Source organism: Halomonas sp. DN3, assembly GCF_024137905.1.
Taxonomy (GTDB): Bacteria; Pseudomonadota; Gammaproteobacteria; order Pseudomonadales; family Halomonadaceae; genus Halomonas; species Halomonas litopenaei.
In genome coordinates this window covers 4,197,222-4,253,568 of sequence record NZ_CP099965.1, presented here as the reverse complement: position 1 = coordinate 4,253,568, position 56,347 = coordinate 4,197,222, and the positions used below count along the sequence as shown (strand labels likewise).

Annotated in this window: 53 protein-coding genes (1 of these 53 running past the window's edge); 24 read left to right on the top strand and 29 right to left on the bottom strand. The window is 64.8% G+C overall.

Features of this window, described 5'->3' with window-relative positions; genetic code table 11:
• Positions 1-113 precede the first annotated feature (113 nt).
• Positions 114-1,553, top strand: coding sequence for a Na+/H+ antiporter NhaC (gene nhaC / locus NKF27_RS18320; RefSeq protein WP_253554157.1), 1,440 nt, complete (start codon positions 114-116; stop codon positions 1,551-1,553).
• A gap of 42 nt (positions 1,554-1,595) precedes the next feature.
• Here nhaC and NKF27_RS18315 read toward each other — a convergent pair whose 3' ends face one another.
• The 3 genes from NKF27_RS18315 to NKF27_RS18305 all read right to left on the bottom strand — a co-directional run bounded on the left by NKF27_RS18315 (position 1,596) and on the right by NKF27_RS18305 (position 4,396).
• Entirely contained in the window at positions 1,596-1,898 is a 303-nt protein-coding gene (locus tag NKF27_RS18315; RefSeq protein ID WP_045993674.1) for a helix-turn-helix domain-containing protein, read from the bottom strand.
• Positions 1,899-2,167: 269 nt separating this feature from the next.
• Positions 2,168-2,977, bottom strand: coding sequence for a 2,5-didehydrogluconate reductase DkgB (gene dkgB / locus NKF27_RS18310; protein WP_253554154.1), 810 nt, complete (start codon positions 2,975-2,977; stop codon positions 2,168-2,170).
• A gap of 237 nt (positions 2,978-3,214) precedes the next feature.
• The gene (locus NKF27_RS18305; RefSeq protein ID WP_253554152.1) at positions 3,215-4,396 is read right to left on the bottom strand and encodes an MFS transporter; all 1,182 of its coding nucleotides are present in this window, start codon (positions 4,394-4,396) and stop codon (positions 3,215-3,217) included.
• Between the two features lie 251 nt (positions 4,397-4,647).
• Between NKF27_RS18305 and NKF27_RS18300 the strand changes: the two genes are divergently transcribed.
• Positions 4,648-5,532 (top strand): LysR family transcriptional regulator, encoded by an 885-nt coding sequence (locus NKF27_RS18300; protein WP_253554150.1) that lies wholly within the window; start codon positions 4,648-4,650, stop codon positions 5,530-5,532.
• Between the two features lie 65 nt (positions 5,533-5,597).
• On the opposite strand, the gene NKF27_RS18295 is transcribed toward NKF27_RS18300, so the two are convergent.
• Positions 5,598-6,515, bottom strand: a complete 918-nt coding sequence (locus NKF27_RS18295; protein WP_108133457.1) for a LysR substrate-binding domain-containing protein — start codon at positions 6,513-6,515, stop codon at positions 5,598-5,600.
• Between the two features lie 109 nt (positions 6,516-6,624).
• On the opposite strand from NKF27_RS18295, the gene NKF27_RS18290 reads away from it, so the two are divergent.
• The 6 genes from NKF27_RS18290 to NKF27_RS18265 all read left to right on the top strand — a co-directional run bounded on the left by NKF27_RS18290 (position 6,625) and on the right by NKF27_RS18265 (position 12,305).
• On the top strand, positions 6,625-7,749 hold the full coding sequence (locus NKF27_RS18290; protein ID WP_108133458.1) for a cupin domain-containing protein: 1,125 nt from the start codon (positions 6,625-6,627) through the stop codon (positions 7,747-7,749).
• A gap of 14 nt (positions 7,750-7,763) precedes the next feature.
• On the top strand, positions 7,764-8,528 hold the full coding sequence (locus NKF27_RS18285; protein ID WP_108133459.1) for an HpcH/HpaI aldolase/citrate lyase family protein: 765 nt from the start codon (positions 7,764-7,766) through the stop codon (positions 8,526-8,528).
• Positions 8,528-9,235, top strand: a complete 708-nt coding sequence (locus NKF27_RS18280) for an alpha/beta fold hydrolase (protein ID WP_108133460.1) — start codon at positions 8,528-8,530, stop codon at positions 9,233-9,235. The genes NKF27_RS18285 and NKF27_RS18280 overlap by 1 nt, the downstream gene beginning before the upstream one ends.
• A 97-nt stretch (positions 9,236-9,332) precedes the next feature.
• Positions 9,333-10,322, top strand: a complete 990-nt coding sequence (locus NKF27_RS18275) for a TRAP transporter substrate-binding protein (protein WP_108133461.1) — start codon at positions 9,333-9,335, stop codon at positions 10,320-10,322.
• A 193-nt stretch (positions 10,323-10,515) separates the two neighbouring features.
• Positions 10,516-11,025: a TRAP transporter small permease gene (locus NKF27_RS18270; RefSeq protein WP_108133462.1), complete on the top strand. Its 510-nt coding sequence runs from the start codon at positions 10,516-10,518 to the stop codon at positions 11,023-11,025.
• A complete protein-coding gene (locus NKF27_RS18265; RefSeq protein WP_253554140.1) occupies positions 11,022-12,305 on the top strand; it encodes a TRAP transporter large permease in 1,284 nt (427 codons plus the stop codon). The genes NKF27_RS18270 and NKF27_RS18265 overlap by 4 nt, the downstream gene beginning before the upstream one ends.
• A 21-nt stretch (positions 12,306-12,326) precedes the next feature.
• Here the strand turns inward: NKF27_RS18265 and NKF27_RS18260 are convergent, their stop codons facing one another.
• The gene (locus NKF27_RS18260) at positions 12,327-13,253 is read right to left on the bottom strand and encodes a LysR substrate-binding domain-containing protein (protein ID WP_253554138.1); all 927 of its coding nucleotides are present in this window, start codon (positions 13,251-13,253) and stop codon (positions 12,327-12,329) included.
• Positions 13,254-13,443: 190 nt separating this feature from the next.
• Here NKF27_RS18260 and NKF27_RS18255 point away from each other — a divergent pair, with 190 nt between their 5' ends.
• The 4 genes from NKF27_RS18255 to NKF27_RS18240 are packed head-to-tail and all read left to right on the top strand — an operon-like array spanning position 13,444 to position 17,284.
• Entirely contained in the window at positions 13,444-14,559 is a 1,116-nt protein-coding gene (locus NKF27_RS18255; protein ID WP_253554129.1) for an FAD-binding oxidoreductase, read from the top strand.
• On the top strand, positions 14,543-14,908 hold the full coding sequence (locus NKF27_RS18250) for a (2Fe-2S)-binding protein (protein WP_253554127.1): 366 nt from the start codon (positions 14,543-14,545) through the stop codon (positions 14,906-14,908). Before NKF27_RS18255 ends, NKF27_RS18250 begins: the two co-directional genes overlap by 17 nt.
• Entirely contained in the window at positions 14,895-16,496 is a 1,602-nt protein-coding gene (locus NKF27_RS18245; protein ID WP_253554125.1) for an NAD(P)/FAD-dependent oxidoreductase, read from the top strand. The genes NKF27_RS18250 and NKF27_RS18245 overlap by 14 nt, the downstream gene beginning before the upstream one ends.
• Positions 16,497-16,510: 14 nt before the next feature.
• Complete coding sequence (locus tag NKF27_RS18240; RefSeq protein ID WP_253554123.1) at positions 16,511-17,284, top strand: transporter substrate-binding domain-containing protein; 774 nt, start codon at positions 16,511-16,513, stop codon at positions 17,282-17,284.
• A 282-nt stretch (positions 17,285-17,566) separates the two neighbouring features.
• Here the strand turns inward: NKF27_RS18240 and NKF27_RS18235 are convergent, their stop codons facing one another.
• The 6 genes from NKF27_RS18235 to NKF27_RS18210 form a co-directional block, all read right to left on the bottom strand.
• Entirely contained in the window at positions 17,567-17,950 is a 384-nt protein-coding gene (locus NKF27_RS18235) for a RidA family protein (RefSeq protein ID WP_253554121.1), read from the bottom strand.
• Between the two features lie 70 nt (positions 17,951-18,020).
• Positions 18,021-18,836, bottom strand: a complete 816-nt coding sequence (locus NKF27_RS18230) for a DUF3726 domain-containing protein (RefSeq protein WP_253554120.1) — start codon at positions 18,834-18,836, stop codon at positions 18,021-18,023.
• Positions 18,833-20,623: a hypothetical protein gene (locus tag NKF27_RS18225; protein WP_045993662.1), complete on the bottom strand. Its 1,791-nt coding sequence runs from the start codon at positions 20,621-20,623 to the stop codon at positions 18,833-18,835. Before NKF27_RS18225 ends, NKF27_RS18230 begins: the two co-directional genes overlap by 4 nt.
• A 1-nt stretch (position 20,624) precedes the next feature.
• The gene (locus NKF27_RS18220) at positions 20,625-22,256 is read right to left on the bottom strand and encodes a BCCT family transporter (RefSeq protein WP_253554118.1); all 1,632 of its coding nucleotides are present in this window, start codon (positions 22,254-22,256) and stop codon (positions 20,625-20,627) included.
• A 180-nt stretch (positions 22,257-22,436) separates the two neighbouring features.
• Positions 22,437-23,441, bottom strand: coding sequence for a dipeptidase (locus NKF27_RS18215; RefSeq protein ID WP_253554116.1), 1,005 nt, complete (start codon positions 23,439-23,441; stop codon positions 22,437-22,439).
• A gap of 11 nt (positions 23,442-23,452) precedes the next feature.
• Positions 23,453-24,898 (bottom strand): aldehyde dehydrogenase family protein, encoded by a 1,446-nt coding sequence (locus tag NKF27_RS18210; RefSeq protein ID WP_253554114.1) that lies wholly within the window; start codon positions 24,896-24,898, stop codon positions 23,453-23,455.
• Positions 24,899-25,038: 140 nt separating this feature from the next.
• Between NKF27_RS18210 and NKF27_RS18205 the strand changes: the two genes are divergently transcribed.
• Complete coding sequence (locus NKF27_RS18205; RefSeq protein WP_253554107.1) at positions 25,039-25,965, top strand: LysR family transcriptional regulator; 927 nt, start codon at positions 25,039-25,041, stop codon at positions 25,963-25,965.
• 44 nt (positions 25,966-26,009) lie between these two features.
• Here NKF27_RS18205 and NKF27_RS18200 read toward each other — a convergent pair whose 3' ends face one another.
• The 7 genes from NKF27_RS18200 to NKF27_RS18170 form a co-directional block, all read right to left on the bottom strand.
• Positions 26,010-26,918, bottom strand: a complete 909-nt coding sequence (locus NKF27_RS18200; RefSeq protein WP_253554105.1) for an NAD(P)-dependent oxidoreductase — start codon at positions 26,916-26,918, stop codon at positions 26,010-26,012.
• A gap of 67 nt (positions 26,919-26,985) precedes the next feature.
• Positions 26,986-27,726 carry an HAD family phosphatase gene (locus NKF27_RS18195; RefSeq protein WP_253554103.1) on the bottom strand — a complete coding sequence of 247 codons (741 nt, stop codon included), beginning with the start codon at positions 27,724-27,726 and terminating at the stop codon, positions 26,986-26,988.
• Positions 27,723-28,871, bottom strand: coding sequence for an ABC transporter ATP-binding protein (locus NKF27_RS18190; protein WP_253554096.1), 1,149 nt, complete (start codon positions 28,869-28,871; stop codon positions 27,723-27,725). The genes NKF27_RS18195 and NKF27_RS18190 overlap by 4 nt, the downstream gene beginning before the upstream one ends.
• Positions 28,868-29,716 (bottom strand): ABC transporter permease, encoded by an 849-nt coding sequence (locus NKF27_RS18185; protein ID WP_253554092.1) that lies wholly within the window; start codon positions 29,714-29,716, stop codon positions 28,868-28,870. Before NKF27_RS18185 ends, NKF27_RS18190 begins: the two co-directional genes overlap by 4 nt.
• Entirely contained in the window at positions 29,703-30,536 is an 834-nt protein-coding gene (locus NKF27_RS18180) for an ABC transporter permease subunit (RefSeq protein ID WP_108449221.1), read from the bottom strand. The genes NKF27_RS18185 and NKF27_RS18180 overlap by 14 nt, the downstream gene beginning before the upstream one ends.
• Positions 30,533-31,402, bottom strand: a complete 870-nt coding sequence (locus NKF27_RS18175; protein ID WP_253554089.1) for an alkaline phosphatase family protein — start codon at positions 31,400-31,402, stop codon at positions 30,533-30,535. Before NKF27_RS18175 ends, NKF27_RS18180 begins: the two co-directional genes overlap by 4 nt.
• Positions 31,403-31,534: 132 nt before the next feature.
• Positions 31,535-32,611 (bottom strand): ABC transporter substrate-binding protein, encoded by a 1,077-nt coding sequence (locus tag NKF27_RS18170; protein ID WP_253554088.1) that lies wholly within the window; start codon positions 32,609-32,611, stop codon positions 31,535-31,537.
• A 317-nt stretch (positions 32,612-32,928) separates the two neighbouring features.
• Here NKF27_RS18170 and NKF27_RS18165 point away from each other — a divergent pair, with 317 nt between their 5' ends.
• On the top strand, positions 32,929-33,675 hold the full coding sequence (locus NKF27_RS18165) for a UTRA domain-containing protein (protein ID WP_231498696.1): 747 nt from the start codon (positions 32,929-32,931) through the stop codon (positions 33,673-33,675).
• Between the two features lie 37 nt (positions 33,676-33,712).
• Here the strand turns inward: NKF27_RS18165 and NKF27_RS18160 are convergent, their stop codons facing one another.
• On the bottom strand, positions 33,713-34,615 hold the full coding sequence (locus NKF27_RS18160) for a LysR family transcriptional regulator (RefSeq protein ID WP_108133476.1): 903 nt from the start codon (positions 34,613-34,615) through the stop codon (positions 33,713-33,715).
• 219 nt (positions 34,616-34,834) lie between these two features.
• On the opposite strand from NKF27_RS18160, the gene NKF27_RS18155 reads away from it, so the two are divergent.
• From NKF27_RS18155 to NKF27_RS18115, 9 genes are all read left to right on the top strand, one after another.
• Positions 34,835-35,848: a D-cysteine desulfhydrase gene (locus NKF27_RS18155; RefSeq protein WP_253554086.1), complete on the top strand. Its 1,014-nt coding sequence runs from the start codon at positions 34,835-34,837 to the stop codon at positions 35,846-35,848.
• 69 nt (positions 35,849-35,917) lie between these two features.
• Positions 35,918-37,234, top strand: a complete 1,317-nt coding sequence (gene hisD / locus NKF27_RS18150) for a histidinol dehydrogenase (RefSeq protein ID WP_181248668.1) — start codon at positions 35,918-35,920, stop codon at positions 37,232-37,234.
• Between the two features lie 22 nt (positions 37,235-37,256).
• Positions 37,257-38,489, top strand: a complete 1,233-nt coding sequence (locus NKF27_RS18145) for a DegT/DnrJ/EryC1/StrS aminotransferase family protein (protein WP_045993655.1) — start codon at positions 37,257-37,259, stop codon at positions 38,487-38,489.
• Between the two features lie 44 nt (positions 38,490-38,533).
• Positions 38,534-39,517 (top strand): TRAP transporter substrate-binding protein, encoded by a 984-nt coding sequence (locus NKF27_RS18140; protein ID WP_052704426.1) that lies wholly within the window; start codon positions 38,534-38,536, stop codon positions 39,515-39,517.
• An 89-nt stretch (positions 39,518-39,606) separates the two neighbouring features.
• Positions 39,607-40,164, top strand: a complete 558-nt coding sequence (locus NKF27_RS18135; RefSeq protein WP_108133479.1) for a TRAP transporter small permease — start codon at positions 39,607-39,609, stop codon at positions 40,162-40,164.
• Between the two features lie 3 nt (positions 40,165-40,167).
• Entirely contained in the window at positions 40,168-41,448 is a 1,281-nt protein-coding gene (locus NKF27_RS18130; protein ID WP_253554084.1) for a TRAP transporter large permease, read from the top strand.
• A 30-nt stretch (positions 41,449-41,478) separates the two neighbouring features.
• Positions 41,479-42,219 (top strand): aspartate/glutamate racemase family protein, encoded by a 741-nt coding sequence (locus tag NKF27_RS18125; protein WP_253554073.1) that lies wholly within the window; start codon positions 41,479-41,481, stop codon positions 42,217-42,219.
• A 205-nt stretch (positions 42,220-42,424) separates the two neighbouring features.
• Positions 42,425-43,477, top strand: coding sequence for a YeiH family protein (locus NKF27_RS18120; RefSeq protein ID WP_108449223.1), 1,053 nt, complete (start codon positions 42,425-42,427; stop codon positions 43,475-43,477).
• Between the two features lie 59 nt (positions 43,478-43,536).
• Positions 43,537-44,940 (top strand): Na+/H+ antiporter NhaC family protein, encoded by a 1,404-nt coding sequence (locus tag NKF27_RS18115; RefSeq protein WP_253554071.1) that lies wholly within the window; start codon positions 43,537-43,539, stop codon positions 44,938-44,940.
• A gap of 104 nt (positions 44,941-45,044) precedes the next feature.
• Here NKF27_RS18115 and NKF27_RS18110 read toward each other — a convergent pair whose 3' ends face one another.
• The 10 genes from NKF27_RS18110 to speB all read right to left on the bottom strand — a co-directional run bounded on the left by NKF27_RS18110 (position 45,045) and on the right by speB (position 55,910).
• A complete protein-coding gene (locus tag NKF27_RS18110; RefSeq protein WP_253554069.1) occupies positions 45,045-45,602 on the bottom strand; it encodes a DUF805 domain-containing protein in 558 nt (185 codons plus the stop codon).
• Between the two features lie 90 nt (positions 45,603-45,692).
• The gene (locus NKF27_RS18105; RefSeq protein WP_367399245.1) at positions 45,693-46,238 is read right to left on the bottom strand and encodes a DUF805 domain-containing protein; all 546 of its coding nucleotides are present in this window, start codon (positions 46,236-46,238) and stop codon (positions 45,693-45,695) included.
• Positions 46,239-46,636: 398 nt separating this feature from the next.
• Positions 46,637-48,085 (bottom strand): aldehyde dehydrogenase family protein, encoded by a 1,449-nt coding sequence (locus tag NKF27_RS18100; RefSeq protein ID WP_253554067.1) that lies wholly within the window; start codon positions 48,083-48,085, stop codon positions 46,637-46,639.
• A 77-nt stretch (positions 48,086-48,162) separates the two neighbouring features.
• Complete coding sequence (locus tag NKF27_RS18095; protein ID WP_253554065.1) at positions 48,163-48,906, bottom strand: MBL fold metallo-hydrolase; 744 nt, start codon at positions 48,904-48,906, stop codon at positions 48,163-48,165.
• Positions 48,903-49,679: a carbon-nitrogen hydrolase family protein gene (locus NKF27_RS18090; RefSeq protein ID WP_253554063.1), complete on the bottom strand. Its 777-nt coding sequence runs from the start codon at positions 49,677-49,679 to the stop codon at positions 48,903-48,905. The genes NKF27_RS18095 and NKF27_RS18090 overlap by 4 nt, the downstream gene beginning before the upstream one ends.
• 3 nt (positions 49,680-49,682) lie before the next feature.
• Positions 49,683-51,008: a cytosine permease gene (locus NKF27_RS18085; protein ID WP_045993648.1), complete on the bottom strand. Its 1,326-nt coding sequence runs from the start codon at positions 51,006-51,008 to the stop codon at positions 49,683-49,685.
• A 139-nt stretch (positions 51,009-51,147) separates the two neighbouring features.
• Entirely contained in the window at positions 51,148-52,788 is a 1,641-nt protein-coding gene (locus NKF27_RS18080) for a 5-guanidino-2-oxopentanoate decarboxylase (RefSeq protein WP_253554060.1), read from the bottom strand.
• Positions 52,785-53,468, bottom strand: a complete 684-nt coding sequence (locus NKF27_RS18075; protein WP_253554057.1) for an HD domain-containing protein — start codon at positions 53,466-53,468, stop codon at positions 52,785-52,787. Before NKF27_RS18075 ends, NKF27_RS18080 begins: the two co-directional genes overlap by 4 nt.
• 13 nt (positions 53,469-53,481) lie before the next feature.
• On the bottom strand, positions 53,482-54,867 hold the full coding sequence (locus NKF27_RS18070) for a YjiH family protein (RefSeq protein ID WP_083970496.1): 1,386 nt from the start codon (positions 54,865-54,867) through the stop codon (positions 53,482-53,484).
• 92 nt (positions 54,868-54,959) lie between these two features.
• A complete protein-coding gene (gene speB / locus NKF27_RS18065; protein ID WP_045993646.1) occupies positions 54,960-55,910 on the bottom strand; it encodes an agmatinase in 951 nt (316 codons plus the stop codon).
• Positions 55,911-56,141: 231 nt separating this feature from the next.
• Here speB and NKF27_RS18060 point away from each other — a divergent pair, with 231 nt between their 5' ends.
• A protein-coding gene (locus tag NKF27_RS18060; RefSeq protein WP_253554054.1) for a sigma-54-dependent Fis family transcriptional regulator crosses the window boundary here: on the top strand, positions 56,142-56,347 show its 5' portion. Its footprint extends 1,297 nt past the window's final position; the window shows 206 of its 1,503 coding nt (coding positions 1-206); it begins with the start codon at positions 56,142-56,144; its stop codon lies off the right edge, out of view.

Genomic DNA, 56,347 nt, shown 5'->3' with positions numbered 1-56,347 from the left:
TGAATCGCCGCCTAGCTTTCCTGAATCGTCGGGGGGAGCGCTCGAGCAGCGGCTCGGGTTCGCGGGTTCTCTCCGGCTCTGTCGGCGACCGACCCTGCTCAGGAGTGCCCCTTTTGATCCACCGCCTCTTTTCCCCAGTGCAGCGCCCCCCGACCCTGACGGAGGCGCTGGTATCGCTGATCGCCCTGGTGGTCGGCATCGGCGTGTCCATCGTCGTCTACGGCCTCGACCCGCAGATCCCCATGTTGCTCGGGGTGATCGTGGCAAGCCTGGTGGCGCTGCGCTGCGGCTACCGCTGGGACGATATCCAGGAAGGCATGGTGCGAGGCATCCACAACGCCCTGCCGGCGCTGATCATCCTGATGGTGGTGGGGGTACTGATCGGGGTGTGGATTCAGGCCGGGGTGGTGCCGACGCTGATTTCCTATGGCCTCAAGCTGCTGTCGCCGACGATCTTCCTGCCGGCGGCGGTGGTCATCTGCGCCATCTCGTCGCTGGCGACCGGGTCGAGCTGGGGCACCTCCGGCACCCTGGGGGTGGCGCTGATGGGGATCGGCGGCTCGCTGGGGATTCCGCTGCCGCTGGTGGCCGGGGCGGTGCTGTCCGGGGCCTACTTCGGCGACAAGATGTCGCCTCTGTCGGATACCACCAACCTGGCACCGGCCATGGCCGGTACCGACCTGTTCACCCATATCAAGCACATGTCCTACACCACCGGGGTCAGCATTGGCCTGACCCTGGTGATCGAGATGGCGCTGAGTCTTTACTACTCAGGCACGTCCGGCGGGCTCGAGCGGGTCGAGGTGATGCAGCAGACCCTGGCGGCGCACTACGTCATCAACCCGGTGCTGCTGCTGCCGCCCTTGCTGGTGCTGTTCGTTTCCTACAAGCGGCTGCCGGCGATACCCGGCATCACCCTGGGGGTCATCGCCGGTGGTCTCTGTGCGCTGGGCATGCAGGGGGCCGACTACGCTGAACTGATGCAGGTGGCCTTTGGTGGCGTGACCTCCGATACCGGTGTCGAGGCGGTGGACAGCCTGCTTAGCCGCGGCGGCCTGAACTCGATGTTCTACACCATCAGTCTGGTCATCGTGGCGATGATGTTCGGCGGGGTCATGGAGCGCACCCAGCAGCTCAGGACCATCGCCGAGACCATTCTGAAGGCGGCAAGGACCCGGGGCTCGCTGATCCTGTCCACGGTGCTGACGTCGATCGGCGCCAATGTGGTGCTGTGCGATCAGTACATGGCCATCGTCATGGGCGCACGCACCTACGCCGAGGCCTACCGAGAGCGGGGACTGGCGCCGGAGAACCTGTCCCGGGCGGTGGAGGATTCGGCCACCGTCACCGCCAATCTGGTGCCCTGGAACTCCGGTGGTGCCTACCAAGCGGCGACGCTGGGGGTCGCGACGATTGCCTATCTGCCGTTCAACTTCTTCTGCTGGCTGTCGCCGCTGGTCACCGTGCTCTACGGCTACACCGGCTGGACGATCAAGCCGCTGGCACCACCCGAGCACGACGCTACGCCAGAGGTACCTGGCGCCAAGGGGTGAAGGCAGCGGCAAGGGGGCGGTGGCGCCAAGGCGACACAGGAGCTACACCGGAAAGTCGTGCTGGCTGCCATCCGCCAGCTCGATGGTCAGGCTGACCTTTCCACCGATGGCTTCGACATAGCGCTTGATGGAGCTCAAACGCACGTCCTGGCCGCCTTTTTCCAGTCCTGCGATGGTGGGTTGCTTGACGCCCAGCGCATCCGCCATCTCGCGCTGGGTCATCTCCGCCAGTTTGCGAATGTCAGCGATCCTGAGCTCGAGCAGCATGGCGTCGGCTTTCTTCCTGGCTCTTTCGACGAGCGCTGGATCTTCGCGGGAGATCAGCGTCTCCAAATCTGTGGCCATGGGGTTGCCTCTCTGAGGACTGACCAGATGGTCATGGTGCGCGTGCGACTTTGTGGTCGGCCCGTGACTTCACTATCGGAAACGATCGCGCCGTGGGCCATAACACAGGCCATTTGCGCCTAGATTGTCAGACCCTGTGCCAAGACACCTGACGCAAGAAGCGAAAAAATGCGCCACCGGCGGTAGTAACCGCAGGTGGCGCCTTGGGTCAGGTCTGATCGATGGTCAGCCTGGAACGAGATCAGAAATGGCAGCGTCGGTCTGCCGGTCTACTGATCCCACTTAGGTGCGAAGTCGGGGCTGGCGACACGCTCACCCCGGTCCAGCTTGGCGATGGCGTCCATGTCCTCTTGGGTCAGTTGGAGCTTCAGCGCCTCGAGATTGCTCTTGAGGTTCTGCTCCTTGGTCGAGGAGGGGAAGGTCGGGATGCCGAGCTGGTTGAGCCAGGCGATGGCGACCTGGGCCGGATTGGCGCCATGCTTCTCGGCGATGGCCTTCAGCGTCTCGTCCTCGAGCACCTTGCCCACGGCCAGCGGCATGAAGGCGGTGGGGATGATGCCGTGGCGTTCGCAGTGGGCGATCAGTTCGCGGTTCTGCAGGAAGGGGTGGACCTCGATCTGGTTGGTCAGGATCTCGCCCTTGCCGAGGATATCCACCGCCTGATCGATGTGCGCCTTGGTGAAGTTGGACACCCCAATGTGGCGCGCCTTGCCGGCGTCCTTCACTTCCTTGAGGGCGGTCAGGTAGTCGCGCATGGGGACTTCATCGTCCGGCGACGGCCAATGGATCAGCAGCAGGTCGACGTAGCCGGTGCCCAGCTTGGACAGGCTCTCCTCGACGCTTGCCTTGAGTGATACCGGATCCAGACGATCCCACCACACCTTGGTGGTCAGGAAGATCTCGTCGCGGGGGACCGAACTCGCCTCAATGGCGGAGCCGACCTCGGCTTCGTTACCGTAGAACTGGGCGGTATCGATATGCCGATAGCCAAGCTTCAGCGCGGTGGTGACCGCGTGACGCAGGGTGTCGCCCGTCAGGCGAAAGGTACCGAGACCGGGGTTGGGGATAGGCTGAGACATCTTGGCTCCATTGTCGTGGCGAGGCCCGCACAGCGGGACCCTGGATTCCTTTGTCACCGGCAGGCCGGTGTTTTGCCGATACGTGCTTCGATGTGTCGTTAATGACATGCGGGGAGACCCTTGCGACTTCAAGGGTTCGTCACAAAAATTTAGCAGGCGAAGTACTGATGCGACAGCCACGAGGCTTTCTCGTTCGCTCGGTGGCTGTCGCGGGACGCGGGTCGCGGGTCGCGGGCTTCAGGCGCTGGCCAGGCGAGCGGCGCGACGCTGATCGAGCCTGCCGGACAGCCGGGTCAGCACCAGCGCCGCCAGCACGATGATGGCGCCGATCCAGGCGGTGTCGGTCAGCGCGAGGTGCGTGACCACCTGGCCTCCGACCACCGAGCCCAGCGCGATGCCGATATTGAAGGCAGCGATATTGAGCCCCGAGGCCACGTCCACCGCTTCGGGCACATAGCGCTCGGCCAGCTTGACCACGTAGACCTGCAGCCCCGGCACGTTACCGAAGGCGAAGGCGCCCCACACCAGGATCGTCAGCACCGCGGCGACCGGGTGGACGGCGCTGACGCTGAGCACCAGCAGGATGGCGACGAGTCCGGTGAAGATCAGGGTCAGGGCGGGGATGGGGCCGAGACGGTCGGCCAGCCTGCCGCCATAAAGGTTACCGATGGCCACCGAGGCGCCGTAGACCAGCATGATCAGGCTGACCATGGACGGCGCGAAGCCGGTGGTCTGCTCGAGGATCGGGGCGAGGAAGGTGAAGGCGGTGAAGGTACCGCCGTAGCCCAGGATGGTGATGGCGTAGACCAGCAGCAGGCGGGGATGGGTCAGTACCTTGAGTTGCTGACCCAGCGTCGCCGGGGCCGAGCGCTTGAGGTTGCCAGGAATCAGCAGGGCGCTGCCGATCAGGGCGAGCAGGCCGAGCGCCGAGACCACCAGGAAGGTCGCGCGCCAGCCGAAGGTCTGGCCGATCCAGGTGCCCAGCGGCACGCCGGTGACCAGCGCCACGGTCAGGCCGGTGAACATGATGGCGATGGCGCTGGCTTCCTTGTCCTTGGCGACCAGGCTGGTGGCAATGGTGGAGCCGATCGAGAAGAACACGCCGTGGGCGAGGCCGGTCAGTATGCGGGCGGTGATCAGCGAACCATACCCGGGGGCCTGCCAGGCCAGTAGATTGCCGGCGATGAACAGCGTCATCAGGCCGAGCAGGACCCACTTGCGATTGAAGCGGCCGGTCAGGGCGGTCAGTACCGGCGCCCCTACCGCGACACCGGCGGCGTAGAGGCTGACCAGCAGTCCCGCAGAGGGCAGGCTGACGCCCAGGTCCTGGGCGATGGTGGGCACCAGACCGACGATGACGAACTCGGTGGTACCGATGGCGAAGGCGCTGAGGGTCAGCGCAAATAACGCGATGGGCATCTGTTTCTCCTGTCGAGATGGCGTCGTCTCGGAGACGACTTGACGACGCGGAGTCTGGCGGAGGAGACTTTTGCGATAAACGCGACTAATCGAGAAACACCTTTGTCGCTATCGAGACAATTGCGCGCTAAACAGAAACGAGATACATAGAGACGCACCGAACAGCGCCGAACCAAGCAGCGCCAAACCAAGCAGCGCCAAACCAAGCAGCGCCGAAAAAAGCAGCGCCGAACCGAACAGGAACCGCAACGATGAAGACCCGCTCCGAAGATCTGGAACTGCTGCTGGCGGTGGTCGATAGCGGCGGCTTCAGCGCCGCCGCGTCGCGCCTGGACGTCCCGGTGGCGCGGGTCTCCCGGGCGGTGCAGCGCCTGGAACAGCGCCTCGAGGTCCCGCTATTGAACCGCACTACACGAAGCGTCGCCCTGACCGATGAAGGCTGTCGCTTTATCGAGCAGGTGCGCGTCGGGCTCGAGCGCTTGATCGCCGCCGAAGAGTCGCTGGCGCTGGGGCGCGGCGAGCCTAGCGGACGCCTGCGGGTGGATGCCGCCAGCCCCTTCGTGCTGCATCAGCTGGTGCCTTTGGTGGGAGAATTCCGTCGTCGCTATCCCGGTATCGAGCTGGAGCTCTCCGCCAGCGACGGCATCATCAACCTGCTGGAGCAGCGTGCCGACGTGGCCATTCGCATCGGTGCCCTGGCGGACTCCACCCTGCACGCCCGGTTGCTGGGGCGCTCGCGGCTGTATCTGGTGGCGAGCCCCGCCTATCTCGAGCGGGCCGGACGGCCAGCCTCGGTGGCGGAGCTGGCCGATCATCAGCTGATTGGCTTTCTCGAACCGACAGCGCTTAATCGCTGGCCTGTGGAGGGCCTGGATGAAGAGATCACGCCCACGCTTGCGACCTCCAGTGGCGAGGTGATGCGAAACCTGTGCCTGGCCGGGGAGGGCATCGCCTGCCATTCGAACTTCATGGTGGGCGATGATATCGCCAGCGGACGCCTCGAGGTCATCTTGCCTGACGCCATGCGCCACGGCGGTCCCCGGGAACTGGTGCAGGCGGTGTACTACCGCAATACCGCCCTGTCTGCCCGCATTCAGGCGTTTCTCGATGTTATCCAGCCCAGGCTGCGGCTGTAGTGGTAGGGCCTGGGGCAGCGATCAGGATACGACCTCCCGGCGCAGACCGCGTCTGATCTCAAGGTTCAACCCTCCGGTGACGCGGATGGCCCCGCTGGCGACCATTTCTCCCTTGCGAGTTCGAGAAACGTCCCGACAGCGGGGTTCTTGTCCTGGGTGTTCCAGGCAACACATAGCTCGGCCATCGGTGGTGGCTCCATGTCCAGTGGTCTTAGCACCACGTCCTCGAACTGAATACGCGAAGCGGCCTGCGGAACCAGCGCCAATCCCAGTCCTGCCGACACCAGGGCGACCACGGTGTGCAACTGGGTCGCCGACTGCACGACGTCTGGCCTCACCCCACGGGCGTCCAAAAGATCGTGTGCCAGGCGATTGAAATAGGACGCTGCCCTGCTGTCGAAACTGATAAAGGGCACTCGATTCATGGCGCTGACGGGAATGCTGTCCCGTTCGGCCAGTGGGTGGTTGGCAGGAATGGCCACGACAATGGGCTCGACGTGAATGGTCTGTACGTCAATATCCGGGTGGTCGGCGGGGGGTCTGATCAGACCAATATTGATGTCGGATTGGCTCAGGGCAGCCAGTTGATCCCGAGACACCATTTCTCGGACGTTCAGCTCTACCGCCGGGTAGCGCCGCTTGAACGCCGCGATAAGCCGTGGCAACAGGCCAAGCACGGATGCGGAGGTAACCGCGATAGTGAGATGACCCGCCTCGCCTCGGGCGGTCAGACGTGCTTTCTGCAGAGCCGAATCGGCTTGGGAAAGTACCGCCCTGGCATGCTCTAGCAGTACTTCACCGGCCGCAGTGAGCTTGATGGGACGGTGCCCTCGAACGAACAGCGGTACGCCCACGTCTTCTTCCAACTGACGTATCTGCATGCTCAGCGGCGGCTGGGTCATGCACAGCCGCTCTGCGGCCCGACCAAAATGCAGCTCTTCTGCGACGGCGATGAAGTATCGAAAGTGTCTGAGCTCCAGCATATTGTTGCCCTTTGATACTTTCTGCGAATGATATGGTCATTAAATATATATTGTAAGTATTTTTGTGTCCCTACTACCTTTCGTTGAACCACTACGAAAGGGACGCCTGATGACTACCATTCAGCCTTCACAAGCAGAGCGCAGGGTCGTGCGGCGCGCGGACCACCAAGGCTGCTCAGAAGCCTTTATCGACTGCCGCATCCCAGGATCGATGCCAAAGTACAACTATGCCTTCATCGGCGGAGGGGTGTCGCAATCCAACAAGCAGGTGATCAATCTTCAGGAAGCTCATGGCTTCAATATAGGTGGCGCTGCCATGCCCAATGGCGTCACCAACAATCTGCACCTGCACTTCACCGCGGAAGTATTCATCTGCTTCTCCGGGGAGTGGACCTTCCGCTGGGGCGTCGATGGAAAGGAAGGCGAGTTCACCATGGGCGAGGGAGGGATTCTCTCTGTGCCCACATGGATCTACCGCGGCTTTACCAACACCGGCCCCGACGACGGTTTTCTCTTCACCTGCCTGGGGCAGAACAAGACCGGTGGTGTTATCTGGAGTCCCGATGTCATCCGACAGGCCAGAGAAACGGGATTGGCGCTTGCTGCTGCCGATTCCAAGCTGGTCGACCTGAACGCGCTTGAAGGCGAGGCGTTGCCCGAGCTGCTCGAGCCAATGCCCCAGGAAGATATTGACCAACTCAAGCGCTGGTCTCTGGAGGACATGCGCGCACGGGTGACATTGGAGGAAGACCTTGTCTGGTCCGACCGGCCGACCCTCGACTCGGTGCTGCCCGGTGGTCGGAAAAGGCTGGCCAGTGTGATCGGCCACGGCCTCACGGAAGACCGCGATCAGCAACCGCGCGTGTTCAACCCCCACGGCTTTGCCATGGCGTGGCTGGAGGCCGAGCCGGGGGAAGGGCTGCTGGCCCACCGTCACCATGACAGTCAGGTCTTTCTTGTACGCCATGGCGAGTGGGAGGTCGCCTTCAATGGCGAGGCTGATGTCACCACAAGATTGGGTGAATGGGACCTGGTGTCAGTGCCCGCCGGGGTCTGGCGCTCATTGAAGAACATCGGGACTGATTGCGGCCGAGTGCTGGTCATCACTGGCTCCGATGCCCGGACGCAACTGGAGTGGTCCCCCGAGGTTGTCGAGCAGGCAGAGGCCGCTGGCTACGCCCTGGATCCAAACGGCTACGTTGCGTCGACCAGCACCATCGCCTTGCGTGCCTGATAAGGAGTTCCATCATGCGTCACAACGGTTTGAAGCAATTGGCAAGTCAGCGTACCACCGCGATCAACGCCTGGCTTTCCAGCGATAGCGGTTACGTTGCCGAGGTACTGGGTCACTGCGGGTTTGATGCCGTCACGGTGGATCTTCAACACGGTCAGTTTGGTATCGATGCGGTTCCCCGCCTGCTGCAGGCTATCTCCGCCACGCCCGCGATGCCGTGGGTGCGCTGTAGCGGAAACGATATGGCCGAGCTCAACAAGCTGCTGGATATGGGTGCCTACGGCGTCATCTGTCCGATGATCGAAACCGTCGAACAAGCTCGGCAGCTGGTCAGTGCCACCCGTTACGCGCCGCTGGGACGCCGAAGCTTTGGCCCCGCTCGTGGACTGTTGTACGGCGGCTCCGACTACCTGGCGCATGCCAACGAAGAGGTGCTGGTGCTGGCGATGATCGAAACCCAGGATGGCTTGAAAAACGCCGAAGATATCCTGCAGGTGCCGGGCCTGGATGGTATCTACATAGGCCCGAACGATCTGGCACTGAGCCTGGGGATCTCACCGGCAACCCCCTGGCAGGAGTCCGTCCTGGCAGATCACATTCATGACCTGCTGGAGCTTTGCCAACGGTACGAAAAATACTCAGGCATTTTCTGTGGCGATCTGGCCATGGCCCATGCGATGCAGTCGGCGGGTGCGTCCCTGGTAACGCCTGGCAATGATACGCAGCTGATGCGCAGCGAAGCGATGCAGCGTATTCAGATGCTGAGAGAGGCTAGCTGATGAGTGTCCTGCCACTGGTGCTGTTGCCGGGGACCCTTTGCGATGAACGGCTGTGGGCTCGAATGCTGTCGTTCATGCCTGACGCCGTCGAGGTGGTGACGCCCCGCTACGGCAAAGGCAGCAGCATGACCGAGGTGGTGGCATCGCTCAGAAAGGAGCTTCCGGCCCGATTTGCATTGGCCGGGTTTTCACTGGGCGGACTGGCGGCGTTAGAACTGGTGCGTCAGGCGCCTGAGTCAGTCGACCGTCTGGCGCTGATCTGCAGCCATGCCCAGGCCGATACTCCAGCAGGGAGCCAGGCTCGTCAGGACCAGCTTGAGCTGGCCAGGAGCCGTGGTCTCGAAGCGCTGGTCAGCGAGCAGTTTGTTCCTGCCGGCCTTCGCGCTTCGCATCCGGGATATTCAGAGAGTGAAAGGCTGATACGACAGATGGCGATCGACACCGGCCTCCAAGGGTTTGAGCGGCAGACCTTGATGGCGATTACTCGAAGAGATCAGCACGACGTATTGGCAGCGTTTTCTCGTCCAACTCTGCTCTTGGCCAGTACAGGTGATGCATTGTGCTTGCCAGAGAAACCAACATCTGCCGACGCCGCGTCACCCACAAGTCGACTAGTGTGGGTGGAAGGCGCGAGCCACTACTTGCCATTGGAGCAGCCTGAAAGTGTCGCCGAGGGATTGGCTCGATGGCTACGCCAGGCTGAATGACATCACGCTGTCACCTCGCTTCCAGCGATATATCCCCCCAGGCAGTATTGCCGCCAGGTGGGAAGTTATAAATAGCTTACGCTTTACGGAGAAAATAATGAATAAAATACTCACGTCAGTTCTCATGTCTTCCGTAATATTGGCCGCCTCGTCGGCCCATGCAGAAGTCATCAGAATCGCTCACGATAATCAGGCCGACACGCCTCTTCATAAGGCGCTGGTGAAATTCAAGGAGGATCTCGAAGCCGAAGAAGTGGATCTTGGCGTCGAGATATATGAGGGCGGTCAGCTTGGTGGTGTCGCCGAGGTGACCGACATGGTGCAAAACAACAATATGCAGATGACTGCGGCAGCGTCTGTTCTGCTTGCACCCTATATTCCCGAGTTCAATGTGCTGGATCTGTTTTTCCTGTTCGACGATGAAGAGCATGCCCATCGGGTGCTGGACAGTGAGGACGGTGGTGAAGCCTTGCTCGATGCGATGACGTCGCGGGGTTTGCATGGTCTGGGGTTTGGTGAGGTCGGGTTTCGTCATATCACCTCCAACCTCGGCCCCATCGATAGCGAGGAAGCGCTGGGTAATGTGCGCTTGCGCTCCGCCAACAACCCGATGCAGATAGCTGCCTGGGAGGCAGTGGGGGCGACGCCAATTCCGCTGGCCTGGGGCGAAATTTATACGTCATTGCAGCAGAACCTGATCAATTCTCAGGAAAGCGCGGCGTTTTCGGTAAAGTCTCAGCGCTTTTATGAGGTTCAGAGCCATATGACGATGTCTGGCCACATCTACACCAACTTTGTCTGGTTCATGAACGCCGAATTCTATGAGGGTCTGACGGAAGAGCAGCAGCAGGCCGTCGAGGTAGCGGCTGATCAGGCGATAGCGTATCAACGTGAACTGGCGATGGAAGCCAACAATCAGGTCATTGGCGAACTGGAAGAACTTGGTGTCGAGGTGTCAGAGATGCCTGATTCCTTGAAGGAAGTCATGGCCGAACGCATGAACGGCGCCGTGCGCGAGCAGCTTCGGGATCGTACAGGCCCTGAACTGTTCGAGCAGATGGTGGACGCTGTTGAACGCTTGCGGTAACTGCCGCCGACATGCGGTCACGGTGTGACCGCTTCGGAGAAATGCCGTCATGACGGCTGGGTTTGATGGATCGGTTGCCGGTGGTGACAGGCGTCCTTGAACCGATGTCGAGCATCTGGTCCTGGGGCGCGGCGATAGATCGTTCAAGCCATGATTGTTGGTGTTTCTCTGTGCCGTCTTCAGGAGAATAAAGATGAAGATCATGGCGTTGTTGCGTGCCTTCGACAGGCACTTCGAGCCGGTGCTTATCGTCATCGGTGTAACACTTATCACTTTTTTTATTTCGCTGCAGATAGTGCTGCGTGTCTTCGACAATCCCATCAGCTGGGCCGAAGAACTCTCACGCTACCTGTTCGTCTGGGTAATCTATTTAAGTATCAGCTACGCCATTAAAGACGATCGACATATCAGGATAACCGCGGCCATCGCCTTGCTGCCGAAGAGGGGACAAGTGGCTTGTTTGATCCTGGCGGATATGATTTTTCTGGTGTACTCCGTCTTGGTGGTCTATTACGGCGCAAACATCATTGAGCGAAGCCTCGAGCTGGGCCAGATATCCTCCGGGCTCGAGATCCCTGTCGCCATTCTGTACGGGTCCATTGTTCTCGGTGGTGCCTTGAACGTGATCCGGCTGCTGCAGAAGATTTCCCAACGTCTCAAGGAACGGCACGCTTCGCCCACCACGGAAGGAGCCTTGTCATGACGGCCACCTTGCTGTTCGGTTCATTTCTGGGATTGCTGGTGGTGGGGGTTCCCATCGGTATCGCGCTGGCGGTTGCCAGCCTTATCGTGATCTATAGCCTGCCGTTTCTTAATCCGGATTTTCTTTTTCAGGGGCTGGTGTATGGGTTGAACTCTTTTCCTCTGCTTGCCGTCATCCTGTTTACCCTGGCCGGAAACATCATGAGCCGTGGCGGTATCGCCAATCGTCTGATTCGTGTTGCGGAGCTGTTTCTGGGGCGGGTGACGGGAGGCTTGGGTATCGTTGCCATCGTGGCCTGCATGGTGGTTGCCTCAATTTCGGGTACAGGCTCGGCGACGGTAGCGGCGATCGGACTTGCCATGATTCCTGCCATGGTTCAGAAGGGATACGACCGTGCCTTCTCTGGCGCTATTGTCGCTTCTGCCGGGGGGATTGGTGTCATCATTCCTCCTAGTGTGGTGATGATCGTTTATGCCATCACCGCGCAGGTATCGGTGACCGATATGTTCCTGGCGGGGATTCTGCCTGGCATCATCATCGGCGTAGCGCTGATGGTCTATACCTATATCCAGTCCAGGCGTCATGGCTACCAGGGGTCGGATACCAAGTTTTCCAAAGCGGAAGCGCTGCAGATTCTCCAGCAGGGCATATTGCCCCTGCTGATGCCGTTCATCATCCTTGGCGGTATCTATTCCGGCCTGTTTACACCCACCGAGTCCGCTGCCGTTGGCGTGGTTTACGGACTGGTGCTCGGAGTGTTCGTCTATCGCGAGATAAAGCCACAGGATCTCTACGGAATCATCCTACAGTCGGCGCTGCTGGTGGGTGCCGTGCTGGTGATCGTTGGCGCCTCGACGGCCTTCGGTCGAATCCTCACCATCGAGAGAGTCCCGACCGACATTGCCAACTGGGTGCTCGGCGTTACGGATAGCAAGATTCTGATACTACTGGCTATCCTCACGCTGCTATTGGTGGTGGGCACCTTTATGGAAACGCTGGCGGCGATTGTCATCCTGACGCCGCTGCTGCTTCCTATTGTCACGTCGCTAGGGATGTCGCCGGTGCATTTTGGTGTCGTGATGATCGTCAACCTGGCCATCGGATTCGTCACCCCGCCACTGGGGGCGAACCTCTTCATGGCCTCTCAGGTCGGCCAGGTAGAGATCGAGAAACTGTCCCGTGCGGTGATTGGTTTCATCTTTGCCATGATCATTGCGCTGTTGATCATCACCTTCGTGCCGTGGTTCTCGCTGGTCATACCGGAGCTGAGGACTGGTTAGTCGACTGGCTGAACGTCAACGCTATGTCGTGCCAGGCCTATCCTGCCCGGCCTGCACCTCGGCAAACCGATGACGAAAGCGCTGAACAAACTCCTCGGCCAGCCGCGACAGCGGCTGGTCCCGGGGTGTCAGCAGGTAGAAGGTCTCGGTCAGGGGCTCTTGCAGCGGTAGCGCAATGCTATCGCTGCCGCCCATGGCGCGGGCGTTGAGGGCGTCGACGATGGCGATGCCGGCGCCCTGGCCAACCAGCCGGGTCGCCTGCAGCGCCAGCGACACCTCCAGCCGCGAGCGCGGCGTGACGCCTCGCTCGGCCAGGGCACGCTCCAGCGTCTGGCGGCTGGGGTCTCCCGGTTCATAGTGGATCAGCGTCTGGCCGTCGAGGTCCTCAAGGGCGATGCTTTCGTGCCCTGCCAGCGGGTGCGCCCGGGGCAGCAGGCAGACGCTATCGAGGGTGAAGGCTGACGCACCGAGGCGTTCGTCCTGGCCTCCCAGCAGGGAAAAACCGATCTCCGAGCGCTGGGTGACCACGTCTTCCACCACCTGCTCGGAGCGGTAGGTGGACAACCGCAGGTGCTGGTCCGGGTGATCCTTGGCCATCCCGGCGATGACGTCCGGGACAAAGGTCAGGCCGAGCAGCGGCATGGCGCTGATGCCGAGCCCGCCAAGCTCGCGCTGGCGAATCCGCCGGGCGCTGTCTCTAAGGTGCTCGAGTCCCTGCCACAGGCGCTGCTGTTCGCGATAGAACAGGCGCGCCTCCGGCGTCGGTACCAGACGTCCCTTGATCCGCGAGAACAGCGCAAAGCCGAGGTCGTGTTCGAGCTGCTTCAACAGCCGAGTGACGCCTGGCTGGGCGATGCGCATGCGGCTGGCGGCGGCGGTGACGCTGCCGCTGTCCATGGTGTGCTGAAAGGCCTGCAACTGGCGGTCACTGAGCCGGGGGCTGTCCATCGCTGTCCTCCATCGAAACCTCCACTGAACCCACCCATCAGCCCCGCCCATCAGCCCTGCATCCAGCCCTGCATCGAAAGGAGCCATAACATCAGGGCATGGGTTTGCCATTGATTGGTATTGGATCGTATGGGATGTGGCTTCTATCGTCGAGTCATCGGTAATCGACGGCTAGGGGTCCAAGGCTTCCATGGCACACGAGGTAATGATCATCGGCGGTGGTGTGGTCGGCATGGCGCTGGCCTACGGGCTGGCGCGCCGTGGCCGTCGCGTCTGCGTACTCGATGAACACGATACCGCGCTCAAGGCCTCCCGGGGCAACGCGGGCCTGGTCTGGGTCCAGGGCAAGGGCGCCGGCATGCCCGCCTACGCGGCGATGTCGCTGGCCTCGAGTCGAGCCTGGCCGAGATTTGCCGGCGAGCTTGGCGAGCGCACCGGCGTGGATCTGGAATTCGAGCAGCCCGGAGGCGTCGATCTGTGTCTCGACGACGACGAGGTGCGCAGCCGTTGCGCCGAGTACCAGGCACTGTACGACGCGCCCTGGGCCCGTGAGGCCGGCGTGCGCTGGGAGTACCTGGAGGGCGCGCGGCTTGAGCGACTGCTGCCGGGCCTTGGCGGCGACGTCCCGGGGGGCATCTGGACACCCCACGACGGCCACTGCAATCCGCTGTTTCTGCTGCGCGCACTCTACAGCGCCTGCCAGGCGCTTGGCGTGGACGTGCGGCCTCATCATCCGGTCGCCTCGATCGACCCCGGCGAGGCGGGCTTTGTTGCCCACACCGCCCGTGGCGCCGTGTCTGCCGAACGGCTGGTACTGGCCTGCGGACTGGGGGCGGCGCGGCTGGCTCCGCCGCTGGGGCTCTGCGGTCGAGTCACGCCGGTGCGTGGCCAGGTGCTGGTCAGCGAGCGCCTGCCCGCCGCCGGCCGTCTGCCGACGCCGCAGATACGCCAGACGGCGAGCGGCGGCTACCTGATCGGCGACGTACTCGAGCACGTCGGCCATGACACCCGGGTCACCCTCGATACCCTGCACGCCCTGGCGCGGCGGGCGGTGACCATCTATCCCGATCTGGCGCCGGCGCGGCTGGTGCGCAGCTGGGCGGCGCTGAGGATCATGACGCCGGACGGCTGCCCCGTCTACGAGGCCTCGCGGCGCTATCCCGGGGCCTACAACCTGAGCTGCCACAGTGGCATCACCCTGGCCGCCTTTCACGCTGATGAGCTGGCCGCAGCGCTGGACGATGATCGGCTCACCGAGCGCTATCCGCTCTTCTCGGGAGGACGCTTCGATGCTCAAGCGGCATAAAAGGGCCACGGCCACGCCCGAGGTCACCATCACCATCGACGGCGCGCCATACCAGGTGCCCTCGACCCTTAGCGTGGCGGCGGCGGTGCTGATGCACCAGGGCGCCGTCGGCTACCGCCGACATGCCGCCGGTGGCCATCGCGCGCCGCTGTGCATGATGGGGGTCTGCCACGACTGCCTGATCACCATCGACGATGCCCCCAATCGGCAGGGCTGTCTGGTCACGGTGGAGCAGGGCATGCGGGTACGCCGCCAGCTCGACGAAGAGACAGCGACGGCTTACCAGTTGGACACCACCAACCATGCCGGTGGTGACGACCGGAGGGGGGGCGACGATGCAGACCTGTGAGCCGAAGGAAACCGTCGGCACCGACGGCAGCAGGGACCGCGCCCGAGTGGTGGTGCTCGGCGCAGGCCCTGCCGGCATGGCGGCGGCCCTGAGACTGGCCGAGGCCGGCCTGCGCGCGCTGGTGCTGGATCAGGCCAGGGCGCCGGGCGGGCAGATCTACCGCCAGCTCGACCAGCCCCAGCTCGACGCCGCCGTCATGGGCAAGGACTACCATCGCGGTCGGGCCCTGGTCGGCGCCTTCCTGGACGCCGCCCGGCGGGGGGCGATCGACTATCGCCCGGGCACGCGGGTGTGGTGGATCGAGGCGCTGGACGATGCCCTGAACGACGCCCATCGCCTGGGCGTGCGGGGGCACGATGGCATCAGCCGGGAACTCTACGCTGAGCGTCTGATCATCGCCACCGGTGCCATGGAGCGGGGCTGGCCCTTCCCCGGCTGGCAGCTACCTGGGGTGATGCAGGCCGGCGCCGCCCAGATCCTGATGAAGCAGGGGGCGCTGCTGACCGAGGGGCCGCCGGTGCTGGCGGGCAACGGGCCACTGCTGTACCTGCTGGCCTGGCAGTACCTCAACGCCGGCTGCCCGCCCCGGATGATCCTCGATACGGCGCCGAACCTGGGACTGGCGCGGTCCCTGCGCCATCCGCTCAGGGCCTGGCGGGCGCGCGGCTACCTCGCCAAGGGCGCGCGCATGCTGGCGACGTTGAGGCGCGCTGGGGTGCCGATCGTGCGAGGCGTCCAGTCGCTGGCTGCCGAGGGTGACCAGCGCTTGACCGGGGTGCGCTATCGCCGGCGTGGCGACAGCGACGAGCACAGGCTCAAGACCGATTGGCTGTTGACCCATATGGGGGTGGTGCCCGAGCCACAGCTCCCCCGAGGGCTGGGCATCGAGCACCACTGGCAGGAGGCCCAGCAGGCGTTCGTGCCCGATCGCCGCGACGATCTGTCGGTGCGCCCGGGCGTGTGGCTGGCCGGTGACGGCGGCGGCATCGGCGGCGCCATGAACGCCGAACGCGAAGGGCGACTGACGGCGCTGTCCGTGCTGAATGATCTGATGAGTGAGTTGAAGGATACGCCGCTGGACGACCAGATGGCTGACCCGCAGGACACGACAGCCAACGTGAAAGGCGCCGCGGCGCCGAGAGCAGACGCCGATAATCGCCGTGCGATCGCCAGGGAGAGCGCCAGGGCGATCGCCAGGGAAAGCGCCGCGCTGAGGCGTCGACGCCGCCAGGATCTGTCCGGTCGACGTCTGCTGGATGCACTGTTCACGCCACCGGCGGACTGGGTCGAGCGGCAGCCTGGCGAGACCCTGATCTGTCGCTGCGAAGGGGTGAGCCGGGCCCAGCTCAAGGAGGCGCTGGAAGCGGGGCCCGCCGGGCCCAACCAGCTCAAGGCCTTCACCCGCTGTGGCATGGGCCCCTGCCAGGGACGGCTATGCGGCACCAATGTGTCGCGGTTGATGGCCCGCGAGCGGGGCCGCGACATGGACGAGGTCGGCTACTACCGCATTCGCCCACCGTTGACCTCCATCACCTTGGGCGAGCTGGCACTGGCGCCCTCCGATCATCTGACCACACAATCACAATAGAGCGAGAAACGACCATGAAAGTTAACGCTTCGCTGTCTGCCTCCCTTGGCCTGGCGATGGCCCTTGCCGGCGCCAGCGCCGCTGTTGCCACCACCGCCCAGGCCGACGATCGTCCGCTGCGCATCGGTGTCGACGTGCCCTATCCGCCGTACCAGGAAAAGCTGCCCGACGGCAGCCTGACCGGCTTCGAGGTCGAGCTGGTCGAGGCCGCCTGCGAGCGCATGCAGCGCCAGTGCGAGTGGGTCGAGCAGGGCTGGGACGGCATCATCCCGGGGCTGCTGGCGCGCAAGTACGATCTGATCGCCTCGGCCATGAACATCACCGACGAACGCGCGAAACAGGTACTGTTCTCCGATCCCTACTATCAGGTGCCCTCGGTGTGGGTCGGCCAGGCCGACGCAGAGATCGACCCCGAAGGCGACCTGTCGGACATGACCATCGGTGTGCAGCAGGGCACCATCCAGGACGAGTACGTGACCACCTACCATGGCGAGGCGGACATTCGTCGCTATTCGGACTCCGGTGGCGTGGTCAACGACATGTTCACCGGCCGGCTGGACCTGGTCTTTACCGCCTTCCCGCTGGCCCAGGAGCGACTGTTCAGTGATGACCGCTTTGCGCGCAAGGGCGAGCTGGTGACCGGCCCCGAATCGATCTACGGGCCCGGCGTCGGCGCCGCCTTCCGCCAGCGCGATCGGGAACTGGTCGTCGAGTTCAGCGAGGCCATCCAGGGGCTAAAGGACGACGGCGACTACCAGGCGCTGTGGGCCCGCTACTTCGAGAAATAGCGCGGGCGGAGTCGACCTCCCGCGGGGGGAAGACGAGAGGCGTGACAGCTATGCGACGAGCCCACCATGCGACGAGCCCTCCATCGGAGGGCTCGTTGGTGTCGGGGGCTCGGCCATTTACGCCATCGGCGGCACGGTGCAATAGGCGGCTAGGCGCTGTCCGAAAAGTCGACGAGCGAAGGTTAGACAAGGCAAAAATCGGTGAGAAAGGTGGTGTAAATGAGCATTTTGATCCGATTTTTAACGCCGTATTACCGAGCGCAGGCACTTTTCAGACAAGCCCTAGGGCGTCACCGGTAGCGCCGCGTAGGCCACCATCTCGACCAGCATCTCTTCCCGGGCGAAGCCGGAGACGATCACCGCCGCGCGGTTGGGATAGGGCTCGCTGACGTACTCGGCGTAGACCCGGTTGACCGTGGTCAGGTCCTCGCGTCGGGTCACGTAGATCAATACCTGGGTCAGCGATTCAACGCCGCCACCGGCGCAGGTGAGGGTGTGCACCAGATTGTCCAGCGTCTGGCGGGTCTGGGCCTCGATGCCGCCGTCGACCACCTCGCCGCTTTTGTCGATGGGGATCTGGGCGGTGAACAGGATGCCGTTGCCGACGCTGGCCCAGGACAGTGGGGCGCGGGAGGCGAACAGCTCGGTCTTGACCGGGTGAACCATGGGGTATCCTCGAACGTTGGAAGTCGGGGGCAGTAGGGCAAAGAGAGTGCCAAGGGGTGAGGGTTGTGCGTCAGTCGTTGTCGTGGGTGCCGGCGCCGGCGCCGCTGCGAGAGGCCTCGGTAGACTCCACCAACAGCCGGGTGGCCAGCGCCTTGAGCTGCGCCCACAGGCCGTCGTCGACCTCGATGCCTTGCTGCATGGCACGCTCGCGGCAAGCCAACAGGTCGGACTCCTGGTGGCGGGCCAGCAGGTCGAGCTGATACTCGGAGCGCAGCGACGGCAGCAGGTCCACGTGGTTGGCCATGATCAGTGTCACCCCGTCGTTGGGCTCGTTTTCCTCGGGCACCTCGTGTACCGCGTAGACGCGGATCTCCGGCACCGAACTTCCCGCACGAAAGCCCACCACCTGCTCGATCAGCGGGGTGGCTGCCGCCTGCTCTGCGCCAGCGGTCAGGGCCTCACCGTCAGGCGCCTGGGCATTTCGCCAGAAGGCGGTGACGTTCATCCCGCGCCCGGCCAGCCGCGCCAGGTAGCCCATGATCAGCTGGCGGTTGTGGCAGTGGCGGATCTTGATCACCGCAAGGCCTCGCGCCCGGGCCTTGGCAAAGCCCAGCTCCAGTGCCAGGGTCGAGCTCTTGAGCACGCTGGCACCGTGGCTGTCGAGCACCGCCAGGTCGCCGTCGGAGTAGACGAGTTCCGGGGGGCGCTCGCCCTGATCCGCGAGCAGAAAGTCGAGGCCTCGTCCCAGCGCCGCCAGTCCACCGAGCTCGTAGAGCTGCATCCAGGCCACCATGTCGGCGGCGTCGCTGGCGTCTCCGTCCTCGAAGCCCATGGCCTGGAAGGCCTTGCGGCAGAGTCCCTGGAGTTCGTTGTAGGACACCTTCATGAGTTGGCTCCGGCGTGCTGGCGGGGTTGGGCATCGGCTTCCTTGAGCGTGCCGGCGGCGTCCTGGTCGGGCTCCAGCGGGAAGCTCCAGTCGTCGAAGTCGATCAGGTCGCTGGGCTCGGCGTTGAGTTCTTCGACCAATGGCGCGCCCTGGAACAGGGTGATGCGCACCCAGCGATCGGACTTGGGATCGAAGCGACTGGCGCCGAAGAACGACAGCTTGGTCCGAAGCAGGTGCATTGGTTTCATCTCGCGGGCCCACAGGTTGGCGCGGATCTCGCCGAAGGGCGTCTCGGCCATGCTCTGGATCCGCCGGATGATGTCCTTGTGACGCGGGTGGTGAATCAGGAACTCCACCACCAGGGCACGCGGATGGGCGCTGAGGAAGTCGTCGATGACCCCATGGGTATCGGCTACCCTAGGCGCGATGGCGAGCTTCAGTTCACGGTCGGCGCCGGGTTCGACGTCGCGCACGCCCAGGCGCGGTTCTTCCTTCTCGACCGAGCGATACCAGAACCAGTAGCGTTCCTCGGGGTCGCCGAAGTCATGACGCAGGGCCCAGTCGTAGTGGGTCTCGATCAACTGCTTGAGTCTGACCAGCGGCATGTCCGGGGTCAGCTCTAGTCCCTCTTCGACCCCCATCTGGTCCTCGAAGGGATCGACGATCTCCGGGTAGAGCTCAAGCAGCAGGGTATGGATCAGCTCCTGGGCTTCCAGGCTCAGGGTCTGGCGGCTCCAGTCGATCAGCTCCTGCCACAGCTCCTCGGCCAGTGGTACCTGCTCGAGCCAGGCGCGCACCGCCGGCAGGGCGCTGGCGGTCTCGCGGTTGCGCGCGCTCTGCTCGCTATCCTCGGTCACGGTCTGGGCCAGGTGGCGCTCGGCCCGGGCGACAAGCGCCACCAGGCGCTGTCGCTCCGGTTCACCGGGGACCTGTCCGCTGACCTGGGCCAGCGCCTTCTCGCGGCTCTCGACCCAGCGCTGGATCAGCTGCGGGTGGTTGATCAGAAAGGGCGCCATGCCCAGTCCGGTGGAATTGCCGATGCCCAGATAGCGGCGCAGCGGCGCGGCCATGGCGACGGCGCTGCCCGGCGCGCGGGCTCGGGCCATATGCTCGATCTGCTCGATGGAGAAGTGGCGCAGCAGGTAGACCGCCAGCATCTGGGCTGAGAAAGGACGCTGGAAGTCCGGGTTGTGCTTGAGCCGATCGAAGTCGGCGATGCCGAACTTGCCGTTTCCGTAGACTGCGGTGGTGCGATACAGATAGCCGACCCGGGTCAGCCAGGCCGGGTCCGGCTGGCGCCCGGCGCACAGCGCGTCGAGAAAGGCGGCGAAGTTTCTGAGGCTGCGGTTGGCCCGGGACAGCACCAGCAGACGTGGATGCTGGCGCCCGGCCTCCTGCAGCGGCACATTGGCGGCCATCTGTTCGAGCAGCGAGTCGTCCACGTCGCCTTCGACCACGCCGAAGGTGACGTCCCAGGCCTCGGCGATGACCCGGTCGGAGCGGGCGGCGTCATCCAATGGCTGGGAAAAGATCACCCCGTGGTAACGGGCCTGGGGCGTCTGCAGACGATAGATGGCGACACCGTGGCCCTCGGCGTCGAGCTCGAAGCGGGTGGTGCTGATCTGCCAGCGCTGGCGCGCCATCTGGCGCACCAGGCTACGCACGAAGCTCAGCCGGCTGGCGTGCAGGCTGCCCAGGCGATCGAGCTGCATCACCTCGTCGGGCGCGCGCAGACGCAGGCGCTGCTCGACGTCGGAAAGGCGGCTGGCGAGGTCTTCGCGTCTCATCTCAGGCCTCCCCTGTAGCGCTGGCTTTTTGGCTGGTGATGCCCTGGGCGCGGGCCATGGCGAGGGCGGCCTGGGGGCCGGTCCACAGCGACGGCAGCAGCACCAGCGACACCGGGATGGCGGTCAGCACGATGAACTGTTGCAGGGCGCTGATCTGCCCCGCACCCATGTACAGGAGGATAGCCGCCATCAGCGCCATGGCGATGCCCCAGAAGGCGCGAACCAGCGGGCTCGGCTCGTCGTGGCCGGCGCCGACCACGGCGATGGCGTAGCTCATGGAGTCACCGGTGGTGGCGACGAAGATGGTGGTCAGCACCAGGATCGCCACCGCCATGACGGTACCGCCGGGCAGCGCCTGGGCCACGGTCAGCGTAGCCACGTCGAACTGGAAGTTGTTGAGCGCCTCGGTCAGGTCGATGGCTCCGGTCATCTGGTAGAAGATGCCGGAGCCACCCAGCAGGGTGAACCAGATGGCCGTGGCTACCGGTGCCAGCACCGCCACGGTGAGCACCATCTGGCGAATCGTGCGGCCCCTGGAGATGCGCGCGACGAAGATCGCCATCAGCGGGCCGTAGCCGATGAACCAGGCGAAGAAGAACACCGTCCACCACTGCATCCACCAGTCCGGCGCGCTCTGGGCGGTCATCGTCGACATGGCGAAGAACGACGTCAGGTACTCGCCGAAGCCCTGGGTGAAGGCGTTGACCATGAACAGCGTCGGGCCGAACAGGAAGATCACCGCGGCGATGGCCAGCGCCAGGAAGACGTTGAAGCGCGACAGGATCTGGATGCCCTTGTCGATGCCGGTAACCGCCGAGGTGACGTAGACCGCGCCAAGGCCGATCAGGATGATCAACTGGGTCATGTAGGTGTTGGCCACACCGAACAGCTCGTGCAGACCGAAGCTGACCTGGGTAGCGAGAAAGCCGATGGGGCCGACGGTACCGGCCACCACCGCAATCACGCACAGGGCGTCGACCACGCCGCCCAGCGGGCCCTTCATCAGCCGCTCGCCGAGTACCGGATAGAGCAGGGTGCGCGGCTGCAAGGGCTGGCCCTTGTCATAGTGGGCGTGGGACAGCACCACCGCGGTCAGGCTGCCGAGCACCGCCCAGGCCAGAAAGCCCCAGTGCATGAACGACTGGGCCAGGGCCGGGGCGATGGCGGAGTCGCTGCCGGCCTCGATGGCCGCGCTGCCGGCAAAGGCCGGCGGCGTGACCACGAAGTGGTAGATCGGCTCGCCGGCGGCGAAGAACACCCCGCCCCCCGCCAGCAGGGTGCACATGATGATCGACACCCACTTGAAGGTGGACAGTTCCGGCGTGCGGGTGTTGCCGATGCGTGCACTCGCCGCCGGGGTGGCGATCAGCCCCATGGCGATAAAGAAAGTCAGCAGCAAGAGGATCTGGAAGTAGCTGCCGAGCGCCTTGGCGGTCCAGGCGAAGCCCGTGCCGATGGCCCCCGCGACGCCGTCGATGTCGTACAGCGACAGGCCAACGAACAGCAGGATGAAACCGATACTGAGACAGAGCACGACGGGGTCGCCCAGGCGATACTGGCCGGCGGGCAAGTCCGCGGTGGCTGGCGCCGAGCGATCGGCGGGTGACGAGGTGCCGGTGGTGGAGGTGGTCATGGCATGAACCTCTGGCGTGCGGCACCGTCGTGGCGGTGCCTGTTATGGTGATTGATGGCCGCTGGCATTCGGTTGTTGTTGAAATCTGGAATGCCGGCGGGTCGGTGGCTGACGGATGGCTGGTCCAGGGTTGGTCGAGGGCTGGTCGGTGGCTGGTCGAGGACTGCTCCGAGGGTCGCCTCAGGCGACCTTGGCGATACCCTGAGGCGTGGCGGCGCGCTCCAGCAGCGCCACCCAGTTGCGGCCCATGATGCCGGCCACTTCGTCCTCGTTCATGCCGACGTCGCGCAGGCCCTGGATCAGGTTGGGGAAGTCGCGGCTGTCCTTGAGCCAGGCCAGTGGCCGCGGCCAGCCGGCGTTGGTGGCGCTGCCCTCGCCGTAGTCAATGTCCTTGGACCAGCGGCCGTTGCGCATCCAGTCGAGCACCGAGGTGGGCTGGTTCTGACACAGGTCGGTGCCGATGCCCAGGTGTTCGACCCCCATCAGGTCGGCGGTGCGGGCGATCATCTCGCAGTACTCGGCAAGGGTGCAGTCGGGGCCGTTGCGCAGGTGGAAGGGGTAGGCTGAGAAGCCCAGCAGGCCGTTGCACTCGGCGATGGCCCTGAGTACCCGATCGGACTTGTTGCGCTTGGCCGGGTGGAAGCTCTCGGGGTTGGCGTGGGAGATGATCACCGGGCGGCTCGACAGCTCGATGGCCTCGAGGGTCGAGCGCTCGGCGCTGTGGGACATGTCGATGACCATGCCGACCCGGTTCATCTCGCGGATCACCTGGCGCCCGAAGCGGGTGATACCGCTGTCTTCTGCCTCGTAGCAGCCACAGGCCAGCAGGCTCTGGTTGTTGTAGGTGAGCTGCATGATCAGGAGGCCGAGATCGCGCATCACCTCGACCATGTCGATGTCGTCCTCGATGGGCGAGCAGTTCTGGGCGCCGAGAAAGACTCCGATGCGCCCGCTGGCCTGGGCCTTGGCGATATCGCCGGGCCCGCGTACCGGCATGATCAGGTCCGCATGGGCCTCGAAGCGGCGGTTCCACTCGCCCAGGCGCGACAGCGTCTCGCGGGTGGTCTCGTGGTAGACCAGGGTGGCGTGGACGGCGTCCAGGCCGCCTTCGCGCATCTGCTCGAAGATTTCCCGCGACCAGTTGGAGTACTGCAGGCCGTCGACGGTCAGCATTTCTCGGGACATGACGTCTCTCCTCAGGCCTTGACGTAGCAGGTCTTGACCACGGTGTAGAACTCGCGGGCGTAGCGGCCCTGCTCGCGGGGGCCGAAGCTCGACGCCTTGCGGCCGCCGAAGGGCACGTGGTAGTCGGTGCCTGCGGTGGGCAGGTTGACCATCACGCAGCCGGTCTCGGCGCGGGCCTTGAACTCGCTGGCAAGCTTCAGCGAGTCGGTGATGATGCCGGCGGTCAGGCCGAAGTGGGTGTCGTTGAGCACCTCGATGGCCTCGTTGGCGTCGGCGACCTTGATCACGCAGGCGATCGGGCCGAACACCTCCTCGCGATTGATGGCCATGTCGTTGGTGGTATCCACCAGAAGCGCCGGTGCCATGAAGTAGCCGTCGCTGACTGCGCTGACGCGCTCGCCGCCGAACACCAGCCGGGCGCCGTCGGCCTGGGCACGCTCGACCCATGCCAGGTTGGAGGCAAGCTGGCGGGCGTCGGCCGCCGGGCCGATGTGCACGCCGTCTTCCAGGGCGGGGCCGACACGCACCTGCTTCAGGCGCTCGATCAGTCGTTCGACGAAGGCGTCGTGGACCTTTTCTGTGACGATCAAGCGCGACGAGGCGGTGCACTTCTGGCCGGTGCCGGAGTAGGCGCCGTTGAAGGCGGCCTCCACGGCGAGGTCGAGATCGGCGTCGTCGGCCACGATCAGGGCGTTCTTGGAGCCCATCTCGAGCTGGCACTTGACCAGGTTGGCGGCGGTGGCGCCGGCCACCCGGCGACCGACCTCAAGCGACCCGGTAAAGGTCAGGGCGTTGATCTCGGGACTCGAGATCAGGGCGTCGCCGACGCTCGAGCCCGGTCCCATGATCAGGTTGAAGGTGCCGGCGGGCAGCGCCTGGCGGCTGAGGATCTCGGTCAGCGCCCAGGCGCTGCCCGGGACCAGGTTGGCCGGCTTGAACACCACGGCGTTGCCGAAGGCCAGCGCCGGGGCGATCTTCCACACCGCGGTGGCCATGGGGAAGTTCCAGGGGCTGATGACGCCGACTACTCCTACCGGCTCGCGGCGCACCTCCACTTCCACGCCGGGACGCACCGACTCGGCGCGCTCATCGATCTGGCGCAGCACCTCGGCGGCATAGTAGTGGAAGAACTGGGCAGAGCGGTGGACCTCGCCGACGGCCTCGGCCAGGGTCTTGCCCTCTTCACGGGCCAGCAGCTCGCCGAGCTCGGCCTTGCGCGCCATCAGCTCGTCGCCCACCGCCATCAGCACGCCGTAGCGCTGCTCCAGGCCGCTCTTGGCCCATTCGCGGCCACCCCGGCGGGCGGCGTCGATGGCGTCCTTGACCTGCTCGGTCGAAGCCTGGGCGTAGACGCCGATCAGGTCGCTGGTATCCGACGGGCTGCGGTTCTCGATCTGGTCGACGCCGTCGATCCACTGGCCGTCGATATAGAGTGCGTAGGCTGACTGCTGAGACATGATGACCTCCTGTAACGAATGCGACACAGCCTAGGAGAGCCATCAAAATAAAGATAATCAATAATAACGAGCATATGATAAGTAAGGCTTACCGCCTGTCTGTGTGACGGCCTGTGTGACGGCCCGTGTGAGGAAATGCCATGCTCCCCGACCTCAAGATCCAGCCGCTGCGCTACGTGCTGGCGATCGTCGACCACGGCGGCTTTCACGCCGCCGCGCGCCAGCTTCACCGCAGTCAGCCGGCGGTGTCGATGGCGGTGCGCGAGCTGGAGGCGCGGCTTGGCGAGGCGCTGTTCGAGAAGGGTGCCCAGGCGAGCCTCACCCCCTTCGGCGAGTACTGCGTGCCGCGCTTTCGCGAGCTGATCCTCCAGCATGATCGCCTGAGCCGTGACCTGCTCGCCCAGGTCGAGCGCCAGGCGGGGCATCTAGATATGGCGGCGGTACCGTCGGTGGCCAGCCGCCTGATGCCGAGCTTGCTGTCGGAGTTCGTCGAGCGTTATCCGGGCATCCGCGTGGCACTGCACGACGGCAACGCCGACTTCGTGCGCGAGCAGGTGCTGGGGGGGGAGGTGGATATCGGGCTTTCAAGCCTGTGGCAGCCTGACGACGCCCTGGCGTTTACCCCTTTGCTGCGCGACAAGGTGGGGGTGGTGTGTCGCGATGACCATCCCTTCGCCGGGCGCGAGAGCCTGCACTGGCGCGAGCTTGCCGGCGAGACCCTGATCGGCAACGGCACCTCGCGGCTGCTCGAGGGCACCGAGGCCGAGGCGCTGCTGGCGAGTCCCACCTTCTTCATCTCCAACATGATCTCGCTGACCGCAAGCCTGGTGGCGGGGCTCGGCATCACCACCCTGCCGCGACTGGCGTTTGCCGAGGAGTACGAGCGGCTGAGGTTCGTTCCGCTGGAGTGCCCGGTGGTGGAGCGCCAGGTGGGACTGGTGCGCCTGGCCGGTCGCAGCCTGTCGCCGGCCGCCGCTGCCATGGCGGCCTTTATCGTCGAGCGCCTGGAGGAGGGGCAGGGGCAGGATGGCCATGCCCCGATCAGCCAACAGCCGACCAGCCAATAGCCGATCAGCCAATAGCCGATAACGCCCGGCGAGCTCGCCGTCCGTCAGTCGTTGCGGTCGAGTTCGCCGGCGTCCATGCCGTTGCGTCGCCGGACCTCGAGCAGCAGGGCGCTGTGATCGAGGTCGGCACCACCCGCGTTGACCAGATCGCCGAACAGTCGGTCGGTCAACTCAAGCAGCGGCAAGTCGAGGCCGAGTTCCCGGGCGACGTCGCAGGCGGCGCGGGTGTCCTTCAACTGATGCCTGGCCGGGCCGCCGGGTGCGAAGTCGCCGTCCAGCATGCGTTGGCCATGCTGGTCGAGAATCCGCGAGTAGGCGAAGCCCCCCAGCATGGCCTGGCGCACCTTGGCGGGGTCGGCGCCGCCGGCTTCGGCCAGCACCAGGGCTTCCGACACCGCCGCGATGGTGCTGGCCACCGTCAACTGATTGACCAGCTTGGCCAGGGCGCCGCTGCCTGCCGGGCCAATATGCAGGGGATGGCCCATGGCCTCGAGAATGGGCTTTGCCCTGTCGTAATCGACGGCGTCTGCTCCGGCCATGATCGAAAGAGATCCTTCGCGCGCGCCCTTTTCGCCGCCGGAGACCGGGGCGTCCACCCAGCCAAGGCCAAGCTCGCGACAGCGTTCGGCCAAGGCGATTGCCTCGCTGTGGCCAATGGTCGACATCACGATGAGCAGGGTACCGGGGGACAACTGACGGGCGATGCCGTCGTCGCCGAACAGCAGCGTCTCGCATACCGCGCCCGAACTTACCATCATCACCACCGCCTGGGCGTTTGCCGCTGCCTCGATGGGTGTCTCGGCCAGAGTGGCGCCAAGTTCGCCCAGCGGGGCTGCCTTGTCGATGCTGCGATTCCAGGCACGCAGGGGGAAGCCTGCACGGATCAGATGACGGCCCATGGGCAGGCCCATGATACCGGTGCCCAGCAGGGCGATGGTGGCAGGAGAGGTCATACGGGCGGCTCGTTGTAGATTAGAAAGTAGGTAACAGCCTAACCTCTTCCGCCCGGTGCCTCCACGCTCAGTCGACCTGCCGCCACCACTGTACCGGCCAGCCGCGCTCGCGGGCGGTGGCATCAAGCGTCGGATCCGGGTTGATGGCGAAGGGACGGTCGACGAATTCCAGCAGGGGCAGGTCGTTACGCGAGTCGGAGTAGCCGAAGCTCTCCACCGGGGTGTGCTCGGCCAGCCACTCGCGCAGCGCCTCGAGCTTGCCGCCCTGGAAGGTGCGGATGCCCTCGGCCTTGCCGGTGTAGCGCCTGCGCGAATCGAGTTCGAGGGCGGTGGCCAGCGCTTGATCGGCACCGAGGCGCTCGGCCAGCGGCCCGACCACGTGGATCGGCGAGGCCGAGATGATCACCACCCGATGGCCCTGGTCACGGTGCCAGGCCAGGCGTTCGTGGCCCTGGGGGAATAGCCGGGGCACCACCTCGGCCTCGAGGAAGGCGTCGACCTGTTGCCTGACGTCGGCCTCGCTGCGGCCGGCCAGCGGCGTCAGCAACAGCGCCAGATGGGCTTCCATGTCGAGCGTCCCGGCGGCGTAGGCGGCCATGTGTTCGGCGAAGGCGGCGCGGTAAGCGTCGCCGTCCTCGATCCAGCCGAGATCGATCAGCCACTGGCTCCAGAGTCCAGTGATGTCGCCGTTGAGCAAGGTGTCGTCGAGGTCGAACAGGGCCAGGGTCATGGGCGCGTCGGGGGCCTTGGCGGCGTCGCCGTGGCAGGCGTCAGTGATCATGGTGACAGGGCTCGTCAGGTCGTTCATGCATCCAGCTCCTGAACCTCGTCGAGATCGACGTGGATCGTCACCTCGCAGCCGGCGGGCAGCAGGCTGCGGGCGGAGCGATTGAGGGTATCGACGGCGAGGCTGGTGCCATCGCAGTCGATGTCGTAGCGCACGATGTTACCGAGCAGGCGATGTCGACGCACACGTCCGCTGACGCCCGGTCCCACCCGCGCCGGCCGCTCGCCACCCAAAGGGCGGCCCTGCACGCTGAGATAGAGCGCCTCGGGGCGCAGCGCGACTCGCCCGGCCTGGCTGCGAAAACCCAGCAGTGGCGCGGCCTCGACGGCGTCGAGCAGGCAGTAGTGGCCCATGAAACCGGCGGCGTTTTCGTCCCGGGGCCGGGTGTAGAGCACCTCGGCGGTGTCCTTTTGCAGGATCCTCCCCTGGTGCATCAGGAACACCCGGTCGGACATCAACATGGCCTCTTCCTGATCATGGGTCACGAACAGGGTGGTCAGGCCGAGGGTCTTCTGAATCTCGCGGATCTGGTCGCGCAGATGTCGACGAATGCGGGCGTCCAGCGCCGATAGCGGCTCGTCCATCAGCAGTACCTTGGGTTCCACCACCAGCGAGCGTGCCAGTGCCACCCGCTGGCATTGCCCGCCCGACAGCTGGTGGGGAAACTTGTGCGCCTGGTCCTGCATCTCTACCAGGCGCAACACCTCGTCCACCCGGCGCGCGCGCTCGTCACCGGGGACCTTCTGCATGCGCAGGCCGAAGGCGACGTTGTCGGCGACCTTGAGGTTGGGAAACAGCGCATAGTGCTGAAACACCATGCCGACTCCACGTCGCTGGGGCGGCAGGCGGGTGATCTCGTCACCGCCGATGTGGATGCTGCCGGCGTCCAGCGAGGTCAGCCCTGCGATGGCCCGCAGCAGGGTCGACTTGCCGCAGCCGGACGGCCCCAGCAGGGTGATGAACTCGCCATGCTCGATATCGGCGTCGATGTCGGCGAACACCGAGGTCTCGCCGAAGCGCTTGGCCAGCCCCCTCAGCGAGACCGCATTGCCGTTTTCCTGGCGGCCTGGCGCTGACGGGGCCGTGGTCTGGGCCGAGGACGGAATAGTGGACGGGACCGTGGACGGGGCGGCGCGCTGGGTGGCAGGTGTGGTGGCAGCCATCATCGTGTGGCCTCCGTGATGGTGTGCTCGGCCTGGCGATTGCCCAGCCAGGTCAGGATCAGGGTAAAGGCGAACAGGGTGATCACCAGGGCGCTGGTGAAGTGACCGCTGGCGCCGCGCATATTGTTGAGGTAGACCTGCAGCGTCTCGAAGCGGGTGCCCACCAGCATGTTGGCGAAGACGAATTCGCCGACCAGGAACGAAAACGACAGGAAGATGGCGATCTGCACTCCACCACGCAGGTTGGGCAGGATGACCAGAAAGAAGGCTTTAAGCGGCCCGGCACCCAGCAGCTGGGCGGCGTCCATCAGGCTTTGCACGTCCACCGCACGCAGGCTGTTGGCAATGGCGCGGTACATGAACGGCAGCACGATGGTGAAGTAGGTGGGAATCAGGATCCAGGGGGTGCCCACCAGCGGCAGCGGGCCGCCGGCGTAGAGCTTGAGTAGCCCCACCGAGGACACCACCGGGGGCACCGCGAAGGGCATCAGGATCAGGGTGTTCATCCAGCGGTCCAGCCACGGATAGCGGGTGTGGGCCAGCAAGGCCACCGGCATCACCAGCACCAGCGACAGCACCAGGGCACCCACGGCGACGGCCAGCGACCGGGCGAAGGCGGCCACAAAGCGCGGGGTGGTCCACAGCTCCACGAACCAGGCCAGGGTCAGTCCATCGGGGACCAGGGTCGCGCCCCAGCGGGTGGCCAGGGCGTAACCCAGGGTCGCCACCAGCGGCAGGGCCAGCACCGCGAAGACGCTGCCGACGATCCAGGCGTAGGGATTGAAGGTCGCCGACAGCGACGCTGCGGTCGGGCCCTTGTGAGCCGGCAGGGTTTCAGCGTGAGCCATGCTGTGCACTCCTTCTCAACAGCCACTGCTGGACCAGGGTGACCAGCACCAGCAGCAGCACCAGGATCAGCGCCAGGGCGCTTGCCAGATTGGGCTCGAGGAACAGGTCGCCGGCCACCAGGTTGGCGATACGAATGGTCATCAGGTTGTAGCTGGTGTTGACCAGCGCGTAGACGGTGGCGTAGGCGCCCATGGCGTTGGCGAACAGTACCGTGAAGGTGCCGGCCAGGGCCGGCCACAGCACCGGCAGGCCGATGCGCTGCCAGTAGGCGATGCGCCCGGCGCCGAGCAGGCTGGCGGCATCACGCCATTCCGCCTTGAGGCCGGCGAAGGCCGGGAACAGCAGCAGGATGCCCAGCGGAATCTGGAACCAGGTGTAGATGACGATCAGCCCGCCGGTGGAGTAAAGACGCACGTCCTCGATGATGCCGAGTCGTTGAAGCGCCAGGGTCAGCACGCCGTTGGCCCCCAGCAGGATGATGAAGGCGAAGGCCAGCGGCACGCCGGCAAAGTTGGAGGTCATGTTGGTGAAGGCGATCATCGCTCGCCTCAGGCGTCCGCCGGAACGCACCAGGGCGTGGCAGGTCAGGGTGGCGATGACCAGGCCGATGGCGCTGGACACCAGCGAGATGGTCAGGCTCTTCCAGATCGCCTGGCGGAAGAACGCCGACTGGGCGATCTCCTGAAAGTGGCCAAGGCCCCAGTCGCCGTTGACGTTGAAGGCGCTGATCGCGACCCAGGCCATCGGCGCCAGCTGGAAGGCGGTGAATATCACGGCGAAAGGCACAAGCCACAGCCAGGCCGGTAGGGGCGCCTTCACGATCCGGCCTCCTCGTTGCAGGTGGCGTTCGCGGTGGATGCGACGCTGGCAGTGTTGGTCGCGGCCAGCAGCTCGGGATGCCAGGGCTTGTCGTGGGAGAGCCCGAGGACGCTTGCCAGGGTGCCGCACAGGTGGGTCTGGCGGATGACCCGTTCGGCGGGGTCGGCAAAGGCGTCGCCGAACAGCCACAGCGGCACCCGGCGTTCTTCTTCCAGCAGGCCCGAGTGGGAGCGATCGGCGTTCATGCCATGGTCGGCGGTGATCATCACCTGGCAGCCGTCGGCCAGCCAGCGTGGCAGATAATCGGCCAGGGCGATGTCGGCGTGGCGGGCGGCGTTTCTGTACTGGGGCGAGTCGCCGCCGTGACGGTGGCCGGTGTCGTCGATGTTCATGCTGTGAACCAGCAGGAAGTCCGGCGCGTGGCGTTGCCTCAGGGCCTCGGCGTCGCTGAACAGGTGATCATCCGGATAGTGGTCCTGCCAGTAGAAGATGCCGGCCTGGATGGCCGCCGCCGGATCGTCGAGGAAGCGGTCGCGGGTGCGCTCGAAGGGTGCCTTGACGTAGAGCTCACTGACCCAGTGATAGGCCGCCGCTGCGGTGGCAAGGCCCTGGCCGCGGGCCAGGTCGAACAGGCTGGTGCCATGGGAACGGCGCACGATGTCGTTGTGCACTACCCCGGAGTCCACCGGGCGATCGCCGGTCAGCAGGCACTCGTAGAGCGGCCGAGACATGGCCGGCAGCTCGCAGTCGAGGTGGGTGATGTAGCCGCGTCCGGCCTCCACCAGGGCGCTCAAGTGGCCCATGGCGTGATGGCCGACGGCGTGATTGAGGCCGTCCAGCACCACCAGTATGACGGGTCTGGTCATGATGACTCCCGGCCGCGCGGCAATACAGGGCGCGGCGCTGTCGCGAAATGGCGTGGAATGCGCTGAAGACAGGCCCCTTGGGCACTGTCTTCAGCGGTCGATCGACGTAGCGGCGCTGTCCTCAGCGCTTGATCACTGCTGGTGGATCAGCACCTCGGACTGCCACTGGCGCGGCAGCACCTTGGCGCTCTGTTCCCAGGCGGCAAAGTCCTGGATCGGGCGGGCGCTGGCGTACTGCTCGTTGGGCAGCAGCTTGGCGGCGATATCGTCGGGCAGGGTCAGGTGGTCGGCGCGGATCGGGCGAGCGTAGCCCTCGGCCAGGTTGAACTGCCCTTCGTCGGACAGGATGTACTCACGGGCCAGCTTGGCGGCGTTGGGGTGCTGGGCGTGGGTGTTGATGATGGTGGCATAGCCGGAGGTCACCGAAGCGTCCGAGGGGATCACCACCTCGAAGGCGTCACGGTCGATCTGGTCGCGGTAGTTCAAGGCGTTGAAGTCCCACAGCAGGGCCACTTCCACTTCGCCCTTCTCCAGGTTGGCGATGGACACGTCGGCCAGCGACAGTCGGCCCTGCTCGGCCAGTTCGGCGAACAGCTCAAGGCCCGGGGCCAGATTGCCCTCGTCGCCACCGGCGGCGTAGGCGGCGGCGAGCACCGCATTGTTGGCCTGGGAGGCCTGGCCCACGGCGCCCACCGATACCGAGTAGTCACCCTCGCGCAGGTCGGCGAAGGAGCTCGGGCGCTGGTCCTCTTCCACCAGGTTCTTGTTGATCATCAGCGCAATGGTACCGGTGTAGCCGAGCATCCAATGGCCATCTTCGTCCTTGGCCCAGTCGGGGATCTCGTCCCAGGTGGTGGGCTTGTAGGGCTGGGTCACCCCCTGCTGCACCGCGATCGGTCCGAAGGCGAAGCCGACATCGCCGATATCGGCGGTGGCGTTCTCGCCCTCGGCCTTGAACTTGGCGACTTCCTCGGCGGAGCTCATGTCGGTATCGGTGTGCGCCAGGCCGTAGACGCTTTCCAGGTCGGCCCAGGTGTCCTTCCAGTTGGCCCAGGTGTCGGGCATGCCGACGCTGTCGACGCGGCCTTCCTGCTTGGCGGCCTCGATCAGTGACTCAAGCTCGGCGGTGCTTGCCTGGGCGGCGGTGGACAGCAGGCCAGCGCAGGCCAGGGCGGTCAGGGTCGGGTAACGCAGAGAAGTGACGATCACGGGAGGGTCTCCGGGTCAGGGGCGTGAAGTCGACGGAAACCGATGCGCCTTTCTGGTCTAGATCAGTTTCCGTTGACGATCACCCTAAGGAGCTAGCGTGACAGCCTCGTGTCAGTTGCGTGGCAGTCTCGTCTCAGTCCATATGAGCTAGGTAAAGGACGAAAAACCCGACTCGTTCGAGCACTGTCATCGCGTTGTCACCGGCTTGCCACTAGACTGCTGAAATTACGTTGAACCTTCTTTGGTCTATACCAGAAAGCTGGACGCCGCCGGATACTGCCCGGCGGCGATCCTGGTCAGAGCTTCGAGAGTCCGCCTTGCCTACTGTCCCTGACGACACCTCGCACGACGCCTCACCCTCCCATCGCCTGCGCGAGCGTCTTGCGCCCTTGCTGAGTCTGGCCTCGACACGGGGCGATCGCCGTCTGCCCAGCGAGCGAGACATGATGGCGCGCCTCCAGACCACCCGCATCACCCTGCGCGAGGCACTCAATGAGCTGGAGGCGGAGGGCTGCGTGTATCGCGAGAATCGGCGCGGCTGGTTCGTGTCGCCGCCACGGCTACGCTATGACCTGTTGGCCTGCCTGCCGTTTCACGAGATGGTGCGATCCCAGCAGCGCAGCGCCCGCACCCTGTTGCTCAGTGCCGAGGAAGTGATCGCGCCCGTCACGGTCGCCCGCCGGCTGGGACTCGCCGAAGGCGAGCGCGTCTACCGCATCTGTCGTGCCCGGCTGGTGGACGAACGCCGGGTGCTCTACGTGGAACACCATCTGTTGCCGCGCTGCTTTCCCGCCATTCTGGAGTTCGATCTGGCGCGGGAATCGCTGACCGAGCTCTACCGCCGCGAGTACGGCATCCGGGTCGGGCGGGTCAGCTACGAGCTCGGCACCTGTGTACTTTCCAGCGACGCCGCCAGCGCGCTCAACGCGGTACGCGGCAGCCCCGCCCAGCGCATCACCCGCATCAACCACGACCAGAACGGCCGTGCCATCGACTGTGATGATGAGTACTGGCGCCACGACGCCATCGAGCTGACGCTTTCCGCCGCCCCTCAGGGAGTTTGAGGTGCGAGATCGAGGGGCTTCGAACTGCAGGGGAGTGCTAGACCGCGGGAGGGCGTTCTTCCAGCAGGTGCCACAGGGGGGCTGCCACTGCCGCTTCGTCGCGATGGCGATAGCAGGCCACTTCCAGAGAGGGGCCGCCGAGGATTTCCTGCAAGGAAATCAGCTTGCCGCTCTCGAGGTCTTCCTCGATCAACCCGTGGGGTAGCCAGCCGATGCCGAGACCGGCCAGGGCGAGTTGGCGAATGCCGATGGTGAAGGCGGTCTCGCAGACCAGTTCGATCTCGTAGTGGCGTTGGGCATCGAGCAGGTAAGGCGTCGCCAGGGCCTGGCCAAGAAAGCTGTCCGGATCGTAGCCGATCAAGGGCAGTCGTTGACCTTCCTCGAGTTCGTGCATGAGACCACCGTGATGATCCGACGCACACACCGGCAACAGCCGTTCGACGCCCAGTGACAGCCGCTCGACGCTATCGCTGCCACTGAACAGGGGAGCGCCCTCCAGCTCTGAACACAGCAACAGGTCGGCCTTGCCTTGCTCGAAGTCGTGGATGCACTGGCTGCGGTCGGATGAGGTGATCTGCAGTCCCACCTCAGGCGCGTGATGACGCAGGTGGCGCAATAGACGCGGCAGGTAGCTGACGGTCAGGGTGTGCTGGGTGGTCAGAATGGCCCTGGGCCCCTGGCGGGCATCGCTTCTGAGACGACTGCGCATGGCGTAAAGGCGTGCCAGCCACTCTCGCAATTGGGGCTCGTACGCCCGCGCGTGGGCGGTCAACTCCAGGCGCGAGGCGCTGCGATCGATCAGCGCCACCCCCAGCCATTCTTCCAGCTGGCGGATACGGCGCGAGAATGCCGGCTGGGTGACGTGGCGCCGTTCGGCCGCCTGGGAAAAGGTGCCCGCTTCGATAAGCTCGAGAAAATCCTCTATCCATTCGATCTTCATTGGTGTTTTGGTCTGCCTTGGTGGGTAGCGGCCGGGTCTAAGCAGTGGCTATGCAAAAATTTAACAGCTGGCGAGCACCTTGGCATTGGTCTCATGTTCCAGGCGAGGCTTAACTTGGAAGCGATCGCTCGAGGGCAGGCCTTCAGGCCTGCTGTGTCTTTCGACGTAGGTCGTCAAGAGAGCACGCCAATGCCAACAATGACTCGCCTGGAGGCCCGTATGCACCTGTCCCGTTTCCCCCGTGTCCGTCTCGGCCATATGCCCACCCCGCTGGAGCCCATGGACAACCTGAGCAAGCTGCTTGGCGGTCCACGCCTGTGGATCAAGCGCGACGACTGCACCGGCCTGTCCACCGGGGGCAACAAGACCCGCAAGCTTGAATTCCTGATGGCCGACGCCCTGGAACAGGGCGCCGACACCATCATCACCCAGGGCGCCACCCAGTCCAACCACGCCCGCCAGACCGTGGCCGCCGCCTGCAAGCTGGGGCTCGAGTGCCACATTCTGCTGGAAGACCGCACCGGCAGCGAGGACCCCAACTACAACTACAACGGCAATGTCTTCCTTGATCAGCTCCACGGCGCCAGCGTCGAGAAGCGCCCGGGCGGTGCCGACATGGCCGCCGAGATGGAAGGCCTGGCCGATCGTCTGAAGAGTGAAGGCAAGAAGCCCTACATCATCCCCGGCGGCGGCTCCAACGAGATCGGTGCCCTGGGCTACGTCAATGCCGCCCTGGAACTTCTGGCCCAGGCCAACGACATGGGTCTGCGCATCGATCATCTGGTCCACGCCACCGGCAGCGCCGGCACCCAGGCGGGCCTGGTCACCGGCCTCAGCGCCTGCAACGCCGGTATCCCGGTGCTCGGCATCGGCGTTCGCGCGCCGAAGGACAAGCAGGAAGCCAACGTCTTTGCCCTGGCCCAGAAGACCGAAGCCAAGCTCGGCCTGTCCGGCGTCGTCAGCCGCGAACAGGTGGTCGCCAACTGCGACTACGTGGGTGAGGGCTACGGTGTGCCCACCGACAGCATGATCGAGGCGGTCACCCTGCTGGCCCGTCACGAAGGCATCCTTCTGGACCCGGTGTACTCCGGCAAGGGCATGGCAGGGCTGATCGACCTGATCCGCCAGGGCCACTTCAAGCAGGACGAGAACGTCGTCTTCCTGCACACCGGCGGCGCCGTTGCGCTGTTCGGCTATCCCGATACCTTCGGTTTCCCCGACTACAAGGGCTAGGCCCAGGGCGCTTCAGGGCAGGCGCCCGCTGAGTTCGGGCGCCCTCGACGACGTTATTCGGAGACAACAATGACCATTCGTCATCTCAAGAAGGCGGAGGCCGCCGCTGGCGTTGCCGCCGAAGACCAGCGCGTGACGGAAGCGGTGCGTGGCATGCTCGAGGATATTCGTGCCCGCGGCGAGGCGGCCGTGCGCGAATACGCCGAGAAGTTTGACGGCTGGACCGGCGACTTTGTGTTGAGCGACGACAAGCGGCGTCAGTTGATCGACAGCGTGCCCCAGTCGGTCAAGGACGACATCGACTTCGCCCACCGCCAGATCCGCCGTTTTGCCGAGGCCCAGCGTGACAGCCTGACCTCCTTCGAGATCGAGACCGAAGAGGGCGTGCTGCTCGGTCAGCGTGTGCTGCCGGTACACAGCGCCGGCTGCTATGTGCCGGGCGGCCGCTACGCTCACGCCGCCTCGGCGCTGATGAGCGTGGCCACCGCCAAGGCCGCCGGTGTCGAACACGTGGTGGCCTGTTCGCCGCCCCGGGGCGACAGCATCAACCCGGCGGTGGCCTACGCCATGCATGTGGCCGGCGCCGACATGATCCTCGAGATGGGCGGCGTCCACGCCATGGCCAGCATGGCCTTCGGCCTGTTCGGTGGCCGCGAGGCCGACATCCTGGTCGGTCCCGGCAACGCCTACGTGGCCGAAGCCAAGCGCCTGCTGTTCGGTGAAGTGGGTATCGATGTGTTTGCCGGCCCCACCGAGTCGGCGATCATCGCCGACGAGTCCGCCGACCCGATGACCATCGCCGTCGACCTGGTGTCCCAGGCCGAGCACGGCCCGAATTCACCGGTGTGGCTGTTCAGCACAAGCGAAGCGACCGCCCGCGAAGTGATGGAGATTCTGCCGAAAGTCGCTGACGACATGCCTAACGCTGATATCGTTCACGCTGCCTGGCGCGACTTCGGTGAGGTCATCGTGGGCGACAGCCGCGAGGAGATCGTCGCGATCAGCGATCAGTACGCCTGCGAGCACCTGCAGGTGCTGTGCGAGGATCTGGACTGGTGGAAGCAGCATCTGAGCAACTATGGCTCGCTGTTTCTGGGTGAGGGCAGCACCGTCACCCACGGTGACAAGTGCTCCGGTACCAACCATATCCTGCCGACCAAGCGTGCCGGGCGTTACTCCGGTGGACTCAATGTCCACAAGTTCATGAAGGTGCTGACCACCCAGCAGTTGAGCGTCGAGGCCAATCTGACCTTTAGCGCGGTGGGATCCCGGATTTCCCGTACCGAGGGCATGGAAGGCCACGCCCGGGCCTGTGACTGGCGCCTGGCCAAGTACTTCCCCGAGCAGGAATGGGATTTCCCTGTTCACCGTCAGGCTCGTTACTGAGTCGCCAGCGGAGGAGCCAGCCATGCGCCGTTTTGCCAAATCCTTCACCCAGCAGGAAGCCATCTCTGACGACGCCATCGCCTCGGCGGTGGCCGTGCTCCAGAGCGGTCGCCTGCATCGCTACAACCTGGCCGAAGGCGAGGCCGGTGAGACCGCCCTGCTGGAGTCCGAGTTCGCCGCGAGCCTGGGTGTCGACTACGCACTGGCCTGCGCCTCCGGCGGTTATGCGTTGCAGCTGGCGCTGCGCGCCTGCGGACTCGAGGCCGGCGACAAGGTGCTGTGCAACGCCTTCACCCTGTCGCCGGTGCCCGGCAGTATCGTCGCGGCGGGTGGCGAGGCGGTACTGGTGGACATCCTGGACGATACCACCGTCGATCCCGACGACCTGGATCGCGCCGCTCGCGAGAGCGGTGCCGGCTTCTTTGTGCTGTCGCACATGCGCGGCCATATCGGCGACATGGACGCCATCGTCGCGGTGTGCGAGTCCCACGGCATCGTGCTGATCGAAGACTGTGCCCACACCATGGGGGCGGCCTACGATGGCCGACCCAGCGGCACCTTCGGCAAGGCAGGCTGCTTCAGTACCCAGACCTACAAGCACATCAATTCCGGAGAGGGCGGGCTTCTGGCCACCGCCGATGCCGAGGTCATGCGGCGTGCGGTGATCCTGTCCGGCTCCTACATGCTGTTCGATCGGCACCTGGCCGCACCCGCGCCGGAGAGCTTCGCCGAGACGCGCCTGATGACACCCAACATGAGTGGCCGCATGGACAATCTGCGGGCGGCCATCCTGCGTCCTCAGCTGGCCGAGATGGAGCACCGCAAGACGCGCTGGAATTCGCTGTATCGGCGCATGGAGCAGCGTCTTGGCGATATCGCCGAGGTGTGCCTGATTGACCGGCCCGCCAGGGAGGACTTCGTCGGCAGCTCCATCCAGTTCCGCCTGCCGGCGCTGGGCGCTGACACCATTGCGCGCTTTGTCGAGGGCTGCGAGGCCCGCGGCATTCCGCTGAAGTGGTATGGCAAACCCTTGCCGGAGGACTACACCAGCCGCTACGACAGCTGGGGTTATCTGGCCGGCACACGTGCGCTGCCGATCGCCGACAGAGTACTCGCCACCCTGTGTGATCTGCGCCTGCCGCTGACCTTCGATCAAGCAGACTGCGACGACATCGTCGCGCTGATGAGCGCCGCCATGGATGAGGCGGTGCAGCCCCCCGAGGCAACACCCGACAAGGCGCTCGGCTCTCGCTGAGCCACGTCTGACGACGCAATAACAAGACATCCGGAGTGACAATAATGTTCAAGAAGACTCTACTTACCGCCGCCATCGTCATGGCAGCCACTGCCACCGCCGCAGAGGCCAAGACCTTCAAGGTCGGCATGGGCGATCCCATGGACTCCGACCAGGGGGCCCTGGCCCAGCGCTTCGAGGAGTTGGTCGAATCGCTGTCCGACGGCGAGATGCAGGTCGAGCTGTTCCCCGGCGGCCAGCTCGGTTCCGAGACCGGCATGATCCAGGACACCCGCATCGGCAAGCTGGACTTTGCGCTGGTCGGTGTCGGCAACCTGACGCCCTACGCAGCGCGTCTGGGCGCCTTGACCATGCCCTATGCCCTGCGTAGCCACGCCGATGCGGTCAAGGCCACCACCGGCCCCCTGGCCGATCGGTGGAACACCATCGCCGAGGAAGAGGCCGGTGTGCACATCGTCAGCTGGCTGTACTCCAACTTCCGTCACCTGACCAACTCCCAGCGGCCGGTGACGACCCTCGCCGACGTCGAGGGACTCAAGGTTCGCGTGCCGCAGAACGAGATCATGCTGGCCAGCTACGAGGCCTGGGGCGCCAGCCCCATCAGCATGTCCTGGCCGGAGGTCTTCACCGGCCTGCAGCAGGGCGTGATCGATGGCCAGGACAACCCCTACATCGTCAACAGCACCATGAAGTTTCACGAGGTGCAGGACCACCTCACCGAACTTCACGCCCAGTACTCGCTGCAGCCCATCGTGATGGGGGTGCGCAGCTACGAGCGTCTGTCCGACGAGGAGCGAGCGATCATCGATCGCGCCGGCCTGGAGGCGCAGCTGTACGCGCTGCAGTTCCAGCTGACCAAGGCCTCCGAGGCGCGCGCTGCCATGGAAGCCGAAGGGGTCGAGGTGGCCACCCTGGAAGACGAGGATGAATGGATCCGCATCGCCCAGGAAGAGGTGTGGCCGCAGTTCTACGAGGACATCGGTGGCCAGGAAGCCTTCGAGGAAATGCAGGCGGCGCTCGGTCACTGATCGTTGTCGCCGCGGGCGGCGGTCGCTGACCGCCGCCCGGGTCTTGTTGTCATTGCTGCTGCTGCATTCCCGTCGGGAAGGAGGCCTCCATGCTGGCCAAACTCAACTATATCGAAGACTACGCCTGTCGCTTTCTGCTCGGGCTCTTTGTCATTCTGCTGTTCGTTCAGGTGGTGATGCGCGTCACCCTGGGCATCGGCATGGCCTGGATCGAAGAGCTCGCGCGCTACGCCTTCGTCTGGTTCGTCTTTCTGGGCGCCGCCCACGCCGCCCACTTGAGCGCGCATAACCGCCTGCAGACCCATATCAAGCTGATGCCACGCAAGGTGGCCAATACCCTCTTGTTGCTGGTGGATCTGATCTGGGTCGCCTTCTGTCTGGTGCTGGCCTACAAGAGCCTGGATCTGATCGGGCTGTTGCTGGAATTCCCCTATGACTCGCCGGCCCTGGGCTGGTCGCTGGCCTACGTTTACTTCGTCTTCCCCATCGCCTTTACCTTGATGGCCTTTCGCGTGCTGCAGGTGCAGTACCTGAAGCTGTTCAAGGGCATCGAGCCAGGTGACGTGGACGCCCAGGAAGTGTCCAGGATCACCGAGGAAACGAGCCACTACAGCGACGGCAAGACGTCGTCCAAGGCGGAGGGCTAAGCCATGGCCGCAACCGTACTGTTTTCCATGTTTGCCGGGCTGTTGTTCTTCGGCACCCCTATCGTCGTCTCTCTCGGCGTGGCCTCGATGGCCGTCTATATACTCAACGGCGACGATCTCAGTTCGCTGATCGAGCTGGCCTTTTCGGCCATCAACTCGTTTCCGCTGATGGCCTTGCCGTCGTTCATCCTGGCCGGCGCACTGATGGGGGATGCCGGTATCGCCAGACGCCTGATCCTGATCGCCGAGGAGCTGGCCGGTCCTGCCGCTGGTGGGCTAGGCGCCGCTGCGGTGATGGCCTGCATGTTCTTTGGCGCGATCTCGGGCTCGGGACCTGCCACCACCGCAGCGGTGGGGATGCTGGTGATACCGGCGATGATCGAGCGCGGCTACGGCAGAAGCTACCCGGCGGCGATCACCGCCACCGCTGGTGGTCTCGGGGTGGTCATTCCGCCCAGCATGCCGCTGGTAATCTATGGCGTCACCGCCAACGAGTCGATTTCTGCGCTGTTCATGGCCGGCGTCATCCCCGGCGTGATGCTGGGGGCGGGCCTGATGGTGGCCAACTACATCACCGCCAAGCGCAACGGCTACCAGACCGAGGGAACTTCCTACGATCGCAAGCGGGTGGTCGCGGTGCTGAAGGATGGTTTCTGGTCGCTGATGGCGCCGGTGGTGATCCTGGGCGGCATCTATTCGGGCATGTTCACGCCCACCGAGGCGGCCGTGGTCTCGATCTTCTACGCCCTGTTCGTCGGTGTCTTCATCCACAAGGAGTCGTCGCTGCGCGGGCTCAACGAGGCCTTCCAGAGCACCACCTGGCTGACCGGGCGTGTGTTGATCATCATGTTCACCGCCACCGCCTTCGGCCGCATCCTGGTCGAGAATCACATTCCGGCGATGATCGCCCAGGGCATCCTGGATATCACCAACAGCCTGTGGCTGGTGTGGATTCTGGTGATCGGCTTTCTCCTGATCGTCGGCATGTTCATCGAGATCCTGGCCACCATCATGATCGTCACGCCGGTGCTGTTGCCGGTGATGGTGGAGCTCGGCGTCGATCCCGTGCACTTCGGCATCGTGCTGGTGGTCAGCCTGGGCATCGGTTTCTCGACGCCGCCGCTGGGCGAGAACATGTTCATCAGCTCGTCGATCGCCAATGTCTCCATCGAGAAGATTTCGGTGCGCGCCTTGCCGCTGGTCGGTTCCATGGTGGTCATCGCCTTGCTGCTGGCCTGCTTCCCGCAGCTCAGCCTGTGGTTGCCCAACCTTCTCGGCTTCTGATACCGGTCATCACTCGTCAAAGGACCCGCTATGACGCTTTCCACCGATAACTCCGCAACAATCGCCGACCATACGATGGTCGGCGTGCTGGGCGGCATGGGACCGGACGCCACGGTGGCCTTCATGCAGAAGGTCATCGAGGTGACGCCCGGCGAGGACGATATCGACCACGTGCATATGCTGGTCGACAACAATCCCAAGGTGCCATCACGCATCAAGGCGCTGATCGACGGTGACGGCGAGTCACCGGCGCCTGCCATCGCTGCCATGGCCAGACGACTCGAGCAGGCAGGCTGCGATTTTCTGGTCATGCCCTGCAATACCGCCCACTACTACTGGTCGGCCGCCCAGCAGGCGGTGGACATTCCGGTGTGGCATATCGTCGAGCGCACCCTGGACCGGGTCGCCGCCGAGATGCCGGGGGCCAGGGTGGGCATGCTGTGCTCGCCGGCGCTTCGCAAGATTGGTCTTTACGAGGGATTCATCGAGCCAAGGGGGCTGTCGTTGGTCTATCCCGACAACGAGGATCGCGTGCTCGACGTGATTCGAGCGGTCAAGCGTGGTGCCGGGCGCGCGCCCGCCACCCGTGCCGCCTTCATCGAGGCCGCCCATGATGTCCTGGCGCGTGGTGCCGACGTGCTGGTCCTGGCCTGTACTGAGCTTTCGGTGATCCGCGATGCGCTCGATGGTCGCGTGCCGATCATCGATACCGTACAGGTGCTGGCCGAAGACGTGGTCGCCGAGGCCACCGGAAAGGCACCGCGCGGTTGATTCGGAGAACCGAGTCGAGCACTGAAGCGAGATCACTGTAACGAGAGCACTGTAACGAGAGCACTGCACAGAGGTTGAAACAGGGCGGCGTCGAGCGCCGCCAGCACGTCGATCTTCCTGTCCCGTTCACCAAAGAGACGCCTTCGTCCGCTGGCCTCATCCGGCAGGACCGGGGTCGCTCGTTTTCACGATCCGGAGTCGTCCCATGACCTCACCCTCTTCTTCCCCCTCGACGGCGACCTCGCGACAGCGGCTAAGCCGTCGACTGGCGTCCCTGAGCCCGATCGGGCGAGGACTGCTGGTGTGCGTGACCATTGCCCTGGCCACCACCTTTATCGCCGATCACTACGGTGGGCCGACCCTGCTCTACGCCTTGCTGTTCGGCATGTCGCTGCACTTCCTGAGCGAAGAGGGACGCTGCCTGCCGGGTATCGAGTTTGCCGCGCGTACCGTGCTGCGCCTTGGCGTAGCGCTGCTGGGCGCGCGCATGACGCTTGAGCAGGTTGGTGACCTGGGGCTTGGACCGGTGCTGACGGTGCTCGCCGCGGTGGGGTTGGTGATCTGCGCAGGGGGGCTGCTGGCCCGGGCGCTTGGCCTGCACCGTGATCTCGGCCTGCTGACCGGTGGTGCCGTGGCGATCTGCGGAGCCTCGGCGGCGCTGGCGTTGTCGGCGGTGATGCCGAAAAACGACACCAGCGAGCGCAACACCATCCTCACAGTGGTGGGCGTGACCACGCTGTCGACGGTGGCCATGGTGACCTACCCGCTGCTGGTGGGGGTGCTCGACCTTGCCAATACCCAGGCCGGCATCTTTCTGGGGGGCACCATCCACGACGTGGCCCAGGTGGTCGGGGCGGGGTACATCATCTCGGAGGAGACCGGCGACGTCTCGACCCTGGTCAAGCTGGTGCGCGTGGCCATGCTGGTGCCGGTGGTGATGATCTTCAGCTGGCTCTATCGCGCTTCGCGCAACAGCGAAGGAAAGCGCCAGGTGCCGATGCTGCCTGGCTTCCTGGTGGGGTTCGTGGCGCTGGTGCTGATCAACAGCCTGGGGCTGATTCCCGACAGCGTGAATGAAGGACTGTCGACGCTCTCGCGCTGGTGCCTGGTCACCGCCATCGCCGCCCTGGGCATCAAGACCTCCTTTCAGAAGCTCGCAGTGGTCGGCTGGAAGCCGGTCATCCTGATGGTGCTGGAGACCCTGCTGCTGCTGGCCATCGTGCTGGGGGTGGTGGTCTTCGGCGGGCTGGGTAGCTGAGCGGCGAGGAAACGCTGTTCTTGCTGATACACCAATAAAACACAATAAGGTCCCTGACAATGACAACACAAACCGCAACACCTTCACTGTCCTTTCGTGGGGGCACCCTGGGTGCCTTGACGCCTCTGACCCTGCTGGTGCTAGGCCTTATCTATCTGTCGGTGTTCGAGCGTGCCGGCACCAAGCCATTCTGGGCCTGCGCCTGGGTGGCCATGGGCGTGGGACTCTTTCTGTGTCGGCAACGCACGGCGTACTGTGACAGCCTGCTCAAGGGGATGGGCAATTCCACCGCGACGGCCATCATCGCACTGTGGCTGCTGGCCGGTGTCTTCGGCAAGTTGATGGCCGCCGGCGGCCTGATCGATGGGTTGATGTGGTTGGGAGCAGCGGTGGGCGCCGAGGGTGCGGCCTTCACGCTGCTGGCCTTTGCCATGGCCATGGTGTTTGCCCTGGGGACCGGCACCAGCACCGGTACCGTCATCGGGCTGTCGCCGGTGCTGTACCCGGCGGGCGTCCTGCTGGGGGCGGATCCGTCCATGCTGGCGGTGGCGATCCTGTCCGGTGCGGCCTTCGGTGACAACCTGTCCCCGGTGTCGGATACCACTATCGTGTCCTCCTATACCCAAGGGGCGGAAATCGCCGACGTGATCCGCACCCGTCTACCGCTGGCGCTGTCGGCGGCGGCGATTTCGATGCTGATCTTCCTGTTGTTCGGTGCCAGCGGCGAGGCCTCGGCGTCAGCCGTGGAGGTGCCTTCCGGTCATGCGTCCGGTCTGGTCATGCTGATTCCGCTCGCGGCGGTGGTGTTCTTTGCGCTGAAGCGCCGACACATCGTCGAAGCCATGTTTATCGGCAATCTGGTGGCCATGTTGTGCGCCCTGGCGATCGGTGCCATTGGCCTGGGCGATCTGTTCTCGTTGCCCGAGGCCAGGGGCGAGAGCACCGGCCTGATCGAAAATGGTATTGCTTCGGTAACCGGCGCCGTGCTGTTTGCGCTGATGGTGCTGGCGCTGACCCAGGTGATTCTCGATACCGGTCTGATGGAAAAACTGCTGGACGGCGCCAGGAAGCGCCTGGTCAAGGACCGGGCCAGCGCCGAGACCAGCATCGTGGCAGTGACGATTGCCGCCTCCACTCCGCTGTCGGCCAACGCCCCGGCGCTGCTGCTGGTGGGGCCGGGATTGGTGCGAAGCCTGGCTCAGCAGTTCGGCATCTCGCCGGCGCGGGCCGCCAACCTGATGGATTGCGCGGTCTGCACGGTGTTCTTTCTGCTTCCCTGGCACATCGTGGTGGCGGTCTGGCAGGAGGTCATCGCTTCCACCGCGGTGCAGAACGAGGTCGCCGCGCCGTCAGCCTTTGCCTCCTTCCTGACCCCGTACCCCTGGGCCATGCTGGTGGTGCTGGCCGTCTCGATCCTGCTTCGGCGGCGCAAGCAGGGCACCACCGAGGTCGCAGCCGTCTGACCGGCCTCCGCTCACCTGGCAGTAAAAAAACAGCCCCGCCATGCTGGCGGGGCTGTGGCGCTCTTGTGGTTGTCGTTGTTGGTAGTAGCGCAGGGAATGTTTTTTTAGAGCGTTAGAGAGGCCAGCGCTACGCAAGCAACGACCGACAGTCCGGTCAGGAACCAGAACAGGGTCATCTCATTAGAAGTGAGGGGGGAAGGTTCAGCACCGAAGCGGTTGTCACCATCACTCCCCTTGATGAAGGTCACCATGATAAATGGGATGAGGTTTATAAGGGGGATAAAGAAAAGTAGCATGAGCCAGCCTGACTTGTTCAGGTCATTTAGCCTGCGCTTTCCCTGGATTAGCGCAGAGATAGTCAATGGAATTCCAAGCACGAATTGGCTGATGGTAAAGGCGCTGGCGGCTGTCTCTGCAGCGGCCGGTGTTGCCGTCAGACTATAGTAGATAAGTATCCCGTATACGGCATAGACGAACAACACCGGCAAGGTCAAGCGATTAAAGTATCTTACTCTACCGATACGACCATTGGTCGACCATAGTCCAAGGTTTTTATTTGCTACCTGGCGGTCGTTTTCATCACCTTGCGTGTTGGAGATTTCTGTATCTGAAGGGAAGTTTATTTCATTTGAGTTATCTAACGTATTGCTTTCGTTTGTCATCTTGCTGCTTCCTTCCTTGGGGTAAGGGTTCCGGCGATCCTTTCGCCTAGTCGGTTAATATCTATGCTTTTTGCAGTGCTCTGGGAGGGTCTAAAGATCCAGGTGAAACTGTAGTGGTCCATAGCAGATGGCCGCTGATGCCACGGCAATGTTAAGAATGAGGAAGCACCAGAAGTGCTTCGTTTCCGATGAAGTCGATGGAGAAGGTGGTGGTCCGAATGGGTTGCTTCCTGGTGTGCCACGAAAAAAGATAAGGCTGATGACCAGCCATACGTTGATCAGCGGAATCAGTCCAATAAGCAGTGCCCACCCAGAACGCCCCTGATCGTTAAGGCGACGTTTTGCCTGAAGAATGGCGAAAAGGCTGAAGACTGAGTACAGGCTTGCGTAGGCGTAGATCAGAATGGTGAAGGTGCTCTGGGTGAGTGTCGCAGGGTACAGGTGGTCGAGATAGAGTGGGACAAACAGCGTGAGGTTATAGATAAGTCCTACTGCGGCAAGTCGGCTACAGTAGCGAATGCGCCCGATACGACCACGAGTTGACCAGAGTCTGCTGCTTCTATCGGGTACGCTATACAGCGGCAGCGGCAAGGTGACGGAAGATGAGGTGGCTGACGACATGGAGTTGAGTCTCACCTTCTTCTCCTGTTTCCTTCTTTAAATCGGTCTTCGGTTCATCAAAGGTGTCAAGGCGTTGTCGGATTTTCCAACGCCTTGATGGATGGTCAGTCGTCATGGAAATGGTTGGCGATGGCGCATGTTCTCCTTGCATGAGGAACGCATCATTGGGGCATGCAGCAAGGGCTTCACTGCGACTCTATAAAGCCATTTTGTCAGGGGATATGGGGGATGTCCTACATATTTTCTCTTTTTAAGAATTTTGTAATTATTTAGTCTTCCATTGGCCGAACTGGCACGAAATTGCGTCGCAGCGACAAAAAAACACCCCGATGGACGGGCGCCTTGCCCTGCCATCGGGGTGATGTTGTTGAGATATTGTCGAGGCGATGGTCCGGAAACAGGACCGGGAGAGGTTAAGCGGCAGGGCCAATCAGATGCTTTACCTCAAGATACCCGGACAGCCCCCAGGGGCCGAGTTCACGTCCGATGCCGCTGGCGCCGAAGCCGCCCCAGCTGGCCTCGGGCATCACCAGCTGTTCGGAGTTGAACCAGATGCTGCCTGCACGCAGGGCGCGGCCAACACGCCTGGCGCGCTCGGCGTCACCGGAGATCACGGTGGCGGCGAGGCCAAAGGCGCTGTTGTTGGCCAGGGCGATGGCCTCGGCTTCGCTCTCTGCGCTGCGCGCACACAGCACCGGGCCGAAGATTTCCTCTCGCCACAGGCGGCTTGAGGTGGGCACGTCGCGGTACAGGGTCGGGGCGACGAATTCGCCCTGGGCCGGCAGGTCACGATGGCGGCCGTCACGCACCGGCGTCAGGCCTTCCTCCTTGGCGATCTCGAGATAGCGCTCCACGGCTTCGCGCTGACGGGCGCTGGTCATCGGGCCCATGTCGGTGCCATCGGCCAGCGGGTCACCGAGGGTGAGGGCGTCGATACGGTCGGCCAGGGCCTGGTAGAGCGGTTCGGCCAGCGTCTGATGCACGATCAGGCGTGAGGTGGCGGAGCAGATCTGCCCGGAGTTGAAGTAGATGCCGGCCATCACCCAGTCGGCGGCGGCTTCGACCTCGGCGTCATCGAGCACCAGGATCGGCGATTTGCCGCCGAGCTCCAGTGATACGCCGCGCACGCCGTTGGCGGCGGCCTGCATGACCTTCTCGCCGACCGCATTGCTGCCGGTGAAGGACAATTTATCCACACCCTGATGGGCGGACAGGGGGGCGCCGATGCCTTCGCCGTCACCCAGCAAGAGGTTCAGCACACCGGCGGGCAGGCCGATCTCCACGGCGATGTCGGCCAACGCCACCTCGGGCAGCGGAGTGACCTCGGAGGGCTTGAACACCAGGGTGCAGCCGGCGGCCAGTGCCGGTGCGATCTTCCAGGCGCTGGTGACCAGCGGGAAGTTCCAGGGGGTGATCAGTCCGACCACGCCGGCGGGGTCTTCGAACACCCGCGCCTCGACGCCGTCAATGCCGTGCTCGAGCAGGCGTCCCTGACGCTGCTCCAGGGCGCGGGCCTGGCCGGCGTAGTAGCGGTAGCAGGCGATTGCGTCGTCCAGGTCGATGGCGGCCTCGGCCAGGGCCTTGCCATTGTTGGTGGAGGACAGCCGTTCGAGATCGCCGCGGCGGGCTTCGAGGGCCGTGGCGAAGGCCTCGAGAAAGTCGCCACGACGCTGCCCGCCCAGCGCCTGCCAGGCGGGCAGGGCGGCGCGGGCGCTGGCCACGGCGGCGTCGACGTCGCTGGCATCGCCGGCGGTGATCTCGGCGATCTGGGTCTGGCGGTAGGGATCGGTCACCGCCAGGCGCCGGCGGCTGTGACTATCCACCCAGCGGTTGTCGATAAACTGTTGTGTCAGCTGTTGCACGGAGGGACTCCAGGGGCAAAGACATTGGAAGGAATAAGCGAATGAAATGATCGGCGAGATGAGGGCTCGTTACGCGCTCACGCCTGGTGGCGCTTGAGCCAGTCATCGATCAGGGCGTGGCAGTGACGGCCCGAGAAGCTCGGGAAGTGGCCGCCGTGCACCGTGGCGATCGGCAACCGCCGCAGGCGCTCGAGGCTCGCCGCGTAGTCGTCCAGGTCGCTGTGATAGGCGTCCTCGATCAGCTCACCGTCGTAGATGATGTCGCCGCTGATCAGGGTGGCGCTGGCGGCCTCCCACAGGGCGATGCCGCCGGGCGAATGGCCGGGGGTGTGGATCACCTCGAAATGGCGATCGCCCAGCTCGATGACGTCGCCGTCCTCCAGCGTCTCGATACGCGGCGGCGCCGCAATGCGATAGCCGCTGTGGGCGTAGGGCAGCGGTGGCAGGGCGTCGAACATGGCGTCGTCGAGAAAGGCCTCGGCCAGGGTGCGACGGTTGTCGGGGCTTGCCAGGATATCGGCCTCGGCGCGATGAACGTGGCAGCAGTCGAACTCGTGAGCGGCGCCGATATGATCGAAGTGGGTGTGGCTTGCCACCGCCACGATCTCGCGTTCGGCCAGCAGTGCCACGCGCTCGCGCAGTGGCACCGCGCCCAGGCCGAAGTCCACCACCAGATCGCGCTCGCGGCCACGAACGTGCCAGATATTGCAACGGTAGAACGGCTTGATCGCCGGTTCGTCGATCAGGGTGATGCCGTCGGCCAGGCGCTGGGTGCGATACCAGCTGGCGGCGTCACCCCGGGGCAGGGTGAAGGTGCTCACGTGTTGCCTCCCGGCAGGGCGCGCAGGTCCTTCAGGTAGTCCTGGTGGCTGCGGCTCTCGTCGATACGAGAGTGTTCGATGTCCACCACCAGCACCCCGGCGTCGTTGCCTAGGCGCCCCAGCACCTCGCCGTCCGGCCCCGCTACCAGGCTGTTGCCGCAGTAGTGCAGCTCGCCCTCGATGCCGGCGCGGTTGATGCAGGCGACGAAGCGCTGGTTGTCCAGCGCCCGGGCGCGGATCTGCAACTGCTGGCGCTCGGCGTTGGGCACCATGTTGGCGGTGGGCGAGAGGATCACCTCGGCGCCGGCCTGGGCCAGCGCCCGGGCCATCTCCGGGAACTCGTTGTCGTAGCAGATCATCAGGCCCAGGCGGCCGAGTCGAGTGTCGACCACGCACAGCTCGTCACCGGGGGTGAAGTACTGGTGCTCACGGTCCCATAGCTGGCGCTTGTGGTAGCAGGCCAGGGTGGTGCCGGTGTCGTCGATCAGCACCGCTGAGTTGTGCAGGCGGCCGTCGGCCTGGCGCAGGGCCAGGCCGAACAGCAGGTGCAGGCGATACTGGTGCGCCAGCCGGGCGACCTGATCGATCAACTCGCCCTCATCGGCCAGCTCATCGAGCCGTTCGAACACGTTGTAGCCGGTCAGCGCCAGTTCCGGCAGGGCGAGCAGCTGGGCGCCGGCGGCCACGGCCTGCTGGCACAGGCCATCGAGGGCATCGAGGTTGGCGGCGACATCCGCGTGGACGGGGTCGGTCTGGGCCAGCATCAGGCGCATGGATCAGTCTCCTTGGGCAGCGAGGCTGGAACGGGTGAACAGGGCACAGCCCAGCCAGTAGAGCCCGCCGGTGATGACGAACACCGGCAGCGAGGCGCCGATGGACAGCGGTGCCACCAGGGTCCAGTAGGCCGCCAGGGCCGCACCGATGAGGTAGGCGCCGATGGCGATACCGGCGGTGGGCCGACCGAGCTGGTGCGGCGAACGCAGCAGTTCGGCGCTGTAGCCGTCACGGCCGACCAGGTAGTAGTCGACGATCATCACCGAGAAGGCCGGAATGAACAAGGCGCCGATCAGCAACAGGAAGTTCTGGAACTGGTCGAGGATGCCGGGGATCAGGGCGCCGAAGACCGTCACCACGCCGATCACCAGCGCCGGCTTCCAGAAGGCCATGCCGGGGGACACGTTCATGCACGACAGGGTGGCGCTGTAGACCGCCATGACGTTGGTGGTCATCACCGAGAAGAAGATCACCAGGGCAGCGGGCAGGCCAAAGCCGAAGCCGGACAGTAGCCGGGTCGGGTCGTAGGTCTGCTCCATGCCGCCGAGTACCGACAGGCCGGATACCGCGGCGCCCAGACCCATGGCGATCATCGAGGCGCAGACGTAGCCGCCGTAGGTGCCGAGCACCGCGATGCGCCCGCTCTTGCAGTTGCGGTTGTAGTCGGCGGAGGTAGAAATCCACGAGAAGGCGGTGGCGACGACGATGTCGAAGGCGATGCCCAGGGTGATGCCGTTGCGGGATTCGGCGGGCATCTCGAACAGCGCACCGACCTCGTAGTGGCGGTTGAGCTGGTAGACCACGCCGGCCGCCAGCACCATCATGGCCGCCGCCGCCCAGCGCTCGATGCGCTCGATACCCAGGTGGCCGCGCAGCACGATCAGCACCACGATGGTCTCGCACAGGATCGTCATCAGCGGCAGGTTGGAGTAGCCGGTGGTGGCCTCGATGGCGTAGTCCAGGCTCATGCCGGCCAGCAGCGCCTGGATCCAGCTCCAGGCGATCAGCACCGCCATGTTGACCAGCGAAATGATCTTCGAGCCGGTGGGGCCATAGGCGCGGCGGGTCAGGGCCATCGAGGGCAGGCCGGTGCGCTGGCCCATCAGTCCGACCAGCAGCAGCGGAATGGCGCCGATCAGCGAGCCGATCAGGACCCAGGTCATGGCGACCGGGAAGCGCAGATCGGGCACCAGCAGCATGCCGGTGAGGATGGTGGTGACGACCACGTTGGCGCCGAGCCATAGGGCGAAGGTGGCCATGCCTCCCATGCTCTTGTGCTGGTGTTCATCCAGGGTGTCGTGGCCGATCAGCCGCTTGAGTGAAATCATCTAGGAAACCTTTGTGGTTATGGTTGGTAGGTACCGCAGGGGCGCGAAACTGGGAGCGCAAAACGGAGCAGGCAAAAGGAGCAGACAAAAGGAGCAAAAGGGCCGGCGCCGTGGCGCCGGCAAAGGGGTCGTCGCTCGATCAGGCCACCGCGGCGTTCCATGCCGTGGCGTCGATCTCGATCAGCATCGGGCCGTCTTCGGGGCGATGGGCGATGGCCCGGGCGAGGCCGGCGGGGTTGCCGACCCGGGTCGCCGCACAGCCGAAGCCGGCCGCCAGGGTCTGGAAGTCCGGTGCCTGTATGTCCACGCCGAGGCGGGTGACGCCGGCGTTGTCCATGAAGCGGCGGATTTCTTCGTAGCCCTGGTTGTGCCACAGCAGCACGATGACCGGCAGCCTTTCCTCCACCGCACAGGCAAGCTCGGTCAGGGTGAACATCACCCCACCGTCGCCCACCAGCGCCACCACCGGCAGGTCCGGCTGGCCGAGGCTCGCGCCCATGGCCGCGGGCAGGCCGTAGCCGAGAGTGCCGTAGCCGGTGGACGCGTTGAAGAAACGGCGCGGCGCGTCCTGGCTGACCAGATGGTTGGCGGCGTAGGTGGTGGCGCAGGAATCGCCCACCAGGATCGCCCCCGGCAGGCTCTCGCGCAGGGTGTCGAACAGCGGCACATAGGGGCGGAAGGCCGGATCCTCGGCCAGCGCCAGGGCGCTCAGCGCATCATGTGTACGCTTGTGGCCATCGCGCGAAAGCCGCTCACCGCCGAGGCGCTGGTCGCAGCCGGTGGCCAGCGCTTCGAGGCTGGAGGCGGCGTCGGCCACCAGTGCCAGGTCGGCATGCTGGTTGCGGGCAAGCTGCTCGGGGTCCAGGTCGATGCGAATCAGTCGACCCTCGAGGGTGAAGCCGTCGTCGAACACCACGTCATAGTCGGTCTCGCCAAGCTCGGTGCCGATGGCCAGCACCACGTCGGCTTCATGGGCAAGCTCCCGCACCGCTGGCAGCGAGGCGTTGGCGCCCAGATCCAGCGGATGGTCGCGGCCGAGCAGGCCCTTGGCGTTGATGGTGGTGACGGTGGGGGCGTCGAGGCTCTCGACCAGACGACGGGCGGCGTCCGGGGCATCGACGCAGCCGCCGCCGAGCAGCACCAGCGGGCGCTTGGCGTCGACCAGCCAGTCGAGCGCCTGCTCGAGCGCGGCGGGGGCCGGTGCGGCCTTGGCCAGCGCCGTGCGGCGCGTGCTGACAGGCTCGCTGACCGGGGCGTCGAACAGGTCGATGGGGATCTCGATATGCACCGGGCCGGGGCGGGCGCCATCGAACACGGCGAAGGCACGGGCCAGCACCTCGCCGAGGCCGTTCGGGTCGAGCAGGGTGTGGCTGAAGCGCGAGACGCCGGCCATCAGCTCGCGTTGGCCGGGGAGTTCGTGCAGCCGGCCCTGGCCGCGTCCCAGGGTGTCGCGGCGGTTGACGCTGGAGATCACCAGCATCGGCACCGAGTCGGCCAGGGCCTGGCCCATGGCGGTGGCGATATTGGTCATGCCGGGGCCGGTGATGATGAAGCACACGCCGGGCTTGCCGGTGGTGCGGGCGTAGCCGTCGGCCATGAAGCCGGCGCCCTGTTCATGGCGCGGGGTGACGTGGCGGATGCCACTGCCCTGGCGGTCGTGTCCATTGCCGCCTTCGAGGCCACGATAGAGCTCGATGGTGTGGACGCCGGGGATACCGAAGACGGTGTCCACGTCGTAGGTGTCACGCAGCAGACGGATCAGCAGTTCAGCGCAGGTCATGCGGTACTTCCTTGAGACGGATCAGGGGCTTGAGACGGGCCAGGGGCTTGAGACGGATCAGGGGCTTGAGACGAGCCAGGGGCGAGGGCAGGGTCCGGGGCCACCGAGTAGGGGGCTCTTGCGAAGATCCGCCTGACCATGGGCTCGAAGTGCGCCAGCGGCAGGGTGTCATAGGCGGGGTCGAAGGACGGGCAGTCCCAGTCACGACAGAAGGCTTCGCAGTCGTCGAACCAGGGGTGGCCGCGGAACCGCTCGCGGGCGTCCTTGTCGCCGCCGACCTTGTCCCAGTAATAGTGACCCTGGAAGACGTCGTGATGCTGGACGATCCAGTGGGTCTTCTCGCTGACGAAGGGGCGCAGGATCGAGGCAGCGAAGGCGGCGTGGTCGAAAAGCGCCAGTTCGTCGCCGATGTCGTGGACCAGGGCGGCGACGATCATCTCTTCGTCGGCGCCGGCACGCTCGGCCCGGGTCGCGCTCTGCAGGCAGTGCTCCAGCCGGGTGATCTGGTAGGGCTGGTGGCCCTCGCCCAGCCGGGCGAGGGTATCCAGTACGCTGTCGGCGAGGCCGGCCAGGTAGTCGGCGTCGTGGGCGGCGATCACCGCCCAGTCTTCTGCCGTGCTTTGGTCGATGCGGGTGAAGGCCGCCTTGCCGGCGGCGTGAGCATCGTTTGGGTCTGTCATGTCGGCCTCCCGATCAACCCACCAGCCAGTGGGCCATGACCACGATGATGGGCAGGGTGATGGCGGTGCGCAGCAGGAAGATCACCACCAGTTCCCACAGCTTGAGCGGGATCCGTGACTTCAGCAGCAGGGCGCCGATCTCGGACATGTAGATCAGCTGGGTCAGCGACAGACAGGCGATGACGAAGCGGGTCAGTTCGCTCTCGATGTCGCTGGCCAGTACCGCCGGCAGGAACATGTCGGCAAAGCCCACCAGGGTCGCCGGCGCGGCGGCCTCGGCCTCGGGCAGACCCATCCACTCGAGCACCGGCACCATCGGCATGGACAGCCAGGTGAACAGCGGAGTGAACTCGGCCAGTACCAGCGCCACAGTACCGATGGCGATGACCAGCGGCAGCAGCCCGAAGAAGATGTCGGCGACGTTGAACAGTGCCAGGCGGGCGAGCTTGAGCGGGCCCGGGGCGGTCTCGGCGCGGGCCACGGCGATGCCCAGGCTGTAGCGCAACAGGCTCTGGTTGCCGGTGTTTTCTTCCTGGATCTGGCAGCCCACCGGCTCGTAGTAGGTGTTGGCCTTGCGTGACAGCGGCGGCAGGCGCGGCACGATGACAGCGGCGACCAGGCCGGCGACCACCACGGTCAGGTAGAACGGCACGAACAGGTGGTTGATGCCGATGAAGCTGGTCACCAGCAGGGCGAAGGCGATCGACACGATCGAGAAGTTGGTGGCGATGGCCGAGGCCTCGCGGGCGTTGTAGAAGCCCTGCTCGTACTGCTGGGTGGTGATCAGTACGCCGACGGTGCCGGAGCCCATCCAGGAGGCGGTGGCGTCGATGGCGCTGCGCCCGGGCAGCCCGAAGATCTTGCGAAAGGGCGTGCGCACCATGGAGCCGATGAACTCCATGAAGCCGAAGTCCACCAGGAAGGGCAGCAGGATGGCGGCGAAGAAGAAGAAGGTCAGCAGCACCGGCGCCAGGTCATTGAGCATCACCCCGCCGGTGAAGGAGGCGGTGACCATCTCCGGGCCGACCTGGAAGTAGGTCATCAGCGCGAAGGCGGCGCCGAGGGCGCGCATCACCACCCACAGCGGGGCGATGTCGAACAGCTCCTTCATCGCGCCCTGGCGGGCCCAGCCTGGTTTGGTCAGCTTGACCACCAGGGTCAGCACGATGGACAGGGTGAGCACCACGGTGGCGATGGCGGGCAGGGCGTCGCCGAGGGTGGCCTTGAGCCAGTCGGCGGCCAGACCCATGCCGATGTTGATGGTGTCACCGACCGAGAAGGGCACCAGGAACAGCAGGATGCCGATCAACGACGGAACGAGGAACTTGATCAGACCATGGGTGCTTAGCTTGCCCCCGTCGGTCGTGATCTTGTCGGCAGAATGCAGGTGGGAGGACATGGGCGATCACTCTTTGCTGTTGTAATGGTCGGCGCCCTGACGCGGGCGCCTCGTTGGCTGTCGCCAGGGCCACTCCCTGGCCCTGTGAGGATTCAGTCGCGGCGCGCGACTCCGGGGAGCACGCACAGCATTTCATAGAGCAGGGTGGCGCCCATCAGGGCGGTGTTGCCGCTGGGGTCGTAGGGCGGGGAGACTTCGACCAGGTCGCCGCCGACGATATTGAGCCCCTGGGCGCCGCGCACGATCTCCAGGCCCTGGGCAGAGGTCAGGCCGCCCATTTCCACCGTGCCGGTGCCGGGCGCCACCGACGGGTCCAGGCCATCGATGTCGAACGAGATGTACACCGGGCCATCGCCCATCTGCTCGCGCACCTCGGCCATCAGCGGCTCGAGAGACTTGTGCCAGCACTGTTCGGCCTGGACCACGCGGAAGCCCTGCTGGCGACACCAGTCGAAGTCCTCGGCGGCGTAGCCGGTGCCGCGCAGGCCGATCTGGACGACCCGGTTGGCGTCCAGCAGCCCTTCTTCCTGGGCGCGGCGGAACGGGCAGCCGTGTGCCACCTCTTCACCGAACATGTGCTCGTTGACGTCGGCGTGGGCGTCGATATGGATCAGCCCGACCGGGCCATGCTTCTTGGCGATGGCGCGCAGGATCGGCCAGGTCAGGGTGTGGTCACCGCCCAGGGTCAGCGGCACGCAGTCGTGGGACAGGACGTCGTCGTAGAAGCGGCTGATGATGTCCAGGTTCTTCGGCAGGTTGAAGGTGTTGATCGGCACGTCGCCGATGTCCGCCACCTGCAGGCTGTCGAAGGGTGCAGCACGGGTGGCCATATTGTAGGGGCGCAGCATGCGCGATTCGTCGCGGATCTGGCGCGGCCCCAGTCGGGTGCCCGGGCGGTTGGAGGTGCCGATGTCCATGGGAATGCCGATAAAGGCGGCGTCCAGACCCTCGGCGCTGGTCTGGGTGGGCAGACGCATCATGGTGGCAGGGCCACCGAAGCGCGGCATCTCGTTGCCGCCGAGAGGTTGATTGAAGTCGCTCACAGGGAACTCCTGGCATCGTGGATGGGGACGGTCGCGGCCCTGGGCCTGACGGTTGTTGTGAGTGATGCAGACGCCGTGCCATCTTTTGAGCATTTATACTAAAGATGTAATAGAGGTGCAGAGATTCCAAGGGAAGGTCTGCTGTGGTGGTAGACGTGATCCAGAAGTGGATCACGATCTCGACGCATCGTGATACACTTCTGAATCAATGATGCATTTATGGATCGCTGGATGAGCGACGACGACACCAAGATTCTCAAGACCATCATCGATACCGCCCACGACCACTTCTTCATCGTCGCGCCGGACGGTCGTATCCGCGACGTCAGTCCCGGGGCGGCGGCGGTCTACGGCATGTCCTGCGAAGAGCTCTGCGCCACCAGCGTGCAGCAGCTCGAGGCCGATGGCGTGCTGACCCCGTCGGTCAGTCTGGAGGT

What these genes read in the sequence shown, in the direction of transcription:
- NKF27_RS18255 (WP_253554129.1), top strand. Translation starts at nt 13,444, where the DNA reads ATGGCACACGAGGTAATGATCATCGGCGGTGGTGTGGTCGGCATGGCG.
- NKF27_RS18205 (WP_253554107.1), top strand. Translation starts at nt 25,039, where the DNA reads ATGCTCCCCGACCTCAAGATCCAGCCGCTGCGCTACGTGCTGGCGATC.
- NKF27_RS18290 (WP_108133458.1), top strand. Translation starts at nt 6,625, where the DNA reads ATGACTACCATTCAGCCTTCACAAGCAGAGCGCAGGGTCGTGCGGCGC.
- NKF27_RS18120 (WP_108449223.1), top strand. Translation starts at nt 42,425, where the DNA reads ATGACCTCACCCTCTTCTTCCCCCTCGACGGCGACCTCGCGACAGCGG.
- NKF27_RS18245 (WP_253554125.1), top strand. Translation starts at nt 14,895, where the DNA reads ATGCAGACCTGTGAGCCGAAGGAAACCGTCGGCACCGACGGCAGCAGG.
- NKF27_RS18220 (WP_253554118.1), bottom strand. Translation starts at nt 22,256, where the DNA reads ATGACCACCTCCACCACCGGCACCTCGTCACCCGCCGATCGCTCGGCG.
- NKF27_RS18260 (WP_253554138.1), bottom strand. Translation starts at nt 13,253, where the DNA reads ATGGACAGCCCCCGGCTCAGTGACCGCCAGTTGCAGGCCTTTCAGCAC.
- NKF27_RS18250 (WP_253554127.1), top strand. Translation starts at nt 14,543, where the DNA reads ATGCTCAAGCGGCATAAAAGGGCCACGGCCACGCCCGAGGTCACCATC.
- NKF27_RS18090 (WP_253554063.1), bottom strand. Translation starts at nt 49,679, where the DNA reads ATGCGCCTGATGCTGGCCCAGACCGACCCCGTCCACGCGGATGTCGCC.
- NKF27_RS18145 (WP_045993655.1), top strand. Translation starts at nt 37,257, where the DNA reads ATGCGCCGTTTTGCCAAATCCTTCACCCAGCAGGAAGCCATCTCTGAC.
- NKF27_RS18230 (WP_253554120.1), bottom strand. Translation starts at nt 18,836, where the DNA reads ATGAAGGTGTCCTACAACGAACTCCAGGGACTCTGCCGCAAGGCCTTC.
- NKF27_RS18200 (WP_253554105.1), bottom strand. Translation starts at nt 26,918, where the DNA reads ATGACCTCTCCTGCCACCATCGCCCTGCTGGGCACCGGTATCATGGGC.
- NKF27_RS18190 (WP_253554096.1), bottom strand. Translation starts at nt 28,871, where the DNA reads ATGATGGCTGCCACCACACCTGCCACCCAGCGCGCCGCCCCGTCCACG.
- NKF27_RS18270 (WP_108133462.1), top strand. Translation starts at nt 10,516, where the DNA reads ATGAAGATCATGGCGTTGTTGCGTGCCTTCGACAGGCACTTCGAGCCG.
- NKF27_RS18280 (WP_108133460.1), top strand. Translation starts at nt 8,528, where the DNA reads ATGAGTGTCCTGCCACTGGTGCTGTTGCCGGGGACCCTTTGCGATGAA.
- NKF27_RS18080 (WP_253554060.1), bottom strand. Translation starts at nt 52,788, where the DNA reads ATGACCTGCGCTGAACTGCTGATCCGTCTGCTGCGTGACACCTACGAC.
- NKF27_RS18225 (WP_045993662.1), bottom strand. Translation starts at nt 20,623, where the DNA reads ATGAGACGCGAAGACCTCGCCAGCCGCCTTTCCGACGTCGAGCAGCGC.
- NKF27_RS18265 (WP_253554140.1), top strand. Translation starts at nt 11,022, where the DNA reads ATGACGGCCACCTTGCTGTTCGGTTCATTTCTGGGATTGCTGGTGGTG.
- NKF27_RS18300 (WP_253554150.1), top strand. Translation starts at nt 4,648, where the DNA reads ATGAAGACCCGCTCCGAAGATCTGGAACTGCTGCTGGCGGTGGTCGAT.
- NKF27_RS18110 (WP_253554069.1), bottom strand. Translation starts at nt 45,602, where the DNA reads ATGACAAACGAAAGCAATACGTTAGATAACTCAAATGAAATAAACTTC.
- NKF27_RS18075 (WP_253554057.1), bottom strand. Translation starts at nt 53,468, where the DNA reads ATGACAGACCCAAACGATGCTCACGCCGCCGGCAAGGCGGCCTTCACC.
- NKF27_RS18210 (WP_253554114.1), bottom strand. Translation starts at nt 24,898, where the DNA reads ATGTCTCAGCAGTCAGCCTACGCACTCTATATCGACGGCCAGTGGATC.
- NKF27_RS18125 (WP_253554073.1), top strand. Translation starts at nt 41,479, where the DNA reads ATGACGCTTTCCACCGATAACTCCGCAACAATCGCCGACCATACGATG.
- NKF27_RS18215 (WP_253554116.1), bottom strand. Translation starts at nt 23,441, where the DNA reads ATGTCCCGAGAAATGCTGACCGTCGACGGCCTGCAGTACTCCAACTGG.
- NKF27_RS18140 (WP_052704426.1), top strand. Translation starts at nt 38,534, where the DNA reads ATGTTCAAGAAGACTCTACTTACCGCCGCCATCGTCATGGCAGCCACT.
- dkgB (WP_253554154.1), bottom strand. Translation starts at nt 2,977, where the DNA reads ATGTCTCAGCCTATCCCCAACCCCGGTCTCGGTACCTTTCGCCTGACG.
- NKF27_RS18155 (WP_253554086.1), top strand. Translation starts at nt 34,835, where the DNA reads ATGCACCTGTCCCGTTTCCCCCGTGTCCGTCTCGGCCATATGCCCACC.
- NKF27_RS18175 (WP_253554089.1), bottom strand. Translation starts at nt 31,402, where the DNA reads ATGACCAGACCCGTCATACTGGTGGTGCTGGACGGCCTCAATCACGCC.
- NKF27_RS18135 (WP_108133479.1), top strand. Translation starts at nt 39,607, where the DNA reads ATGCTGGCCAAACTCAACTATATCGAAGACTACGCCTGTCGCTTTCTG.
- NKF27_RS18305 (WP_253554152.1), bottom strand. Translation starts at nt 4,396, where the DNA reads ATGCCCATCGCGTTATTTGCGCTGACCCTCAGCGCCTTCGCCATCGGT.
- NKF27_RS18195 (WP_253554103.1), bottom strand. Translation starts at nt 27,726, where the DNA reads ATGAACGACCTGACGAGCCCTGTCACCATGATCACTGACGCCTGCCAC.
- NKF27_RS18315 (WP_045993674.1), bottom strand. Translation starts at nt 1,898, where the DNA reads ATGGCCACAGATTTGGAGACGCTGATCTCCCGCGAAGATCCAGCGCTC.
- NKF27_RS18285 (WP_108133459.1), top strand. Translation starts at nt 7,764, where the DNA reads ATGCGTCACAACGGTTTGAAGCAATTGGCAAGTCAGCGTACCACCGCG.
- NKF27_RS18275 (WP_108133461.1), top strand. Translation starts at nt 9,333, where the DNA reads ATGAATAAAATACTCACGTCAGTTCTCATGTCTTCCGTAATATTGGCC.
- NKF27_RS18070 (WP_083970496.1), bottom strand. Translation starts at nt 54,867, where the DNA reads ATGTCCTCCCACCTGCATTCTGCCGACAAGATCACGACCGACGGGGGC.
- NKF27_RS18115 (WP_253554071.1), top strand. Translation starts at nt 43,537, where the DNA reads ATGACAACACAAACCGCAACACCTTCACTGTCCTTTCGTGGGGGCACC.
- NKF27_RS18085 (WP_045993648.1), bottom strand. Translation starts at nt 51,008, where the DNA reads ATGATTTCACTCAAGCGGCTGATCGGCCACGACACCCTGGATGAACAC.
- hisD (WP_181248668.1), top strand. Translation starts at nt 35,918, where the DNA reads ATGACCATTCGTCATCTCAAGAAGGCGGAGGCCGCCGCTGGCGTTGCC.
- NKF27_RS18130 (WP_253554084.1), top strand. Translation starts at nt 40,168, where the DNA reads ATGGCCGCAACCGTACTGTTTTCCATGTTTGCCGGGCTGTTGTTCTTC.
- NKF27_RS18235 (WP_253554121.1), bottom strand. Translation starts at nt 17,950, where the DNA reads ATGGTTCACCCGGTCAAGACCGAGCTGTTCGCCTCCCGCGCCCCACTG.
- NKF27_RS18185 (WP_253554092.1), bottom strand. Translation starts at nt 29,716, where the DNA reads ATGGCTCACGCTGAAACCCTGCCGGCTCACAAGGGCCCGACCGCAGCG.
- NKF27_RS18160 (WP_108133476.1), bottom strand. Translation starts at nt 34,615, where the DNA reads ATGAAGATCGAATGGATAGAGGATTTTCTCGAGCTTATCGAAGCGGGC.
- NKF27_RS18295 (WP_108133457.1), bottom strand. Translation starts at nt 6,515, where the DNA reads ATGCTGGAGCTCAGACACTTTCGATACTTCATCGCCGTCGCAGAAGAG.
- NKF27_RS18240 (WP_253554123.1), top strand. Translation starts at nt 16,511, where the DNA reads ATGAAAGTTAACGCTTCGCTGTCTGCCTCCCTTGGCCTGGCGATGGCC.